The organism is Aliidiomarina shirensis (assembly GCF_003987345.1).
GTDB classification, from domain to species: domain Bacteria; phylum Pseudomonadota; class Gammaproteobacteria; order Enterobacterales; family Alteromonadaceae; genus Aliidiomarina; species Aliidiomarina shirensis.
Genome location: NZ_PIPP01000001.1, coordinates 1 through 57671, shown reverse-complemented (window position 1 = coordinate 57671; position 57671 = coordinate 1). Strand labels below are relative to the sequence as shown.

Here is a 57671-nt window from a genome sequence, read left to right as displayed (position 1 = left end):
AGTGATTAAAGGGGCTTTCGGGCCCCTTTTTGCTACACTAAGGTCAAGTTTTCGATCTAAGGAACAGAAACTATGAAAAAGACATACCTTGCTTTACTCGTTGCCGGTTGTTGCGCAATTATGCTCAGCGCATGCAGTGACAACATGGAAGAACTTGAGCACGCCGGAGAACCTGCTGAGCTTGCACCTGAATATAGCGATACGATTGAAGCTGAGCAGTTGAGTGCCCTTGCTGGTGAGATTTTTCGTTTAGTTGGTACACCCGAAGCGGATAATCCAAGCCAGTGCAAAGCTTTACCATTTGGCGCTAAACCCTGTGGTGGCCCGGCAAACTGGTTGGTTTATTCAACGAAAGTAACTGATTCAGAAGTATTAGAAGAGAAAGTAGAATTGTACAATACCCTCTCGAACCGCTTTAATCAGCAAGAAGGTTTAGTAGGTGATTGTGCGGTAGTAGATGAAGTGAAGCCAAACGTTGTTCAAGGTATTTGTGTGGCATCACCATTGGCTGATATGTAAGCCTTTGCTGGTTATTTAGTATAACGCTGGCGGTAATTTCCAATATCGTTGTGGGAACCTTAGCGCCAGCGTGTTTGTATCAACGCCAGAATTAAACCACCTAAAGCACCAAAGAAGTGCGCAGAAACCGCGAGGTTATCAACGGTTGCCGCGCCTATCGCAACGGGCCCCGCGAAATATTCCCAACTCACTTTCAACATGATGCCGATAAAGAGCAGCCAGCCTAGCTTTATACCTTTACAAATATCAACCACGGCTCCCCACGCAAAGATGCCATATAAAACGCCGGAGAATCCAACGTAGGCCTCAACTTCAGGGTTAAACAGATACATGCCAAGGTTGCTCGCAAACGCTAATAAACCAATCAGTAGCGGGTAGCGCCAACTTGCCGTGTGTTCAGCAAAGAGTAAATACATCACCCAGATACCCGCAATATTTAGCCACAGATGCCCCCAAGAAAAATGTACAAACTGACCACTAAAAAGGCGCCAAAACTCGCCATCAGCAATCGGCGCTCGTTCAAAGGTTAACTGCAGTAAAACACTTTCCGGCAATAAAAATATCGCCAAAAGCAACACTGACACCAATATAGGTGCCAGTGTATATCGCCGGTTTAAAGGCAGCTGAATCATCTATTCTTATTCAGCTTCAGGGTATAAATGATCCCACCATTCTGGCTCGTCTTTTAACTGCTTATCAAACCAAGCCATGTAGGTTGCCCACCAATTTAGGCGCGCTTCACGGCCCATGATATGGTGATCTTGGCCTTTGTATTCCACCAACTCTACTTCTTTATCAAGGAGTTTCAGGGCGGTATACATATTGTGGCTCTCGCCCGGAGGCACATTCGTATCCGCATCACCGTGAATTAGTAACATCGGTGCCGTTACTTTATCAGCATGGAATACCGGGCTTTGCTCGGTGTATAACTCAGGGTTGTTCCACGGGAAGCTACCTTTGCTCGCTTCGCCTGAATACAAGAAGCCCCACCAACCTTGGCCCCAATATGAGGTAATGTTTGAGATACCAGCATGCGACATCGAAGCAGAATACAAATCTGTCATGGTTGCCAATAGCATTGTCATGAAGCCACCATACGATGCCCCCATGTGGCCCACGCGTTCCGCATCTACGAATGGGTGAGCGGCAAGAAATTCTTCGGTGCCTTGAATAATATCTTCCGCGGTATATTCACCCCACGCATTTACATGGCGAGCTGAAAATTCTTGGCCAAAACCGGTAGCGCCGGTAGGTTGCAATACATACACCACGTAACCTTGATTTGCCCACAGGTTAAACGGATAACGGCCAGTGAATCCGCGTTGTACCGGCGAGGTACCACCGTAGTAATACACTAACGCTGGATAGCTTTGGTTCTCATCAAAGTTATGCGGATAATAAACTCGGCCGGCAATTTCATCGCCGTGTTTGTTCGTAAAGTTCCACTCTTCTACCGCATTCAGATCGTTATGCGCATACGCTTCATCGGCACTATCCCAAAGTTCACGTAAACGCCCTTCTTGCAGATCTAAGCTCACCAGCTTCTGTGGCTCGGTTGCACTGGTGCCGCCAATGATGATCCGCGGGAATTGGCTCTGGCTTGCGGCAACTTGATCAACAACCTCTACACCAGCGCTTACCTTAATGTAGCGATTGTTGCGCGTATCGTAGCGATACAACTGGGTAGCATCACGATCGGTAACACGCAGCAATAAATCACCATTACCCAGTGCGGTTACACCACCAATGGCTGGGTTAAACTCGCGGCTTAATGCAACCACAGAATTATCCGCTTGCAGTTGATAAAGTTGGCCATCGTAGTTATTCGATAGCATGTCATCGCTAAGGCCCGGCGCGCGGCCTGCGCCTTCCATAAACTCAGGCCCAGCCGTGATATAAATAGTATCGCCTTGGTAAAGTGCTTGGCTAAACGTACGGTGCGTGCCCAAATCGCGGCGCTCATTCGTAGCTAAGTTCAATTCAAACGCTTCCACAGCGTAATGCGGCGGCGCAGCGTAATCGACTTTGCGAGCACTAACTAAAATGCGTTCGCCGCTATTGTGCACATCCAGCAAACTATGGCCGCTACCCCCTTCTGTAATTTGCGTGAGTACGCCGGTATCAACGGTTAACGTGAATATTTGGGAAACATTGCGGAAGTAACTCCAACGATCTTCGAGTGCTTGATAACGTTTAGTAACACTACTTTCGCTTTCAGCCGATTTGCTCCACCCGAAAATCAGTGAATTATCGGTTAACCAACGTAAACCGCTAGCGCCCGATAACGTGCCGGAAACTTCTTTCACGGATAAATCATTCACATCAAGAATGTGTACTTTTTGGCCACTGATGTAAGCCAGCTTATGGTCTTGCGGATGCCAGGCAAAGTTGCCAACGCTGGTGTTGTTCCAGCGGAACACCACGCGGTTTTCTTCCAAATCACGCAACAACAGCTCGCTTTGCGCTTCGCCATTTTGCTGCCAGCTTTTTCGCACTACCAAATAACGGCCATCTGCCGATACATCAACGCCATTTACCGTGGGGGCATCATATAGCTGAGTAGCGCTCAAACGCCAATCGCTTGGCCAATCACTATTCACTTGGTCGTGTTCAGCTGTGCCCTGCCAATCAAGGTTTACCGCCGACCAATCCTCAACGCCTTCCACTAAGGCAACAAGGTGATGATCACCTGTTTCCAGATGCAATGTAAATTCCGAGCCTGAACCTGAAACTTTCTCGCCGTTCAGGTAGAGCGTTACCTTCTCCACCCCTTCGATATTCATCTTGCCTTGGGTAAAGCGATCAACACGCATAGGCACGCGTAACACGCTCTGGCTACTTTCAGCTTGCAGTGCCGTAAGCGGGCTACCACTCTCGCTGTATTCGAATAACCAAGGACGAACCAAGCTATCACGAATACTATCGGCTTGTGCCGAATCAGAAACCGCAACGGCAGCACTTGGCAACACATGTGCACGCACATCTTCGCGATCAACCGCGAGCGCGGCATGACTTTGCAGCGCCATTACGCCGGCTACTGCGGCTAGTAATTTTTTATACGCGAACGCGTTAAACCCGCGTTTGCGTGGAATACTTGCTGGTTTAATTGCTGTTCTGCTCTGCTCAATTCTCGCAATCGGCATATTTATCGTTCCTATGTTGTCATTTTTGTATGTGTCCATAGTACACAATTTCCTAACTAATCGTGAATACCTGCGACCGACCGCAGATAGCGCACGACAATTATTCATTTCGGGCAGTAAATAAGGCAACACAACACTACCGAAATCGATATGATCCATGTATGCTAATTTGGTTTTTTACCATCTTGTCGCGCAAAACCACAGCTTTTACGTGGCACAACGAAAATTTACTGGCCTATACCAGTATCAATTTCGGTTTTCGAATCGAAGCTAAACAACAATGATAACAGTGGTTAACCACGGGGAACTTCGCTATGAGCGCAGATAATAATGCTACGGGTGCACAAACCGGGCTGCTCAACCGTTTACTCAACAAAGTTGAAGTAATTGGTAACAAACTTCCAGATCCAGCGGTCATGTTTGCTGGTTTATTGGTCATTATTTGGGTTTTAAGTTTAATCTTTTCACAGTTTACCTACACCGAAATCGACCCACGAACAGGCGTTGAAATCACGGTAAACAACCTCCTTGCACCAACGGCAATGGCTAACTTCTTGGCGACTATGGTGAATACATTTATGTATTTTGCACCATTAGGCGTAGTGCTTGTAGCCATGCTAGGTATCGGGGTGGCAGAGCGTAGTGGCTTTATTAACGTAGGTATTAAATTACTTTTGAATACCACGCCTAAAGCGCTGCTTACGCCGATGCTGATACTGGTAGCAATTGTGAGCCATACAGCGGTTGATGCCGGTTACGTGCTAGTGATTCCGCTAGGTGGCGTTATTTTCTACGCCGCTGGTAGGCACCCACTTGCCGGTATTGCCGCAGCATTCGCGGGTGTATCCGGTGGTTTTAGTGCCAACTTCGTACCCAGCGCTATCGACCCGTTACTGCAAGGCATCACAGAAACTGCCGCACAAATGCATAACCCAGAAATAATGCTAAACCCATTAAACAACTGGGCGTTTACTTCTGCTTCGTGTTTATTAGTTGTGCTTGTAGGTTGGTATCTTACCGATAAGGTAATCGAGCCGCGCTTAAAAGGCACTGAAGTTGATGGCGATTCTGATGCCATGCCGCAAATCGAAGAAGTATCACCACGCGATCGCAAAGCGTTCTACAGTGCGGTATTAACCATGCTGTTGGGTGTGATTATTCTGATTGTGGTAACTGTACCTGAAGGTTCAGCGCTACGTGATCCTGAAACCGCAGAAATTGCCTCGTTTAACGCGCCACTAATGCAATCGATTGTACCCCTTATATTCCTATTATTCTGGGTGCCGGGTATCGTGCATGGCTACGTGAGCCGTAATTTCAAAGAATCGCGCGATGTAATTGGTGCGATGACCAAATCAATGGAAGGCATGGCCTACTACATGGTAATGGCGTTCTTCTGTGCGCTCTTTATCAAAGCGTTTGGTGATTCTAACCTCGGTATTTTGCTATCCATTAAAGGCGCAAACTTATTACAAGCGATGGCCTTACCTGGCGGCGTAACCTTGGTAGGTATTATCTTCTTGGTAGCCTTCATTAACCTGTTTGTTGGTTCAGCTTCTGCGAAATGGATGCTTATCGCACCTATTTTCGTTCCGATGTTGATGCAACTTGGTTTATCACCTGATTTAACGCAGGCGGCTTACCGTGTCGGTGATTCTGCCAGTAATATCATCACCCCGCTGCTCCCTTACTTCCCATTGGTTGTGGTGTATTGTCAGCGCTACGTGAAAGGCACCGGTATCGGCACGTTGGTATCGTTAATGCTGCCGTACTCCATTGCACTACTCGTGCTGTGGTCAGCATTCTTGCTGATTTACTGGGGCATTGGTATTCCACTAGGCTTGCAATCTACATACAGCTACCCTGGTTAATCTATAACCACAGCGCTTATGTTATACAAAAAGGAGCTGAACCCAGCATTGGGTTTGGCTCCTTTCTTTTTGGGAAGCGTGCTAAGATAATTGCATCGAATTTCACCAACTGATTTACTTGCTTCCAAGTGAAAGGAGCTTCAATGTCTGCCGTTACTTTGCCATCCTTTATTGATATGTATCGCCAGCTAATCGCTGCGCCTTCGGTTTCGTGTTTAGAACCAACTTGGGATATTAGCAACCGCCAAGTGATCGAATTACTGGGTCTGTGGTTATCGAGCCTCGGGTTTCACGTTGAAATTCAGGAGCTGGAAAAACAGGCCGGCAAATACAATTTATTAGCCAGTATTGGCCCGGAGCCGAAAAATGGCGAAGCCAGTGGGCTATTGTTAGCAGGCCACACCGATACCGTGCCGTGGGATGAAGGCCGCTGGACACGCGACCCATTTACCCTTACCGAAGCTGATAATCGCTTATATGGCCTCGGTAGTGCCGATATGAAAGGCTTCTTTGCATTCGTTATAGAAGCCATTCGTGGCTTAGATTTAACCCAATTGAAAAAGCCGTTGCGAATTCTAGCCACGGCCGATGAAGAAACTAGCATGGCCGGTGCGCGTGAATTGCATCGGTTTGCCAATTTAAAACCTGAATACGCGGTTATCGGTGAACCTACGAACATGGTGCCGGTGCGCATGCACAAAGGCCACACCACTGATTGCGTGCGTATTACGGGTCGCTCTGGACACAGCTCTAAGCCTGCTGCAGGTTTGAATGCCATTAGCATCATGCATGAAGCTCTGGGCTCTTTGAAAAAGTTAGAGCAAGAGTTTAAAGATAAATTTCATCACCCAGCCTTTGAGGTGCCCTACCCAACCTTAAACTTTGGCCATATCCACGGCGGTGATGCCGCTAACCGAATTTGTGCGTGCTGTGAACTGCACATGGATATGCGGCCATTGCCCGGCATGCGTATTGAAACCCTGAATGAAATGTTACATGCCCATTTAGCGCCATTGCAGGAACTATATCCTGGTGCGCTAGAGATCATTGCCATGCACGAACCGATTCCGGGCTACGAGTGCCCTGCTGATTCAGCGTTAGTGAAACTTGCCGAGGCTATTAGTGGCAACACTGCGGAGCCGGCGAACTATTGCACGGAAGCACCTTTTGTTGATGCGCTAGGCTGCGAAACTATTGTTATGGGCCCAGGTTCAATTCAACAGGCGCATCAGCCCGATGAATTCATTACTTTGGCGGAAATAATACCTGCGCAGGAACAAATACGCGCCATTGTGCAGAAGGTTTGCGGCTAATATGAGCGAGCCTGTTTTCTATATTTGTGGCGCCGACGAAGCTGGCCGCGGGCCAATCGCTGGGCCTGTGGTTGCAGCAGCGGTTATTCTTGATCCCGAAAATCCGATTTTGGGCATTACCGATTCGAAAAAGCTTAGCGAAAAGAAACGGAATGCCCTGAGCTTAGAAATTAAGGAAAAAGCCTTGGCTTGGGCTATTGCGCAATGTGATGCCGATGAGATTGATGAAATTAATATCTTACAAGCCTCAATGCTGGCCATGAAACGTGCCATTGAATCGCTGCCAATTGCGGCGCATAAGGCGCTGATTGATGGTAATCGCGTACCCAAGTTAGCGATTGCCGCCGAAGCCATTATTAAAGGCGATTTAAAAGAAGCCTGCATTGGTGCTGCTTCAATTTTGGCGAAAGTTGAGCGTGATCGGCAAATGTTAGAATGGCATGAGCGTTACCCAGAATATAATTTCGCACAACACAAAGCTTACGGCACTGCAGCGCACCTAGAAGCCTTGCAAAAGCACGGTGCTAGCCCGATTCACCGCAAGAGCTTCAGGCCCGTGCGCGAAGTGATTGAAACTGCTGAAGCGCAAGCTTAACAACACGTAAGAGAGAAGAAAGCATGAGCAAGATTAACGGCAAAACAATATGGCTCACCGGTGCTTCTTCCGGCATTGGCCTTGCGCTTGCAGAAGCGTTAGCGAACAAGGGTGCCAAACTAATTTTAACCGCACGTAGCGTGGCTACGCTTGAAGAACTGGCACAGCGGCTACCTGGCGAACATAGCGTATTCCCGCTCGATTTGAGTAACCCTGAAGCCGCGTTCGAACAAAGCCAAGCACTGGTTGCGAATGAAGCTATCGACATTCTCATTAATAACGCCGGTGTTTCCCAACGCAGCGCGGTACTCGAAACCGATTTAAGCGTTTATCGCCAGCTCATGGAAATCGATTACTTTAGTGTTATTGCTTTAACCAAAGCCGTGTTACCGCAAATGACAGCTCGGAAACAAGGGCATGTGGTTACCATTGCCAGCGTAGCCGGCAAGGTGGGAAGTAAACTGCGTAGCGGTTATTCCGGCGCTAAGTTCGGTGTGATCGGCTTTATGGATTGTGCCCGCGCGGAAATGGCGGAGCATAATGTGCAATTCACCACCATTTGCCCCGGTTTCGTGCGCACCCAAGTTTCTCACAACGCACTTACCGGCGATGGCAGCAAGCTAAACCAAGAAGATCCGGATATCACCGGTGGTATTAGCCCAGAAGAATGTGCTGCAGCGATTATTAAAGCCATTGAAGATAACCGCAGTGAAGTCATTGTCGGCAAAGGTTTAAGTAAACTCGCACCGACGTTACAGCGTTTCTTTCCAAACCTCGTGCGGAAAATATCAGCAAAACGCTAAAGGCCTTAAGTAATTTAAGAACAAACAAAAAGGGCTCCGTTATGGAGCCCTTCTTTTTTAAATGCCGCTAGTAGCGCCTTATCTCAACGCATAACCGTAAGCATCTGCATTGGATCTTCCAAGAACTGCTGCCAGCGCTTGTTGAAGTTCGCAATGGTTGCGCCATCAATAATACGGTGATCGCCCGACCAGCTCGCCACCATCATATCGCGCCCCACTACACTGCCATCAGCAGCGAAACGCGGTAGGGTTTGCACTTTACCAAGCGCAACAATAGCCGCTTCGGGTTTGTTGATGATTGGCGTAGTAACAGTTCCGCCCACAACACCGATATTCGAGATGGTAATCGTACCGCCCTTCATATCAGCCTGAGCAACTTTGCCTTCACGCGCAGAAGCCGTTAAACGGTTCACTTCTTCAGCAACTTCGAGCAACGATTTATTCTGAACTTGTTTGATATTCGGCACCATTAAGCCAACTTTGGTGGCAACCGCCATACCAATGTTGTGGTCGTCGAAATATGTGATTTCAGTAGCATCATCGTTCAGCTGCGCGTTCATAATTGGGAATTCACTTAACGCTAAGCTCATTGCTTTGATAAAGAATGGCATTAACGTAAGACGTACGCCCTGCTCCGCATATTGTGCTTTCAATTTCGCATGCATGATACGCAAATCAGTTAAATCAAACTCTTCTGCGTAAGTGAAATGTGGAATGGTGCGTACCGATTCCGCCATTTGCCGGGCCATTGCTGCACGTACGCCACGAACTGGCTCTGTACGCTTGCCACCACTTGCTGGAGCCGTTGCCGTGGCACTTGAGCTAGCACTTGAATTCGCAGCGCTCTCGGCCTTATCTGAGCGCTCAGCGGCTTGCCCTGGCGCCTTCTCTAAATCTTCTTTTAAGATACGGCCTTTCTTACCTGAGCCTTGTACTTTCACTAAATCAATGCCGGCTTCGCGCGCACGGCGGCGAACCGCTGGGCTGGCCAGCGCTTTGCCATCAGCGGCAGGCTGTGGTGCTTCAAATTCACCACCGGCGGCACGCGCTGTTGATTCAACAGGTGCATCCGCTGGTGCAGAATCATCGCTAGTTTCTGCTGCCGCACTTGCCGAATCCGAACCGCCCGCTGTTTCTAACGCAAACAATGGTTCACCCACTCTTGCGATATCGCCTTTGGCATAAAATAACTTGCTTACGGTACCATCAGATTTCGCTGGAATCTCAACCACAGCTTTATCGGTCATTACTTCAACCACAACTTGGTCTTCTTCCACGGTATCGCCTTCGCTCACGCGCCACTCAACGATTTCGCATTCAACAATACCTTCACCGATATCCGGTAAAATAAAGTTGGCGCTGTTGGATGAGCCTTGCGAACTGCTCTGGCCTTTCGCTTCTGGCTTCACTTCTTCTTTCGGATCTGCTTTCACTTCTTCTGCTGAAGAATCTGCAGGCGCCGCGGGCTGTGGCTTGCTCTCAGTTTGTGCTGGAGCACCACCGGCCTCTGAATCAATGGCAAACAAAGGCTCGCCTACTTTGGCAATATCGCCTTTGGCGTAATACAGCTTGGTTACAGTACCATCGAATTTAGCCGGGATTTCTACCACGGCTTTATCGGTCATTACCTCAACCACTACTTGATCTTCTTGAACTGAATCGCCTTCCTGGACCTGCCATTCAACGATTTCACACTCAACGATACCTTCGCCGATATCCGGTAAAATGAAATCAGTACTCATGCGAGCTCCTATTAGTAATTCAGTGAACGCTTAATGGCTTCGTACGTTTTCAAATGATCTGAAAAGTACTCTTTCTCATGCGCTAATGGGTAAGGCGTATCTAAACCTGAAGCACGCATTACTGGCGATTCAAGGTATAGGAAGCAACGCTCTTGAATCGTTGCTGCCACTTCACTACCAAATGCCATGGTATGCGGCGCTTCTTGGCTTACCACAGCGCGGCCAGTTTTCATTACTGATTTCGCTACCGTATCCACATCCCACGGCAAAATGCTGCGCAAATCGATAATTTCAACGCTTACGCCATCTTTCTTCGCAAGCTCAGCCGCACGTTCGATTACTTCAACTTGTGCGCCCCAACCAATTACCGTTACATCAGAACCTTCCTGCACTACCTCAGCTTTACCGAGTGGCAAGGTATATTCTTCTTCTGGCACTTCACCAACCGCCGCGCGATACAAACGCTTCGGTTCCATGAAAATCACCGGGTTCGGATCAAAAATAGCGCTCAACAATAACCCTTTGGCTTGGTATGGGTTACGTGGCATCACAATTTTCAAACCTGGTGTGTGGGCAAAATAGGCTTCAGGTGATTGCGAATGATAGTGGCCACCGTGAATACCGCCGCCGTATGGCGTACGAATGGTTAAACCACCTACGTTAAATTCATTCCCTGAACGGTAACGGAATTTCGCGGTTTCGTTCACGATTTGATCGAACGCAGGGAAAATATAATCACCAAACTGAATTTCAGCTACTGGCAAACTGCCCTGAGCCGCTAAACCGTTAGCAAAACCAATAATGCCTTGCTCTACCAATGGGGTATTGAAGCAGCGCGCGCGGCCATATTTTTCTTGTAAGCCGCTGGTAGCACGGAAAACGCCGCCAAAGTGGCCAACATCTTCACCAAATACAGATACTTTATCGTTTTTCGCCATCGCCACATCGAGGGCGCTGTTGATGGCTTGGAGCAAATTCATTTTAGCCATTATTTCACGCCTCCTGAGGTATTCGGATAAGCATCCGGATATTTACGAATATGCGCTTTTAATTCTTCCAGCTGAACTTTTAATGCTTCAGTAGGTTCGGCGTACACATCGGTAATGATTTCATCAACGTGCGGAACGTCTACTTTTTCAGCTTCTTTCAATGCCGCAAGCACGGTGTCTTTATGCGCTTTTTGTTGCGCATCGGCTTCTTCTTCGGTAATCCAGCCTTGTTTCACTAACCAGTTGCGGAAACGAATCATTGGCTCACGAACCCGGCGTGCTTCTTCCTCTTCCCGCGAGCGATAGCCCGTTGGATCATCTGAAGTAGAATGGCCAGCCATGCGATACGACATCGCTTCAATCAATACCGGCTCATTTTCTTCAACGGCTAAACGGCGCGCTTCTTGGGTAGCTTTATAAACCGCAAAAATATCATTGCCATCAACACGAATGGCTTTCATACCGTAGCCAACAGCACGCGGTGCAATCCCATCACCGGCGAATTGCTCTGCCGCTGGAGTAGAAATCGCGTAACCGTTGTTCCGGCAAAAGAATATTGCTGGCACTTTCAATACCGCCGCCATGTTCATACCGGCGTGGAAATCACCTTCAGAGGCTGCGCCTTCACCGAAATAACATAAGGTGCAGGTTTTATCGCCGCTTTGCTTCTGGCCAAACGCATAGCCCGCCGCTTGTGGAATTTGTGTGCCTAACGGTGAAGAGATGGTCATGAAGTTAAGTTCAGCGGAGCCGTAATGCACAGGCATCTGGCGGCCTTTACCAAGATCTTTGGCATTCGAGAACAACTGGTTCATGAACTGCTCAATGGTAAAGCCACGGAAAGCCAATGAGCCTTGCTCACGATATTGGCCCATAATCATATCTTCAAACTTCAATGCTGCCGCTGAACCAATCGCTGCCGCTTCTTCGCCCAACGATGAAAGATAAAAGCTGATGCGGCCTTGCCGCTGTGCAGCAATCATACGTTCATCTAACACGCGAATAAATTGCATGGTATCGAACATTTTCAACGCTAGTTCTTTATCGATATCAGGTAACTCTGCACCTTTGTGCACGCTGCCATCTTCTTTCAGCAACTGATACATTGGGATATTCAATGCGTTACCCTCAATAACCTGCAGTTCAGTAACCACTGCGGTTTTCTGAGGATCCTTTGCCATTTGCTTAGCCATAGCACTCTCTCTAAGATGTTAAAACTTTGTCGCGAACTTTACCTTTACGTTAACTGTGTTGCAAACTTTGTTGCATCAGTTTCCGCAAATAACTGTTCATTCTGGCGTACAGCACTCACTTGGGCCACGAATACGCGTATTGTCGCACAGCACAAGCCGGGATCAGACCCCTCGCTGCTCTGACCAGATTAAACTAGCGGTAATTGCTCTGCCGGAATTGGCATAACCGTTAATAACGCCCGTTGCCCAATGGCAACATTAGCATTCGGAAAGATAACCGCTTCACCATCAATGTTGGCATGCACGGGTTCTTCACCATCAGTAGCCAACACATCGCCTTTATTAAACGGGGTGAAATTTGCCACGTTATCCGGAAAATGCAGGCGGAAATTTTCATGATTACGATTAATGCTGCGCTGCACTTTATAAATCTGTAGCGCGTCTGCTTGCAACTCACCATCTACCATCGGGCCAACGGTAAGCAAGCGTGTGAGTTGTTGTTTCGTTTTCGCAAAACGTTGCATATCGTTCTCGCCAAACGGCTTCACCTTCCCAAGTTCTAGCGTGAACGCATCAGCGCCAAACTCATTTACGGAAAAGTATGAAAAAGTGGTTGTAGGGCCATCGTGTAAAAGCACTACAGGTACATCGAGCAGTTGCAATAATTGCAACTGCTGTTTCTTATAGGGCGCGCCATTGGTATATGGGTAAACCGCAAACTTCTCATGTTTAGAATCGCGAATGGCCGTGTGCATATCGTAGTGTAGGCGTTGCCGCTCACCCGCCGGTGCAGTTGAGAAAAACTGACGCACGTAGCCTTCAATCGCTTTCGCTCGCACACGCTCACGATTAACCAAGCCCTCGCCTTTGCTATGCGCACCGCTAAACAAACGGTTCATATTTTCTTCAACAAAGCGTTTGCCAATATTGATGGCCGCTGGATTCGCAATTAAAAACAGAACACGGCTGTTAAGCGTAAGCTCGCCGCTTCGAATCGATTCAATAAGTTCGTCACAAATCTCTATGGGTGCTGTTTCATCGCCGTGTACTGCGCACGAAAGCACAAGATCGAAAGCATGAGTTTCTGTGGCAGGTGTAAAAACAACAACACCACTATCCCAAATTTGCATGGTTACGCCGTTAGCGAGTTGCTGCTCCACTTGAATGTCGGCGCCCCACTCATTCTCACGGGTAAATTCTAGAAAATTCTGTTCAGAAAACTCAGTAATCACAACTACTCCAATATATAAATTCGTTTCAATGTTAGGTGTTCGCTGCCATACAAATGGCAGGTTTAAATATCACCTTTTTTCTTCGGCCCAGGTTCATAGCCTTTGCTGGCTAACAAGGCGCGCAGGACATGCGATTTATATTCGCGGCGATACAATATTGCGATAACAATGATGCTCATCACAATAAACAGCCATGGGCTCGCAAACCACGATAAATATGCCAAGGCAAAGTAATACGCGCGTAATCCATAATTGTATTCGTGGCCCGCTTGATCCAACACTTTGGCGGTATTTAAGGAAAATGCTTCTCGATCTTTCAACTCCACGGTTGGCCGAGAAATCGAGGGGGCCATACCCAGCAAAATAGATACAAAGCCAAATTGGCGCACGGCCCATGTGAATTTAAAAAATGCATACACCATAATAGCGGCAATGCCTGAAAGCTTCAGCAACACTAAGCCGTGGCTTTGTTCGGCGGTAAATGGCATTTCCTCAAGAACGCGAACAAAGGCATCGTTCGAGGCAATAACGGTAAGCACACCGGCTAATACGAATATGGTAGAGGATGCAAAAAACGTAACCGTACGCTCAACGTTTCCAACTAATGCGGCATCGGCAATATGATTCTCTTTATGCACAACCGCGTTCATCCACTCCACCCGCAAGGTACACAAAATACTCGAGAGGCAGTGGTAGGTTTTTGCCCGTTTACGAGCAAAGGTTGCGTACCCGATCCAAACGAAAAGAAACCAAAGAAAGGCGAAAATATCGATCAGCGGAATTGATGGCATGGCGTACCCTCAGGTGAAACATTAATGGCACAAGTGTAGCGGATTTCAGAAAAGAAAGAAGGGAATGTTTGCACATTCCCTTCGATTTATTTCTGCATTAATTTTAGCGAGTTGTGGCATCTTCCTCGGCTGCCGCCCGTTCCAATTCCTTTTCGTGCCCGCCACCGAAAATACGCTTAATATCATCGAGCACCAAGTACAAGCATGGAATCAGCAACAAGGTTATTACCGTGGCGAATAAAATACCGAAGGCTAAGGATATTGCCATTGGAATCACGAATTTAGCCTGCATGCTGCGCTCTAATACTATAGGCGCTAAACCCAAGAATGTGGTGAGTGACGTAAGCACGATTGCCCGGAAACGAGAACAGCCCGCATTCACTACCGATTCTTTTAAGTTCCGTAATTTATCGCGCGATTGGTTTACGTAATCAACGAGAATCAAACTATCGTTAACCACTACCCCAGCGAGCGCGATAAGCCCGAACAAGCTCAACATACTGAGCGGCATTTGCAACACCCAGTGGCCAAAGATAGCCCCGATAATACCAAAAGGTATCACCGACATAATAATCAGCGGTTGGCTGTATGATTTCAACGGAATAGCCATCAGCGCATAGATACCAAACATCGCAAACACTGCACCTAACAAGAGTGAACTGAGCGCTTCCATTTCATCTAAGCTGGCACCCTCAAGGCCAAAACGCACCTGTGGGTAGTGCTGAAGTATTTCAGGTAAATAATTTTCCTGAATATCACGAACAACCGAGCTTGGTTCAACGTTATCTTTATCAACACGGGCCCGCACATTCACGCTGCGAACACCATTTACGCGGTTAATGGTACTGAAGCCATCACCAACATTACCTACGGCGAGCTCACGGAACGGAATTTCGCGGCCATCAGCAGCACGGATCATCATCGATTCTAAATTACCAATCGATTGCCGTTCTTCTAATGGATACCGCACCATTACCCGAACTTCTTCATCGTTGCGGGGTAACCGTTGCGCTTCTGCACCATAGAAGGCATAACGCACTTGGCTTGCCAGATCTTGCAGCGTAATGCCGGCAGCATCGGCTGCTGGCAACATCGTAAGCTGAATTTCTTCTCTTGGCGTACCAAAGGTATCGGAAATATCGAACACGCCACTGTAGCCTGCAAGTACCTCGCGTAATTCCTCAGCGGCCGCGGCAAGTGAATCAAGATCGGTTCCGCTAAGCTGGAATTCGATATCGTAGCCGCCACCCCCACCGATACTTCCGGTGAAGTTGAGATCTTTCACGCCAGCAAGTTCAGGCACCCGCTCACGCCACTGGTTCACAACACCAAAACCATCGATCTCGATTTGTTCACCTTTCGATAGTTCTACGAGAACCGTACCGTTGATCGCGCCATTCATGAATACGTTTACATGCGAAAGTAAATCCTCATCGTATTCTTCACGATATTCATCGTTGATGGCGTACAGCGCTTCACGCACTTGCCGCAAAGTATCAGCCGTTTGTAATTCATTCGTACCAGGCTGCATTTCTAAGTTAGCGGTTACGAAATCACTTGGAATATTTGGGAAAATTACCCAGCGCACAAAACCGCCAGAAAGCAAGCCAGCCATGATAATGAACAAGGCAATAAAGGCCGCAATAGTGGTATAGCGATATTCCACACATTTAGTGGCAAACGGGCGATATCGATTTTCAACAAAGGATTTCAAGCCATTGGCGAATCCATTACGCACGCGTTGAAAACGGTTCTGTTTCGTTTCTGACGTTTTTGAGAATTTCATGCCATTGATATGCGCTGGTAAAATCCACTTCGATTCAATCAACGAGAAAATTAAGCAGAAAATAACTACGTAAGCGATGGATTCCCAAATACCGGCCATTGGGCCGCCCACCATAAGCATGGGTAAGAAAGCCACGATAGTGGTAAGCACCCCGAAGGTTGCCGGCAGCGCTACTTTTTTCGCCCCACGAATTACGTTCTCTTCGGATTTTCCGTGCTCTTCAATTTCGGAGTAAGCACTTTCCCCGATGACTATGGCATCATCGACCACGATCCCCAGCACCAGAATAAAACCAAACAACGAAATCATGTTGATGGAAACATAAAACATCGGCAGGTTCATGAGTGTTAATGCACCCAAGAACGCGACTGGTAAGCCAACCATTACCCAGAAGGCAAGGCGCAGCTGCAAGAACAAAGTAAGTGCGATAAACACTAGGGCTATACCCACATACATATTCTTCAGCATGAGGTCGAGCCGACCTTGCAAGTAATATGAACTATCACCCCAATGATCCAGCATTACGCCCTCAGGCAGGGTTTTCGCTTTGCTATCAACGTACTCTTTTACCGATCTAGCAATTTGTAAATCGTTTTGCTCGCCTACAGAATCAACGCGAACGAAAGTAGCCCGGCTACCATCAAACTCCGCAAATGAACGGGTTTCCACAAAATCATCACGCACTAAAGCGATATCGCCAACCGTTAACGATGTACCGTCAGGGAAGCGCGAAAGCACGATATCTTCAAACTCACGACCGGTATAACTTTGCCCTTTAGCCCGGAGCAGAATGTCACCGGTTTCTGTGCGAATAGTACCGCCCGGAACATCAACCGACGAGCCTCTTACCGCTTGCACAACGTCTTGGAACGTTAAACCATATTTGCGCAAATCGCTTTCAGCTATCTCGATCGCAATTTCATCACTGCGCGCACCAACTACAGTAGCTCTGGATATACCGGAAATTGAACGTATCTCATCGCGTACTTCTTTCGCTAAGTTCTTACGCGAACGTTCATCAAGATCGCCATATACCGATACCCAAATAATCTGGCGCTGCGGCCGAATACGGTAAATAACTGGCGGTTCAATTTGCGCTGGGAAACTTGAAATACCATCCACGCTCATGCGTACTTCATCCATTACTTCTTGGATGTCATACCCACTTTCCACTTCAATCGTTACCGTACCCATGCTCTCGCTTGAGGTACTGGAGATGCGCTTTAAGCCTTCAACTTCATCAATTGCATCTTCAATGCGAATGATGACGCCTTGCTCTACTTCCTGCGGTGCGGCACCTGGATAAGCAACCCGCACACTAATCAAATTCGGCTCAATGGTAGGAAACATTTGCTTACGAATTTGAAAAACGGAAATAATACCGGCAACAATAATCAACAGCATCAATAAGTTAGCGGCAACTTTATTGCGGGCAAACCAAGCAATAATGCCTGTTTCTTTTGGTAGAGGTTCATTTACCATGGTTTAACCCTCGTCCGCTGCGGAATCAGCATCCGTGTTTTCTAAATCATCCGGCGTACGAACTTTCATACCATTCAGCGGGTTTTCCAACTGCGTGAGCATTACTTTATCGCCCCGATTTAAACCAGCACTGATATAAGCACTGTTTTGATTGCGGCGATATACTTCTACTGTGCGCTGCTCAAGTATATTTTCATCAGTAATCACCCATACTTGCTGATTACTATTCACGGCATAACGCGGTAACTCGATAAGATCCGCAACCTTAATTCCCTTCACTTCAGCGCGAACAAAGCGGCCAAATGTAAGTGGCTCCGGATGTTGTTGTTCAATACGGTTGTAAGGGTCTTGCACTTGCACAACCGCGAAGGTTACGCGGCGATCCGGATCAACCACCCCTTCAGTACGAACCAATGTTCCCACCCATTCTTGCGAACGGCCGCCAATATTGGCCTGCAAACGCACATCTGGCCCAACAAAATCAGAATCTCTACCGGTAGGCACATTCACTAAGGCTAAATCAAAATCAGAAAGCGGAATGCGAACCTCGGCCACATCAGTTCCGAACAAAGTACCCACATTGGTATTTACCGAAATATACTGGCCAAGATTTACGTTACGAGCCTGCAACACACCAGCAAATGGCGCTTTAATTTCAGTACGTTCAAGGTCGCGTTCGGCTTTTGCTAAACGTGCTTGTGCTGATTGTAAGTTAGCTAATTCACTTGCAATTTGTGGCCGGCGCAAACCTAAATCCGGAATTTCTCCCGCTTCGATAGAACGCCATTCAGCTTCAGCAACTTGCCCACGAGCGCGTTCTTCAGCGAGCGATGCTTGCGCGCGCGCCAAATTGGCTTTTGCCTCTTCATGCGCAGTTTCATAATCAAAGGCATCAATGCGCAGCAAAGGCTCGCCTTCGGCAAAAAAGCCACCAGCAACAAACTTTGGTGAAACCCATGCGATACGGCCTGTTACTTCGGCCGTAATTTGCGTAGCATGCCGCGCGATAACATTCCCTTGGCCCGGAACCGTAAACTGCACTTCAGCGGGCTCAGCCAAATGATATTCTACTAACACAGGTACGCGTTCAGTTGTTTCCTGCGGCGGTGGCATACGCGCCATGCTCATAACTATAAATATAAAAATTGCAGCAACGATGAGGATTATAGGTAGAAAAATGAAACGTTTTTTCATAGCCATTGTGGGAAGGCACCTTGTTTAATTTTTAGCATACTTTCGATCTGTGCTCTTTTATTGAGCACAAACGTTATTAACACGTTATCTATAAACGCATTATCCGCCTATTTATTCCCTTTGTCAGGGCTAAAACCGCTATTGTTTAAACTAATTCCTAATAAAAATGTAACGAACTATTTCATACATTGATTCGCCGCAATTTACATTAGGTTCACCGCTGGTGGGAAAGCACTAGCCACTTTTGCCGACGATGCACCTCAACATCCCCCCACGATACGCGCACTTGCTTGCCACCTTCGCTGCGTTGAATCTGCGTCGTTAATTCGCTCAGAACAGCAAAGCTTGGCATGGGCGCATGATGAAATTGCAGCCACGCGCGCAGTATTGCGCGTTGTCGAATATCGGAAATCTGCCACCACCCTTTCAGGTGCAAGCGACCATCATCTTCTAAACGTGCAGCTAAGTGTTCATGCAATAATTCATCTAACATGGCCGTTTGTTCCGCACACAGCTTAGCAGAGCGCGCTACGGTATCGAGGAATTGCGGCCAGCGTTCGGTTAAACGTGGAATAATTTCGCAGCGTAGAAAGTTACGTTCTATCGTGGTATCGGTGTTGGTATCATCTTCAATCCATTCCACACCATGCGCTTGGGCATATTCATAGATCTGTGCTTTTGTAACCGATAAAAGCGGCCGAAATAAACGCCGGTTGCCGGTAAACGGCGCTTCACTCGCCATCGCCGCTAATCCTTTCGGCCCTGCACCGCGCTTTAGCTGTAACAAAAAGGTTTCCGCTTGGTCGTTGCGGTGCTGGCCCAGCAAAATAACGGCATTATCTTCGGTAAGCTCAGCAATACGCTGATAACGGGCATTTCGCCCCTGTTCTTCTTTACTTAATCGAGTCCCCGAAGGAACAGCGAGAGGTTCAACGATCGCATCAATATCCTTCTGAAGGCACCACGTTCGCAGAAAATCAGCCCATTTAGGCGAATCTGGATGAAAATAATGATCGAGATGGATCGCTAAGTAGGAAAACTCAGGATGCTGTTGCCGATAACGTAAGATAAGATCGAGAATGGTTTGCGAATCAGCGCCGCCCCCTAGGGCGGCCACAATTTGTTGGCCCGGCAATAATTGCAAGCTGTTCATTTGCTTTGCAAAATCAGGATAGAGATCGGTAATGACCGACAATCTGGGCGCCCCGCTAAGCCTTACTACAATGAATTAATTGTAGCCAAACGACATTAATTTTTGATAACGGCGTTCAAGCAACTCTTCTTTTGATAACCCAGATAAGGCATCTAAATCGGCCAAAATGCGTTGCTTAATGCGCGCAGCAGTTTCCGCATAATCGCGATGAGCGCCACCCACAGGCTCTTCAATGATTTCATCAATCAAGCCGAGTTCTAATGAGCTTTGTGCGGTTACACCCATGGCTTCCGCCGCTAAATTCGCTTTCGTAGCACTTTTCCAAAGAATCGAAGCACAACCTTCGGGCGAAATCACCGAATAAGTGCTGTATTGCAACATATTCACTTTATCACCGACACCAATGGCCAAAGCACCACCTGAACCACCTTCACCAATAACGGTACAGAGAATAGGTACGTTCAAACGCGCCATAACTTTCAGGTTGCGGGCAATGGCTTCACTTTGCCCGCGTTCCTCAGCACCAATGCCTGGATAAGCACCTGGCGTATCGATAAAAGTAATAATGGGCATGTTAAAACGTTCAGCCATCTCCATAAGGCGTAACGCTTTGCGATACCCTTCAGGCTTTGGCATACCGAAATTGCGGCGAACTTTTTCTTTGGTTTCCCGGCCTTTTTGCTGGCCAATCACCATGATGGGTTTGCCATCTAAGCGGGCAATACCACCAACAATTGCTTTATCATCAGCAAACGCACGATCACCGGCAAGCTCATCAAATTCCGTGAAGATTAACTTTATGTAATCGAGCGTGTATGGGCGTAACGGATGCCGCGCTAATTGCGCTACCTGCCAGGCTCCGAGGTTGCCATAAATTTTTTCAGTTAATTCAGTGCGCTTTTTTTGCAGCTGCTTTACTTCTTTTTCTAAATCAATATCAAGATCACCTTTCGCGCCTACTGCACGCAACTCATCAATTTGCGCCTGCAGCTCTGCAATCGGTTTTTCAAAGTCTAAAAAATTAAGATTCATCAGTTGCTTCCAAATTTATTCAAAGCTCAGCCGGACATTCTCTTCGCCCAACTGCAATTTTAATTCATATAGCAAATCGTCGCCTGGCTCTATAAACCAATCGGATCCTGCCTCTAGCGACGCCGCGGCGCCTTCAATCTGACAAACAAAGCGAACGGGGCAAGTTCCCCGCGGTGCTTCGCGGATAATTTGAATCACTTGCTGCGGTATTTCGCTGTTTGTAAGTGTAAGCGATAATTCTAAGGCGCGAACGTATTGTGCCCGAGCTTGCTCTAAAGTCATAACTTCACTGGCCGTCATTGTATTGCCCCCAGCGAAAGAATCAAATCGGATCTCTCCTTTCACCCAAAGAATCTGGTCTTTCTCCAGCAACGCTTCATATTGCTCATATTCGCGATTAAACAAACGAATTTCTAAACGAGCGCTTTTATCGTCAAGAGTGAATAACCCCCAACGCTGATTCTTTTTGTTGATCATGGAACGGGTATCAAGCACTAAGCCCGCCACCGATAGCTGTTCGCCTTTGCGCGTGGTACGGATATCAGCCAAGCGACAACTCGTGTAATTCGACAACTCTTTGCGATAACGGTTCACTGGGTGGCCGGTGAGATACAAACCGAGGGTTTCTCGCTCGCCCTCAAGCCACACACCTTCTGGCCAACGTGCTACATGTTCGAATTCATGCTCAATTTTATCCGGTTCAGCGGCTAATACACCAAATAGATCATGTTGCCCCACGGCTTCCGCTTGTGCGTGCTGCTCGGCCTGCCGCATGGCTTTATCTAAACTCGCCATTAAGGTAGCACGGTGTGGCCCTAATGAATCCATAGCGCCCGCTTTTATTAAGCGTTCCATTACCCGACGGTTCAAGCGCTTCAAATCCACACGGCAACAGAAATCAAATAGATCAGTGAAGTGGCCACCTTCTGAACGGGCTTCAATAATCGATTCTATCGGCCCTTCACCAACGCCCTTGATAGCGCCGATGCCGTATACCACTCGCCCTTCAGCATCGACCGTAAACTTATATTGGCCAGCATTAACATCAGGTGGCAGGATCGTGAGCCCCATGCGCTCACACTCATCCACCAAGGTAACGATTTTATCGGTGTTATCCATATCTGCCGACATAACCGCTGCCATAAACTCAGCCGGATAATGCACCTTCATCCATAAGGTTTGATAAGAAACTAATGCATAAGCCGCCGAATGCGATTTGTTAAAGCCGTAGCCCGCGAATTTTTCCACCAAATCAAAGATTTTCATCGCCAATTCAGGGTCAATATTGTTCTCAGCAGCACCTTGGCGGAATACTTCCCGCTGCTTTACCATTTCTTCCGGCTTTTTCTTACCCATGGCTCGGCGTAGTAAATCGGCGCCACCAAGCGAGTAGCCCGCCAATACCTGAGCAATTTGCATCACTTGCTCTTGGTAGAGAATAACCCCGTATGTAGGCTCAAGAATAGGTTTCAGCGTATCGTGCTGATAAGTGGAATCTGGGTATGAAACCGCTTCTTTACCATGCTTCCGATCGATAAAGTTATCCACCATGCCCGATTGCAACGGGCCGGGCCGGAATAGTGCTACTAAGGCGATAATATCTTCAAAGCTATCAGGCCGCAGGCGCTTAATCAGCTCTTTCATACCGCGTGATTCAAGCTGGAAAACCGCCGTAGTATCACCCTTTTTAAGGACCTCAAAACAACGGTTATCGTTAAGCGGAATACCCTCAATCAGAATCGGCTCTTTCCCTTCTTGCTGCCGGCGCGGGTTCACCATATCCAATGCCCATTGAATAATAGTAAGGGTACGCAGCCCCAAGAAATCGAATTTTACTAAGCCCGCTGTTTCTACATCATTCTTATCAAACTGGGTAACTGGGAAACGGCCTTCGGAATCACAATATAACGGCGTAAAATCGGTAATTTTAGTGGGCGCAATAACCACACCACCAGCGTGCTTACCCGCATTACGGGTAACGCCCTCAAGCCGCCGCGCCATATCGATTACTTCGCGAACATCATCATCGCTTTCATACAGTTCCGGTAACCGTGGTTCTTCTACGAATGCTTGTTCCAGTGTCATGCCCGGAGTTGGTGGAATCAACTTAGAAATACGATCAACAAAACCGTAGGGATGACCAAGCACACGGCCAACATCACGCACCACAGCTTTCGCCGCCATGGTGCCGAAGGTAATGATCTGTGATACCGCTTCGCGGCCATACAGCTCAGCCACGTGATCAATAACTTCATCACGGCGATCCATACAAAAATCGACATCAAAATCGGGCATGGATACGCGTTCAGGGTTAAGGAAACGTTCGAAAAGCAAATCAAACTCGAGCGGGTCCAGATCAGTGATTTTCAGTGCATAGGCAACAAGCGAACCCGCACCGGAACCTCGTCCGGGGCCAACTGGAATATTATTGTCTTTACTCCACTGGATAAATTCCATAACGATCAAGAAGTAGCCAGGGAAACCCATGTTATTGATAACTTCAAGTTCGATGGCTAAGCGCTCATCATATTCACCACGGGCGGCTGCGCGTTTTTCTGGATCGGGAAATAGAAACTCAAGGCGCTCTTCTAAGCCTTCTTGCGATTTTTTAACTAAAAATTCTTTTTCAGTGAGCCCGCCAGTAGGAAAGTTCGGCAAAAAGTATTCATTCAAGCGCACACTTACGTTGCAACGGCGAGCAATTTCTACTGTGTTGGCAATAGCTTCGGGGATATCAGCGAACAAAGCCTGCATTTCTTCGCTCGAGCGCAAATATTGCTGCTGGCTATATTTTTTTGGCCGCCGCGGATCAGCAAGGGTGTAGCTATCGTGAATCGCCGCCCGAATTTCATGCGCTTCGAAATCATCTTCTTTAAGGAATACAACTTCGTTTGTTGCTACTACCGGCAATTGCTGCTCAGCGGCGAGTGCAACCGCAGCATGTAAACAGTTTTCTTCTTCAGCGCGGCCGGTACGCACCAGCTCTAAATAAAAACGATCAGGGAAATGAGTTTGGTAAAACGCGACACTACTGTTCAGTGATTTTTGTTGGTTGCGCAGTTGAGCACGGCCAATATCACCATCTTTGCCGCCGGAAAGCAGCAAAATGCCTTCACTCCACTTCGCAAGCCATGCTTGATCGATACAAGGTTTGCCACAGCGATGGCCACGTAAATAGCCTTCAGAGATTAAAATAGTGAGGTTTTTGTAGCCGGTGTCGTTCATGGCCAGTGCTGTGAGGCGGAACGGCTCTTCTGGCCATTCGTCGCTGAGCACATTTAAATCGGCACCAATGATAGGCTTGAGGCCAAGCCCGCGCGATGTTTGGTAGTACCGCACTAAACCACATAAGTTCATTTCGTCGGTTAACGCCATTGCCGGCATACCCAGCTCTGCAACGCGATTGCAGATTGGTTTTACTTTTTGCAGGCCATCTACCATAGAAAAATCACTATGAATTCGCAGATGAACAAATGGCTGTACGCTCATAAACTCCCGCTTTTAGCAGTTTTGGCTTCCCGATTGAACGGACTATTGTGCCCTAATCGTGCGGAGGTGTCACCTAATCAACACGCACAAAAACAGGTAAACGTTTAGGTGGCGAATAATTCGACAATCTACGTTTTTGAAGCATGTTTCAGGGGATAATTTAAAGGTTTGGATCTGCGGGATGAAACAGAGAAGTGGCGGAGCGGACGGGACTCGAACCCGCGACCCCCGGCGTGACAGGCCGGTATTCTAACCAACTGAACTACCGCTCCACACTCTGTTGTACTGACTGTTGCACTAACTTTTGTACTAGCTAGCTATTTATCAAGGTTGGCGGAGCGGACGGGACTCGAACCCGCGACCCCCGGCGTGACAGGCCGGTATTCTAACCAACTGAACTACCGCTCCAAACCTGGATAATAGTGATGAAATTGGCGGAGCGGACGGGACTCGAACCCGCGACCCCCGGCGTGACAGGCCGGTATTCTAACCAACTGAACTACCGCTCCGTTGCCTAAGCATTAATTTTCATCAATGCATATTTCATCTGCATAAAGTTTGCTAATGCACCCTCAACGCGGCGAGGATAATACGAGGCAGACCGCGCGGAGTCAACCCCTTTTTTAACACTTTATTGCTCGATTGCTCAGCTTTAAACCAATTGCTGAAATTTACATCTTAATTTGCTGCAGTTTCGTCCAGTTCCCACAATCGCTTACCACTTTCATTCTGAATTTCTTGCAGATAGTTTTCATGAGCGGCTTGCTCATCAGCACTTGCAGAAATAACTTTTAGAGCTGCCCTATCACTTGCTAAGCGGCGAATTTCTTGCTCTCTACCCTCGGCGGTTTGTTGTGATTGCGCAGGTTGAAACAATTTGCGTTGGCCACCGGTCATCAATAGATAAACGTCGGCAAGAATCTCGGCATCCAACAAAGCCCCATGCAATGTGCGATGGCCGTTTTCTACATCAAAGCGTTTACACAACGCATCAAGGCTATTTCGTTGCCCCGGAAACTGTTGGCGCGCAAAAGAAAGGGTATCAAATACGCTAGCAATATCGGTTACTGTGCCGTGTTGGCTACCTAATAGGCGCAGCTCATTATTCAAGAACCCCACATCAAAGGGCGCGTTGTGAATCACTAATTCAGAGCCCTTAATGAAGGCTAGGAAATCATCTACCACCTGTGCAAATACAGGTTTATCAACCAGAAATTCGTTGGTAATGCCATGCACGCGAATAGCATCTTCTTCCACGAAACGTTCAGGGTTTAAATACACATGGAAGTGATTCCCAGTTAATTTACGGCCAATCATTTCCACACAACCGATTTCAATCACGCGGTGGCCTTGCGCCGGATCGATACCTGTTGTTTCAGTATCCAGCACGATTTGCCGCTTTGTGGTATCGAGCTGCTCCTGATCTTTACGTAAATCAGTGTGTTCCATTATTTGTACCCCTTTGCGCTGGCACGTATACTTGCCGACAGAATTCCTTTTATCTTATAGCATCCATGACCGATAACAAACCAAAGAACGCTACTGTAATCATTTATACCGATGGCTCCTGTTTGGGGAATCCTGGCCCTGGTGGTTACGGTATCGTATTGCAAGCAGGCAAGCATAAAAAAGAGCTAGCGCGCGGCTATCGCCTAACGACAAATAATCGCATGGAGCTTTTAGCGGCTGCGGTTGCACTGGAGAGCTTAACGCGGCCATGTGCCGTTGAACTTTGGACCGATAGTGAATATGTGCGGCAAGGTATTACATCTTGGCTTGCCGGTTGGAAGCGGAATAATTGGCGCACGAGTCAAAAGAAGCCCGTTAAAAACGTCGATTTATGGAAACGTTTAGATGCCGCCCAAGCGCCTCACCAAGTTGCTTGGCACTGGGTAAAAGGCCACGCTGGTAACGCCGGCAATGAGCGTTGCGATGTGCTTGCGCGAGAAGCCGCTACCCACGATGCGAAACATGACGATATCGGGTATCAGCCGGAAGGCTAATGTTGCTTTCGCAGTGATATTATCGTTCGTTTGAATATCGGCGGGCGGCTACGGATTCAGGCCGCATATTACGCTGCCGGCGACGCTCAGTTAGCCGCACAGGCGTAAGCGGCCATTCGCGTTTTCGCGCTACGAGGTAATAGCCAGCTTGCAACCCATTGCAGTTTTGCAACAACCAGCTCCAGCCTTGCTCGGGATCTCTGTGTTTCGACCACGGCACGCCCGCGCCAAAATAACCGAACGCTACTTCTTCAAAATGCATCAATGAAAGCCAATCGCGTACACGCTGAGGGCTGAACATGCGGCTATTCCAAGGCGCGTAATCGCCCGTTCCCGGCACAGCACGAATTAATTGCCCGGGCGAAAATGGGTTGCTGAGTGCTAAAACGAGATGCCCGTCGGCACGCATTACTCGATTTACCTCGCGCAATACCGCGTGTGGATCCGGATGATATTCCAGCACATGCACTAATAAAGCAGCATCAACTGTGTTCTCCGCGAACGGCAACGCATTCAGTTCTGCTCGAACAGCGGCGGTTTTTTCCGGCCCTACGGCATATTGTTCACGAATTCTGCAATTATTTGCTAAACCTGAACTTAAGCCGCCAAGCTGCAACAAATAATGTCCGAAAATCGTTTCCCAATGCGGCTCCAACGCTTTTTCTAAGGCACTACTCCACCACTCGCCATGGCGCATTTGCTGCCAATTTTCGAGTAAAGGTTGCGAATATTCACTGGTTGCCGGTTTTAACCACATAGGTATTCCTTTTATACTGTTACTAAAGCATAACAGGTTGAGGGCAACGATGCGTATAGCACCTATTTCTGCATTTAACGATAATTATATATGGAGCATAAGCACCGAGAAGGCAACCGGTACTGAGCCGATGCCGTGCGTGATTGTTGATCCGGGTGATGCAGTTCCGGTTTTCGAATGGCTGGCCGCCCATAACTATACAATCGCCGCTATTTTAATTACCCATCACCATTACGATCACACCGGTGGTGTAAACGATTTAGTTGAACACTTTCAATGCCCTGTTTATGGCCCCTATTCGAATAAAACCGATGTTATCACGCACCCATTACATGAAGGTGAACAGGTGTCATTGTTAGCGGATAAACTTGTGCTTGAAGTTATTCAATGCCCTGGCCATACCCTTGATCACATTGCCTTTTATGCCGCACCCTACTTGTTTTGTGGTGACACCGTTTTTGCCGCCGGCTGCGGCCGTATGTTCGAGGGAGAGCCCAAGCAATATCTCGAATCACTAGATAAATTAGCCGCATTACCAGCCGATACACAAATATTTTGTGCCCATGAATATACCATCGCCAATTTGCAGTTCGCAGCGGCTGTAGAGCCGAATAATCAAGCAATTGTGCAGCGTTTGCAGGAAGCGAAGGCGTTGCGAGCGAATCATCAACCTACAATCCCTACGGAATTAGCGCGCGAGCATGCTACGAATCCATTTTTACGAACCCATTTGCCATCGGTACAACACGCCGCTGAAGCGCACATAGATAAGCCGCTTACTACGCGAGATGAAGTTTTTGCCTGCATTAGAGAATGGAAAAATAACTTTTAATCGATTATTTTTTGCGCAAAAGCGTTTATTAAGTACAATGGCTCGAGTTTTTACGCTCGCTACTTGAAGAGAACACATACGTTATGAAGAAATTTTTGTTCGCGGCAACAACGATCAGCTTGCTGAGTGGTTGCCAGTTGTTGAGCTCTGAATCCTCTCCCGTTCCACCCGAAGAGCTACCACAATATACCCAAGAAGCTGGCCTTGAACGTTATGCGCTTATTCATCCCGGCGCGCAACCTGCTCCTGTAGTTGATCGCCAATTACCGCCGCAATTACAAGCGGATTTATGGGATCGTGTTCGCTTACAAATGGCATTAGATATTCCGCAACATGAACTTATCGATAGCCACCGCGATTGGTATCTGCGTCACCCTGCATACATTGATCGTGTTGCGCAGCGCGCCGCACCATTTTTACATTTAATCGTAGAAGAAATTGAAAAACGAAATTTACCACTTGAGCTCGTGTTAGTGCCTGTTGTTGAAAGTGCTTACGATACGTTTGCATATTCTCATGGCCGCGCGAGCGGTATCTGGCAATTTATTCCGAGTACTGCCCGGCATTACGGCTTGGGTATCGACTGGTGGTACGATGGCCGCCGTGATGTAATGGCGGCAACCACTACCGCACTGGATTATTTTGATCGTTTGGCAACACTATTTGATGGCGATTGGTTGTTGGCCATGGCAGCCTACAATGGTGGCCAAGGCCGAGTAATGAATGCCGTGCGCCGCAACGAACGTGAAGGTAAGCCTACCGATTTTTGGAGTTTAAGCCTACCTCGGGAAACGCGGAACTACGTACCGAAAATTTTAGCGCTCTCTGAACTCTTACGTGATAGTGAAGATTGGAAAGTAGTGTGGCCTCACCTACCGAATCAGCGCGTTACCGATATTGTGGATGTTGGCCAGCAAATTGATTTAGCGTTAGCCGCGGATATGGCCGGCATGACACTCGAAGAGCTACATCGTTACAACTCGGGTTATAACCGCTGGGCAACCGCACCCGATGGCCCGCATACCCTATTGTTGCCAGTTGAACGGGCAAATCAATTTCGTGCCGCACTCGTTGATTCTGATCCAAGCGATTGGTTAGCTTGGCAACGCCATCAAGTGCGCTCAGGTGAAAGCTTGAGCACGATAGCGCAACGTTACAATACAACCACAGAAACAATTCAGCAGTTCAATGATATTAATGGCTCTTTGATTCGCCAAGGCGAGTATCTGCTCATACCCGTGGCCAGCCAAGCGCTTGAGCGGTATACCTTATCGGCAGAGCAACGTTTAGCTGCGGCGCAAGATAAACCCCAAGGGCAAAGTAAGATTGAACATCGGGTAAAGCGTGGCGATACCTTTTGGGATCTTTCTCGTAAATATAAAGTGTCGGTAGCGAATATCGCGCGTTGGAATAATATGGCGCCGGGCGATATGTTGCGCCCGGGGCAAACGCTAGCCATTTGGCAAACGACCAGCAATACACAAACCGCAAGCACCAGCAATAGCGGTACGCCGGTGATGCGCACTGTGCATTATCAGGTGCGGAATGGCGATTCGTTGGCGCTAATTGCCAGCCGTTTTCGGGTAACCATTGCTGATATCGAACGCTGGAATTCTATTAGCCGTGATCGTTATTTACAGCCCGGACAACGGCTTACCTTGCATGTTGATGTAACCAAGGTCACTTTATAAAAAAGTAACGTTATAAAAAAGCTTCTCCTGCAATCGCTAAGATTGCAGGAGTTCTATCAGCTCAGCTTCCGTTAATACCGGCACGCCTAAGCTTTCAGCTTTAGCCAGTTTTGAACCCGCAGCCTCGCCGGCAAAAACCGCTGTCGTTTTCTTCGATACACTTCCGCTTACTTTCGCCCCAAGAGCCTGCAACTGCGCTTTCGCTTCATCACGAGTAAGCTCGGTAAGGGTTCCGGTTAACACATAGGTGTTGCCTGCCAGTGGTTGTTCCTGCGGCGATTTAACTTCAATTGGCTCCCAACTCACCGCATGTTCGCCGCTAGTAAGGCGCTCGATCACTTCAATATTGTGTGGCTCACGGAAAAAGTTAAATACATGTGCTGCCACAATCACACCAACATCCGGCACTTCCTGCAGCGCTTCTTCGCTTGCATCCATTACTGCTGGTAAATCACCGAAATGTTGGGCTAAGTTTTGTGCAGTTGCTTCACCTACCTCGCGAATACCTAAACTATATAAAAATTTAGGTAACGTTGTTGCCCGGCTTTTATCGAGCGCGGCTACTAAATTCTCTGCCGATTTAACGCCCATGCGCGGCAACGACGCTAGTTCGCGCGCGTTGAGGTGAAATAAATCCGCGGGGTGTTTTACCCACTCGCGTTCTACCAGTTGTTCAACAATTTTATCTCCGAGGCCATCAATATCGAAGGCCTTGCGCGAAGCAAAATGCTTAATCGCTTCTTTGCGTTGAGCGCCACAGAACAAACCGCCGGTACAACGCGCCACAGCCTCGCCCTCAACACGTTCAACCGCCGAATGACACACTGGGCACGCTTCAGGAAAAACAATCGCCTCACCCGCACTGGCTTTCTCAAAAACGCCCACTACTTGCGGTATTACATCGCCCGCGCGCCGAATGGTTACTTTGTCGCCAATACTCACGCCTAAACGCGCAATTTCGTCAGCATTGTGCAGCGTGGCATTCGATACCACCACACCCGCCACTTCAACTGGTTCTAATCGTGCTACCGGGGTAATAGCGCCAGTTCGGCCCACTTGAAAATCAACGCCGAGCAATGTGGTTACTTTTTCTTGCGCCGGGAATTTATAGGCAATTGCCCAACGCGGGGCGCGTGAAACAAACCCGAGCTGCTCTTGTAAATCAATATTATCAAGCTTAAAAACGACACCATCAATTTCATAGGCGAGTTCATCACGTTTACTGAGAATATCGCTGTAATATTCAAAGCACTCTGTATTATTTTTAAGCTCCCTAACTTCAGGGCACACCGGCAAACCCCATTCACGCAACTGCTGTAAACGTTGGTAATGGCTATCATCATCAAGTTGCCGTTCAGGCTGCACCGTACCCATAGCATAGGCGTAAAACGAAAGTGGCCGTTGTGCCGTAATGCGTGAATCAAGCTGCCGTAAACTACCCGCCGCCGCGTTGCGAGGATTCGCAAACACTTTATCGCCATTCGCAAGCGCGGTTTCGTTTAGTTTGGCAAAGCCCGCTAGGGGCATAAACACTTCACCTCGAACTTCCAAACGTTCCGGAAAATCCCCCCGCAAATGCAGTGGAATGGCGCAAATAGTTCGCACATTTGCCGTGATATCTTCGCCAGAATAACCATCACCGCGCGTTGCGCCACGCACCAACAAACCATTTTCATATAACAAGCTTACGGCGAGGCCATCGAGTTTAGGCTCCGCACACCAGCCGAGTGCTTCACTTACATCAGCGCGCTCAGAAACCCGCCGCAAAAATTGCTGCATTTCTTCTTCATCAAAGGCGTTATCAAGCGAGAGCATGGGTACTTCATGAGCCACTTCCTTAAACGCCCCAGAAGGTGGCGCACCTACGCGTTGGGTAGGCGAAGCGTTGGAATGAAGTTCTGGATACTGCTGCTCAATGGCTTGAGCTTCTCGAAATAGACGATCATATTCCGTATCGGGCACTGAGGGGGCGTCAAGTACGTAATATTCATGGTTAAACTGATCTAAACGGTTGCGTAAATCTTGCAACCGCGCAATAACTTCCTGCGATGCACGCTCTGTCATGGAATCTAAAAACCTTTATTAATAATCTTGCCGTAAGCCGGCCAAACGCATACGCCGTTCAAACTCGCGAATTTTCTGATATGTGTGCTGTACCGATTGCTTTGTCATCGGATTGCGATTGCCATCTAGCACGGCGGCGCGCGGCATAGCATCAGCAATTTTATTCGCCGCGTTATACATCATAGTAAACGCTTTGTGGCCATCATATTTCAGTGGCAGGGTCATAAACAACACCACCCCACGGGTATTAAAGTTACCTAAATCATCGAGGTTAAAGGTGCCGGGGTTATACATATTGGCCATTCTAAATAGCAACGGTCCGCGTCCAGTGGGTTGTTCGTAACGGTGGAAAATATCCAGTTCACCAAACTTCATACCCAGCTCAGTAACGGTTTCTAAAAGAGTTGTCCCCTTAATGTCACCGGAAACAAATAAGGTAATCACTTCTTCTTTAGGTGGTTCAACAACTTCTTCGTTTGCTTCCGCTGAAGCCAAATCGATTGGCAATTGTTCAACTTCACTATCGTCACGATTCGCGCGAACTGAGGGTAATTCAGGTTCCGGTTGTGGTTCGTTTTTGGCGTTTTGCATGGGGTTTTCAGCCGCGGTTTCCACGCTTTCTGAATCACGCGCTTGATTGGCATCTACGATATCCGCATCGTCATCGCCCCAGGCTTTTTTCGGTGTTGGCGCTGCAGCTTTTGCCGTTACTTGCTCTGGTTGGTTGCTATCGCTAGTTTTCGCGGTGCGTGCCGGAGGCGCAGGCGGCTCGGTAACTTTGCGCGCTTTTACCTTCCCCACACCTAATTCATCAAACCCTTCATTTGCAAAGGTTTCATCAGAATGAGAATCACTGAGCAAATCACTTTGGCTGCTCTCATATTGCTGGCGTTTTCGCTGCACCGATTCGCGTTTTTTCTCACCCGCTTGGTTGTTCTTCCGCAGTGTCCAAACACCGTGAAGCACCAAGCCAATAATTAAAACAACACCTACCAAAATTAACACTACTCGAAAACTATCCATTGCTGCTTCTACCTATTTTCCGTTGGCGCATGCCTTCGGTTAATTTATCCCAATACCAACACCATATTGGTCGTTAAATTACGATCACTGGCTTAAGCTTCTGCTAGCGCCAATGCTTCCTCTACGTCAACTGCCACTAAACGGGATACGCCGGGCTCTTGCATAGTAACACCTGCTAAGTGCGTTGCCATTTCCATGGCTATTTTATTATGGCTAATATAAATAAACTGCACCGATTCTGACATTTCTTGCACTAAACGGCAAAAGCGGCCAACGTTCACATCATCAAGCGGCGCATCAACCTCATCGAGTAAACAAAACGGGGCCGGATTAAGCCGAAATATGGCAAATACAAGGGCTAACGCCGTAAGTGCTTTTTCGCCCCCCGAGAGCAAATGAATAGTGCTGTTTTTCTTGCCCGGGGGCCGCGCCATGATGGTTACCCCTGTTTCGAGTAAATCATCATCGGTGAGATCTAAATAAGCTTGGCCACCACCAAATACCTTTGGAAATAGCCGTTGTAAATCTTCGTTCACTTGATCATACGTTACCTTAAAGCGCTGCCGTGTTTCACGATCAATTTTTTTGATGGCATCTTCAAGGGTTGTTAGCGATGCTGATAAATCATCATGTTGTGCATCTAAATAGGCCTTTCGTTCACCTTGCACTTCTACCTCTTCAAGCGCTGCTAAATTAATGGCGCCAAGCTGCTGCACTTTTCTTGTAGTATCTTCAAGCCGTTGTTGCCAAAGCTTTTCCTCGGCATCTTCCGGCATATTCTCTAACACAGCCTTCAATGAAATATTCATTTCCTGCAAAGCATCAAGCAACGAATGACCGCGTTCACGTGCTGTTGCAAGCTCTAGCTTACTCCCCTGCACGCGCTCTTGTTGCCGCGTTATTTGCTCCACCACGGCACTTTGACCTTGATTCAATACCGCAAGTTTTTCACTAACGGCGGATAATTGCTCACGCAAATCCTGTAAAACCGCTTCTGTTTCCCCGTGCACCATCAATTGCTGCGCCAAGGATTCTTCTAAATCTTGAGTATCAACCGTAGTATCGCTTTCAACCTGCAAATCAGCAATGCGCTGTACGAGTTGCTCATATTGCTTGTTATTCCGCTCTAACGATTGCTGTAAATGCTGCGTTTGGCTTTGCAATTGGGAATGTGCGAGCTGTGCCTTATGCAGCGCTTGTTGCTTTTGCTGCTGCGCTAATTGCGCTTGCTGCCGCGTTGCTTGCAAGGTTTCGCCATGTTGCAGCCAGCGTTCTTGCTCCGGTTCTTGTGCGGTCAAAAAAGTTTCGAATTCCTCAATGGTGGCTTCAGCCTGCAGCAAACGCTCTGCTTCTTGCTCCACTTGAATAGCTAATTCATCGGCTTCTTCAGTTAATTTCTGCCGCCGCGCTTGTTGCTGCGCTGCATCTCGTAATACCGCTTCCCGGCGTTCGGTTAATCGCACCAGCACCTCACTGGCATCACTCCGCTCGGTACGCAGTAACGCAACGGCCTCGCTATATTCAGCGATTTGCTGTTCCGCTTGTTGCATACTCGCAAATTTATCAGCAAGTGCTTTTTCGCTTACCTGCAACGCCGCTTCACATTCACGGAGTTGCTGTTGCCATGCTAATTCGGAATCGGCTTGTTCTACTGGTTGCAGCTGCCAACCACGGCCAATAACGAGGCCATTTGCCTGCAACACCGCAAAATACTCCGAATTATTCTGTAACAACTGTTGTGCCGCTGCGGCTGACTCGGCCACAGCCATTTGCTGAAGTAAGGCGATGCCTGCTGCGGCTTTCGCTTTTTCATCGCGGCGGGTTGCCAACAACAAAGCGGCTAAGCTTTCGGGCTTTGCTTTCCCGTCGGCGCCATGCTCGCCATCCGCATGATAACAGCTGCTAATAGCCGCGCTTTGCAGATGCTCCGGCAGTTCGGCGTTTACAACCGGTAAGCTCAACCACGGTAAAAGTGCCGTTTCCGCAGCGAGTAACCATTGCTCAGGTAGCGCAAGTAGTTCTCGCAGTAAACCGAGTGATGGCTGTTGGTTTAGCCATGAATCGGCCGCAACCGCCGATTGATTGCGGCTAGAAAGTAGTTGCTGTAACGACGCAATACGTCCTTGTTGCTGTTGCTTTTGCTGTTGCAGCTCATTAACTTCGGCACTAAGCGCTTTTATTTTCTGCTGCGCTTGATCGCGTTGCGCTTCTTGTGCAAACAGAGCTGTTTCCGCCTTTCGCAGCGCTTGCTCTGCGGTTTCAATTTCCGAATTTAATTTATTCTCAGCTTCACTATCCAGCTTCGGTAACTCATCTAACTCTGAGCGAACAACGAGCAAACGCGCCTTTACTCGCTCCGATAATTGTTCAGCCGAACGTGCTTCTGCGCGCGCCAAAGATAATTGTTGTTGTTTTTGATTTAATTCATCACGCCATGTTTGCCACTTCTCTTGCCAACTTTGCTGCGCCAGCTCCGCATCTTCACGCGCTATTTCCGCCATCTGCAATGCTTCTGCGGCTTCCTCTAGCTGCAACTGCAGTTCTGATTCCTGCTCCTGAAGGTTGGTTAAATCATCTCGATCTGCATCAGTTTGCTCGTTTATTTGCTGCTGTTGCGCTTGTAGCGATTCTAACTGGCGTTGTTTTTGCGAATGCATTTGCCGCGTATGCTGAATTTGCTGTTCGAGCTTGGCAATATCAGTGTTCACTTGAAAAAATTGCTGCTGTGCCGCATCAACCTGCTGCTTTAAATCCGATTCTTGTTCTCGCAACTCTACTTGTCCGCGTTCACTGCCACGCTGCTCAGCAACCCAGCGTTGCAACTCGGCTTCTTCTTGCTGAACTTGATGCTCAAGGCGATCACACTGCTGTTGATATTGATTCCACCGCATAGCCTGCAATTGCGCTTTTAAATCACGTTCTTCAGCCTTCAGTGTTTGATAGCGCTTTGCTGCCGCAGCTTGCCGTTGCAATTTCGCCAACTGCTGGCCAAGTTCCTCACGCACATCCGCCAACCGCTCTAAGTTATCGCGCGTGCGCAACATGCGGCTTTCCGTTTCTTTCCGGCGCTCTTTATATCGCGATATTCCCGCCGCCTCTTCGATAAACACGCGAAGCTCTTGCGGCCTCGATTCGATTAAACGAGAAATCATACCTTGTTCAATAATCGCGTAACTACGCGGGCCCAAGCCAGTACCCAAAAACAAATCGGTGATATCACGGCGCCGGCATTTACTGCCATTTAACATGTACAGCGATTGGCTTTCGCGCGTAACAATGCGCTTTACGGAGATTTCATTGAAACTCGCAAACTCACCTTGCACACGGCCAGACGTGTTATCAAAAACCAGTTCCACACTGGCTTGTGATACTGGCTTCCGCGCCTGCGAACCATTAAAGATTACATCGGTCATGGCATCACCGCGTAGGTTCTTCGCCGAGCTTTCGCCCAGCACCCAACGCACCGCATCAATCACGTTTGATTTTCCACAACCGTTTGGCCCAACAATACAGGTCATTTGTTCCGGAAAGGCAACCTTGGTTGGATCGACAAAGGATTTAAAGCCCGCAAGCTTAATGTGTTTTAATCGCATGCTCTCTTTTTCAGGCTCGCGCTGAGCCTTCACCGTTTTGCTACTGTTCGTTAGCATTATTATTGTTTTTTCAATAACTCAGTGTAATTCCTAGTTGCCTCGCCGACAACATCTGAACACGATCCTTACAAGAATATGCTTGCTGATTTGGTTACGAACAGTATGATCAAAGGAGATGTCGGTAATAAAGGTGGTATATGCGCATCATAAAATACGGAATTTATGCAGTATTTATAGGATATTTGGGGTTTCCGGCGGCACAAGCGTCTGAGGTAGACGATTTTCGCTTCCAACTACAAACCTCGATATGGACAACACACTTCAACCCAAAACCTGAGCACAATAACGATCAAAATTTATTGGGCTTTGAGTTTTACGGCAAGCGCCTTCCCGCGAGCCGCTATCAACGCTACAACGATACCTTTGATTATGCGCGGCCATTGGCGGGTGCAGCTTGGTTCCGCAATTCTTTTGGCCAAAAAACGGTATATGCCTACGGTGGTGTGCGGCAAAATCTAATTCGCTACGGCCAAGTACAAACGTATGGCAAGCTTACCGCAGGGTTGATTCACGGCTATCGCGGTGAGTACAAAGATAAAATTCCATTTAACCAACTCGGTATCGCACCCGCGATCCTGCCCATGCTCGGCGCCCAGTACCAACGCAGTTTTGCGGAAGTTACTTTATTTGGTGTATCGGGTGTAATGCTAACGGTAGGGTTAACGTTTTGAGCACGGCAACCTTGCAGTAACGGCGGACCATGGTGGTTTATATATCGATAGAATAAATGTCCGTTAACGCTGAACTGCGCTTTCGGCTCTCCCATCGGTACACTTTTTTTCGCATAATCAACGTGAACTTGAGGCTAATTATTTTACACGGAGGTGAATTATGGCCTGCACTTTTGATTACCAAATACCCGAATACGCAAAGCAAACGGCTAGCGAACGCTATATCCATGAACCCTCACCCGCCCATGGCGATGCCCAATATAATGGCATCGACCACAAGTTTCCCACTGAGCTACAGGGGTTTGTTCTGATTTTTCCTGAGCGCGATCGCGTTTACTGGAGTGCCCAAGCGGCAGCTCTTCACGGCGAACTAGCGAATCAACCGATAGAGTTTAGTTTACGGCAGTTCATGCAATGGTATCTCCCCAGCCAACGGGATCTCTTCGCGCAATCTATTTTTGACGAAGCCAACAATGATGGCTTTCAACTCGACCTTTGTATTGCCCACAGTAATCAACACGTTCGGTATTTGTGTATTCCATTACAGCATCACAACTCGGTAATTTGGGCTGGCTTTGTACGTTCAACTCTAGCGCAGAAAAATAAGATACTCATTGATTTGGCGTTACGGAAGGCTAGGCAAGTTCTCGCAGAGTTGTGTTAAACAAACCGCTTATTCAGAGGATGATGTATCGTCAGGGTCGTCGAGTAATTGGCGATCAATTTTCTTGCTCGGTTGCACGCCAAGCTCGCGGAATTTCTCCACCCGGCTAACCAAGTTACCTTTGCCGGTGGAAAGCTTGCTCATGGCTCCATCAAAGTGTTTTCGGCTAGTATCGAGTGAATTGCCTACTTTTTGCAAATCCTCAACAAAGCCAACAAACTTATCGTAGAGCTTGCCCGCATCTTGGGCAATTTTCTGTGCGTTTTGGTTTTGCTGCTCATACTGCCAAATATTATTCACGGTGCGCAACGCCACCAGCAAGTTGGTTGGGCTAACCAGCATAATATGCTGTTCAAGTGCCTGCCGAATCAGGTTCGGTTCGCGATCAACCGCTAATAAAAAAGCCGGTTCGATGGGAACAAATAACAGCACGTAATCGAGCGTACGCACCCCTTCGAGTTGCTGATAGCTTTTCTTACCTAGATCACGAATGTGATTTCGTAGTGATACAACATGATCATCGAGCGCTTGTGCACGAACATTATCATCATCGGCATTAAAATAGCGCTCATAAGCCGCCAACGATACTTTCGAATCAATAATTACATCTTTATCTTGTGGTAAATGCACGATCACATCTGGGCGATAGCGCTTCCCATCATCGTTCCGATGCTGTGTTTGCGTGGTATATTCGTGCCCTTCACGTAAACCTGATTGCTGCAAAATACGCTCTAAAACCACCTCGCCCCAAGCGCCTTGCTGCCGGCTATCACCTTTTAAAGCACGCGTTAGCGCCTCGGCCTCGGCTGACATTTGCTGATTGAGCTGACGTAAGCTTAGAATTTCTTGCTGTAAGCTGCTGCGCTGCTTAGTTTCATCGCTAAATTGCTGCGCAATTTGCTGACGAAAACCTTCGAGCTGCTTTTGTAATGGGCTTAAAGTGCCCGCTAATGATTTTTCTTGGCGGGCTTCAAGCGCAGCAGTTTTTTGTTCGAAAATTCGATTGGCAAGATTCTCAAATTCCTTTTGCAGGCGTTCTTCACTTTTCTGCAGCAATGCCAGTTTTTCTTGTAAATGCGCCTGTTGTTGCTCCGCACCTACTTTTGCTTTCTCAAGTTCGGTAAACCAATGCTGCGCTTCTTTTTGTTCTTGCTCGAAGCGTTCTTGCAACTGTTGATACGCAAGGCGCTGCCGCTCTAACTCGGATTGCTCGCGAGCCACTGCCCGGCGTAACACCAAAAGGGTGAAAAGCCAGCCAATAAATAAGCCGCCCGCAACTGCAGCGGCTATCCAGAGCAACAACTCAGTTTGCAGCAATGTTTATTTCTCCATTTCCGCAATCTTCACCTGCCAAATAGCGGGGCCTGATGTGTGGGCATTATCACCGTTGCTATCCACGGCAACGGTAACAGGCATATCTTCTACCTCAAATTCATAGATAGCTTCCATACCTAAATCAGCAAAAGCCACGACATCCGCTTTTTTGATAGCTTTGGCAACTAAGTAGGCGGCACCGCCCACAGCCATGAGGTACACAGCTTTATGTTTGGCAATACTATCAACGGTTTTTTGGCCGCGTTCCGCTTTACCAATCATGCCGATAATGCCGGTTTGCTCGAGCATAATATCGGTGAATTTATCCATCCGCGTTGCGGTTGTTGGGCCTGCTGGGCCAACCACTTCGTTGCCCACAGGATCAACCGGCCCTACGTAATAAATAAATTTGTTTTTAAAATCTACTGGCAGTTCTTCGCCGTTATCCAGCATATCTTTGATACGTTTGTGCGCGGCATCACGGCCGGTGAGTAACTTGCCTGAAAGCAGCACAGTTTCGCCCATTTTCCACTCGCGCACATCGGCTGCGGTAAGGGTGTCAAGGTTTACCCGGCGCGCGTTATCACCCACTTCAAAGGTAATATCTGGCCAATCTTCTAGTTTCGGTGGCTGCAGATCTGCAGGGCCTGAGCCATCGAGATGAAAATGCACATGGCGGGTAGCCGCACAATTCGGAATCATGGTTACCGGTTTTGACGCTGCATGGGTAGGTAAGCTATTAATTTTCACATCTACCACAGTGGTTAAACCGCCAAGGCCTTGCGCACCGATGCCAAGATCGTTCACACGGTTGTAGATTTCTAAACGTAATTCTTCTTCTGCGGTTTCTGGCCCGCGAGCGATAAGCTCTTGAATATCAACCGGTTCCATTAGCGCTTCTTTCGCTAACACCGCTGATTTTTCAGCCGTGCCACCAATACCAATCCCTAACATGCCAGGTGGGCACCAGCCCGCCCCCATTTTCGGCAAAGTTTCTACCACCCAATCGGCCACTGAATCGCTCGGATTTAGCATCGCCATTTTGGTTTTATTCTCTGAACCGCCGCCTTTCGCTGCAATCATTACTTCAACTTCACCACCAGCCACCATATCAATATGCACAACTGCTGGCGTGTTATCTTTCGTGTTCTTCCGCGCGCCCGCAGGATCAGAAACGATTGATGCCCGTAATGGGTTTTCAGGATTCAAATAGGCCCGGCGCGTGCCTTCATCAACCATTTGTTGCACGGTTAAATCGGTTTTATCCCATTGTACATCCATGCCTACTTTCACAAAGCAGGTAACGATACCGGTATCTTGGCAAAGCGGACGATGCCCTTGCGCCGACATCCGTGAATTAACCAACATTTGTGCAATCGCATTCTTTGCCGCTTCGCTTTGCTCTTTTTCATAAGCATCTGCGAGGGCATTTACGAAATCTAGGGGGTGGTAATAGGAAATAAACTGGAGTGCATCTTCAATGCTATCAATAAAATCTTGCTGTCGAATTGTCGCCATGCCAAACCTCGTTCGGGCTATTGAATACGGTGCTGAAAATCGTCACTTATGATACTCTGTTATGCTCAGCGCTGCCAGTTTCTAGCGTACGTAGATGACGCTTGGGTTGGGTGTTTTTTCAGCATTCGTAAGGTTTTAGGAGATATCGAGTTGGCCGTTTTGCTTCCGCATCTATCAGCTACCGCTTTAGATTATAAAAAGTGGCATGATACCTGTGCAATTTTTGCGCCCTTCGCCCACGAGCCATGGGCTATGTTACTCGATTCAGCCGCAGCTAAGCACCCCGATAGCCGCTACGACATTCTCTTGCGCCAGCCTGTGAAAACCTTTGTTGGCGAAGAGCAAACGCACGGTCAACCCTTTGCAGAGCTGGAAAAGTGGTTAGCACAAAACCCTGCACCCACCTTGCCCAAAGAATTTAGCGATTTGCCATTTCAAGGTGGTATTGCCGGGTTATTTGGCTACGATCTCGGCCGCACACTAGAAGCTATTCCGGAAATTGCCAAGGCCGATATCGCTATTCCCGATATCGCGGTTGGCCTATATGTTAACGCGCTGATAATCGACCACAAACGCCAACAGGTTGTTGCCATACACCCGACGAATACAAAAATAACGCCGGCAGAATATTGGGCAGCCCCCGCGGCCGCAAACGATCAACAATCGAACGAGAACTTCACGCTTACCACACCATGGCAAAGTAATATGAGTGCGGCCGAATACACGCAGCGCATTACCCGTATTCACGAGTATTTACGTGCCGGTGATTGCTACCAAATTAATCTTGCTCAGCGTTTTGCAGCCGAATTTATCGGTGATCCTTGGCAAGCCTATATTGCTTTACGCGAAGCGAATCAAGCTCCGTTTTCTGCTTGGTTAAATGTTCCCGGTGGTATAGTGCTCAGCCTTTCCCCCGAGCGTTTCTTGCAAACCGCTAGCAATGGCATGGTAGAAACGCGCCCAATCAAAGGCACGCGCCCACGCTCTCAAGATATTCAGAAAGATAAATCGGCCGCTGATGCTTTGCTGATGTCGGCGAAAGATCAGGCTGAGAACCTAATGATAGTGGATTTGCTACGAAATGATTTAAGCCGTGTTTGCGCCGCTGGTAGCGTTTCGGTACCAGAATTGTTCAAAATTGAAAGTTTTAATGCTGTGCATCATTTAGTGAGTACCGTACGTGGAAAGCTGGCACCCACACAAACACCACTATCACTTTTAGCCGCGGCTTTTCCCGGCGGGTCAATTACCGGCGCTCCAAAAATTCGGGCAATGCAAATTATTGAAGAATTAGAGCCGCATCGGCGTTCAGTGTACTGCGGTTCTATTGGATATTTCAGTTTCCATGGGCATAGCGATACCAGCATTACCATTCGCACGCTCTGTTGCACAACGAGCAATGCCACCAAGCACATGTACTGCTGGGCTGGCGGCGGCATTGTAATGGATTCCAATGCTGATGCTGAATATCAAGAAACTTTCGATAAGGTGGCGCAGATTTTGCCGGTATTAAGCGCTCTCGGGGGTGAAAACAGATTATCCGCGCAAACAGCTCGAATAGATGCGAGTGAGCCCAACGCAAAAACGCGGCAGGAACACTGAGCGCTATGAATCGACAACAATTTCTCCAACAGTTTCTTTTGCACCCGCAACCAAGCATCGAGTGGCCAAGCATTGATTTGCATCAATCAGCGGTATTTGTTGCTTTGCAAGAACGCCCGTACGGCTTAGATCTTATTCTTACGCGCCGTTCAGAAAACCTGCGTAATCATGCGCATCAAATTTGTTTTCCCGGTGGCCGCCAAGATCTTAGCGATACTTCCCTATTGCACACAGCATTGCGGGAAGTTGAAGAAGAACTAGGGGTTTCGCCGCAGCAAATCGAAATATTGGGTAAACTTCCGTGCCAACCAGTGTTAACACGATTTATGATTCATCCGTATATCGGCTTCATTGATGCCAACGCAACATTCCGCCCCGATCCGCGCGAGGTATCTGAAGTTGTAAGGATGCCGTTACAGCGTATGATTGACCATCGCGTGCATTACACCAAGCGATTTAAGAGTAAGCAAATTAAACAATTACCCTATCATGAGTTAGTATTTATACCTGTTGATGGGCAGCTCGTTTGGGGGGCTACAGCGGCAATTATTCGCCGCCTTGCGGATCAATTACACCCGGAAAATAAGCACCTTTACTTGCCTTTCCATGGATAATCACCGATACCATTAGCTGATACCCATAACAATAGTATGGTAGCCGATTGCCCGACCAGTCGGCTGGGGCTTGCGAAATAACGAATTTATCCCCACACTACGCACATTCTGATGAATTGGAGTACTTAAAACTATGATTAGCGTGTTCGACATCTATAAAGTTGGCATTGGCCCTTCTAGCTCACACACTGTGGGCCCTATGCGGGCTGCGCGCGAATTCTTGCTGCAAGTACAAGAAAAATACGGTTTCGATAACGTAACGGGTATTGAAGTAGAACTATTCGGCTCGCTCGGTCAAACTGGCAAAGGCCATGGCACCGGGAAAGCGGTAATACTTGGGTTAGTAGGTGAATCACCGGAGAAAGTTGATACCTCGAAAGTGGATGATTTTCTCGCGGAAGTTGATAAAAGCCAGAAGATAAAGCTACTCGGTGAGCACGAAGTACCGTTCCCGCGCCAAGGCGCAATTGTGTTTCATCGCCGGAAAACCATGCCAAAACACGCCAACGCTATGGAACTGCGAGTGCTAAATGGCTCTGAAGTATTATTTAAAGATCTTTATTATTCGATCGGTGGCGGTTTTATTGTGCGCGATGCAGATTTTGATGAAAGCCTGGAAGAGGCCATTGAGCAGAGCAGCAAGCCTATCCCTTACCCATTTAATAGTGCGGCAGAACTATTGCAGCAGTGTAAAGATCACGGGTTGCGCATTAGCTCATTAATGATGCAAAACGAAATGGTTTTCCGCAGCAAAAAAGAAATTTGTGATGGTTTGGTGCATATTTGGCAAGTAATGGATGAATGCATTAATAACGGTAAATCTACCGAAGGTATTCTCCCAGGTGGCTTAAAAGTTCGCCGCCGCGCGCCAATTTTATATCAAACGTTGAAAACCGAAAAATCCGCCGACCCAATGCAAGCCATGGATTGGGTGAGCTTGTTCGCCCTCGCGGTGAATGAGGAAAATGCAGCCGGCGGCCGCGTAGTAACGGCGCCTACGAATGGCGCTGCCGGTATTATTCCTGCGGTAATGAAGTATGCCGATAAGTTCATTCAACCACTTGATGAAGATGCAATTACGCGATTTTTACTCACTTCAGCCGCTATTGGTATTTTGTATAAAAAGAATGCCTCTATTTCGGGCGCTGAAGTTGGTTGCCAAGGTGAAGTTGGCGTGGCATGTTCAATGGCTGCCGGAGCTCTAGCAGAACTAATGGGCGGTGATATCATTAAGGTAGAAAACGCCGCTGAAATAGGCATGGAACATAACCTAGGGCTCACTTGCGACCCTGTAGGTGGCCTTGTACAGGTGCCATGTATTGAACGGAATGCTATGGGTGCTGTGAAAGCGATTAACGCCGCTCGCCTAGCGATGCGTGGCAGTGGCGATCACAAGGTATCTCTGGATAAAGTAATTAAAACCATGTGGGATACCGGGAACGATATGAAGAGCAAATACAAAGAAACAGCGCGCGGTGGCTTAGCGGTTAATATTATTGAATGCTAGTAGCTGCTGAGTAGTTTCGAAGTTAATTACGTTCTCGGCGTAACATTTTCAACGTAAAAAAACCCAGTAAAAAACTGGGTTTTTTTATGCCTTAGATCCCTATCAATATGTGGGTAAATCAATATTTTTAAACATATTTTCGATAGCTGCATGATCGCGCAATTGAATGGCTTCATCGATCACTGAACGCGTGAGGTGAGGTGCAAAGCGCTCAATAAAATCATACATATAGCCCCGAATAAACACACCCTTGCGAAATCCTATTTTGGTTGTGCTCGGCGCAAAGAGATGGTCAGCTGGGATTGCAACTAAATCACTATCTTTTTCGGTTTCGTAAGCCATGGTTGCAATAACACCAATACCCAAACCCATACGCACGTACGTTTTAATGACATCGGCATCGGTGGCGGTAAACACAATTTTTGGTGTTAGCCCAGCCTCACTAAACGCTTGATCTAAACGCGAGCGGCCAGTAAAGCCATGCACGTATGTTACAAGCGGGAATTCAGCAATATCTTGAATGCTCACATTCGATTTACTCGCTAACGGGTGATTCTGCGGCACCAGCACCGAGCGATTCCAGCGATAACACGGCAGCATGATCAAATCTTGGTACAAATGCAGCGCCTCGGTGGCTATCGCGAAATCAGCTTTGCCTTTCGCCGCAAACTCGCTAATTTGCTCTGGCGAACCTTGATGCATGTGTAACGAAACCGCTGGATATTTATCGATAAAACCTTGGATGATTTTCGGAAGCGCATAACGCGCTTGCGTGTGGGTAGTGGCAATATTTAGCGTTCCCTGATCGGGACGGTTATATTGCGCTGCTGCAGATTTGATACCTTCAACCCGTGAAAGTACTTCACGAGCGATTTGAATTACCTCTTCACCCACGGCTGTTACGTGCGTAAGATGCTTACCGCTGCGGCCAAAAATCTGCACACCTAATTCATCTTCCAGCATTCGCACTTGCTTACTAATGCCGGGTTGCGATGTGTACAGGGCCTCTGCTGTAGCAGATACGTTCAAGTTATTATTGAGTACTTCAACGATATAACGGAGTTGCTGTAGTTTCATAGTTGTGTCTTTGAGTTTGGCTAGGCTTATATTCTATAATGGACTAAGATTGTCAGTATCTATGCCATGTGTCAAACATCAGCTGACCTTGTCTTAGGTTTTATTGTTGCACATCAAAAATTCGCTTGCGTGGAGTTTATATGCGAGATCAACTTTCACGGCTTGTTTACAGCACAGATCAAGGCCGTATTGAAGAACCGAAACCAGAAGAAACGGTACCAGAAACCGATGGTATCGTGCGTATTCGCCGAGAAACGAAAGGCCGAAAAGGCAAAGGTGTTACCATTATCGAGGGCTTAGGGCTGCCGGAAAAAGCACTGAAGCCTATCGCGAAAGCGTTGAAAACGCGCTGCAGTGTAGGCGGAAGCGTAAAAGATTTTACAATAGAAATTCAAGGCGACCAACGTGAGGCATGTATGCAATACCTACAGCAACAAGGTTACAAAGTTAAACTCAGCGGAGGGTAGCTTAGCTTCGGTACGCTTACCGTATGGGAAACGTAAATTCTACGCAGCGGCCGCCATCACTCCATACTAAATCGCGGGTAAGCTCCTTCATTAGCATTAGGCCACGGCCAAAGGAGTATTCCCCTGCTTCGGTATTTTCCGCGGTAAAGCCTTTTCCTGAATCACATATTTTTACGTAAATACATGCATCTTTGGGAATGTAATTTAGAATTAATTCAACAAAGCCATGTTGCAGCCGAACCAAGCGCCGGCTGCGCTCAATATAATAATTCTCGAAGCCATCCAACGAGCTTTTAGCCGAAGAGGCTAAACGCAAGAGGCCGTGATCAACAGCATTATTGTAAGCTTCAGCCAGCACAGTATACAGTGGCGCTTTAAATTCTTTGAAACCTTCAATCTGCGATAATCCACGCAGAATGGTACTTACCGGGTCAACGCCTCGAATTTCTTCTGGCCCAAGCCGAACTGATAAACAAAACGGCATCTTAGAGCGTTCATCATCTTGTTCTTTGCTACTCAACCCTGTCGGTAAACAGTGCAACAACACCATGGATAAGTCATCATCAATGCCGTCTTTTTCGATGCGATCCTGTATTGCGTCTGCCAACTCGCTCAACTGCCAACGGCACTGCCTGCCAATACGTTTAAAGCGCTCATAGCCGAGCGGACGGCCACTTTGCACACCCACTTCTATTGCGCCATCAGAATACAGCAGCAGGCGATCTCGCGGCGCTGCACGGGTAATCGTAATACCACTCTCAAATTCAAGATCAGATAGTATGCCTAGCGGCATGTGTTGAGGCTGCAAGTATTCTTTTATTTCATGATTTTCAGCAATAAGCATCGCTGGCGGCATACCACCACTCCACCAACTAATACGCTCTCCCGATGCAGATAGTTCCAAAATAGTTGCACAGCAAAACATACTTTCCGGTAAAAGTTGGTTCAACTGGCGATTGATTTCAGCTGCAATTTGCCCTACTGGTGAACCTAGTTCAGCCATTGCAAAAAAAGTCTGTGAGGCTGGAAGTGTCCCTATCGCCGCTGGCAAACCGTGGCCGGTAAAATCACCGAGCAACAGATACAAGTTACCCAAAGGCCCGCGCGCCAATAAATACAAATCACCGTTAAAAATAGTATGCGGGAGCAGATAGGTTTCAATCTGGTTGTAGTTTTGCAAACTTCGGTTCAGCGCATTCGAGAACATATTTTGCACAATTCGATGCTCTTGCTGCATGTGTTCGCTATGCCAAGCGAGGCTTCGGTTTTGCTCAGCAACCGATCGGCTAAGTTCTCGCGTGCGGATGTGGGCCCGCATTTTTGCTTGGAAAACAATAGAATCAAAAGGCTTGGTTAAGAAATCATCACCACCTACCTGCAAGTATTCTGTGAGTAATTTGCTTTCGCTAGCACTTGCTAGAAACACCACTGGTAAATAAATTGCTCCGGCAAGCGCTTTCATTTTTGCTACCAGGACATCCATGGCGATATCCTCGATAGCTATATCCAACAACACCACATCGGGCGAAAAGTTGGCATACGCGCTTAGTGCACCTTTACCACAAGAAGCACTTTGCGATGTATAACCAAAGCTTTGAACTATCGTTGTTAGTTCCTGTTGGTTACGCGCACTACTATCGACAATCAGAACACGCACGTTAGGCTAATCAATAATAAAAAGTTTATCGAAGCGAGAAATATCAAGAATTTGCCGAATCTCCGGGCGGCAGTTAATTAAGTGAATATTCCGGCTTCCTGCTCCCAGTGATTTGCGCATATTTAACAACATACCGAGCGCTGAGCTATCAATATAATCGGTTTCTCTTAGCTCGATGACTACCGTAGTTACGCGGTCGCTTAAACCATCGTAAGATTGACGGAATTCCTGTACTAATCCGAAATCAAACTTGCCTTTAATATGGATAATGAAATGTTTGCCATCGTTGGCGTATTCGGTTTGCAAACCCATGGTCGTGCTCCTGTTGTTCATGCTCACTTCGCTAGGTTAGCACAGCCGCTGTAAAAACAAATAGAAACAAAAAAAGTGCCAACTTTCATTGGCACTTTTTTTCATCTTTCTTTTCATCTTAATGCTTCAGCGCGAGCATCGCCTCAAGCTAGCATTACTCGGTTTCGATACGCTGCTGATATTTCTCGTACAGCTGCTTTTGCTTGTTGGTAAGATTGATTTCGCGGCCATCGATAAACATGAAGTTTATATCCTGCCCCAATTGATCCAACGCATCGCCAGCCGACACAACTAACGTAGCTTGTTTGCCTACTTCAATAGTACCTAAGCGATCTTCAACACCCATTATTTTTGCTGGTGCATAAGTAATCGAAGCTACTGCTTGATCATAATCTAAACCAAAAGCAACGGCATGGCCGGCAGCAAACGCTAAGTTCCGCACATCCCAAAAGCCCGGATAGGCGATTGCGAACTCTACCCCTGCTTCCGCCAACCGGGCTGGCGTAGTAAACGCGGTGTCATAAGCGTCGTCAACACGCGCCGGTAAGCCATAAACAGAGCCAAACACTACCGGAATATCGGCAGCAGCAAGCTGATCAGCGACCATCCAAGAATCGCGGCCACCCATAATAACCAAATCAAAACCATGGCGTTCATTGAATGCTAACACCTGTTCAATCTGGCGGCGGTCATCTGCATGCACAAAAAGCTTCTTCTCGTTGTTGAACAAACCACGCATGGCTTCCCAACGACGATCGATACGGTTTTGCACACCACTCTCGCGAGCCGCGTTATAAACCTTCGCAGTTTCCATGATTTCGGTAATCTCATCACGGGCTTCTGCCTGCGCTTTTTGTTGCTCTGCCGCTGAGCGACGCTCCCACCATGCGTTATTTAAGCCCGCTCGTGGCCAGGTAAGATGAATCCCTAAATCACCAGCTTCCAAGCCATCTTGCCAATTCCAACTATCTAATTTCAATAAACTAGATTGGCCACGCACTAGCGAACCTTGCGGTACGATTTGCGCGTGCGTTATTCCAGTGTAAAGAACCGTTGGTGTTACATTGGAATCAGCATTGTAAGCATGATGCGCCTGAACTTCCGGGGTAAAGTTCCCTACCTCGTTGGTATCTACTGTAGCGCGAACCGCACCCATCTCTACCAATCCAAGTGTGGTATCCAATGCAATGAAACCTGGATACACGTGTTGGCCGGTAATATCCAACACCCGCGCACCCTCTGGTGCGCTCAAATTGGTACCAATTTCGATAATCTTGCCATCGGCAAAAATAATATCGGCCCGTTCAATCACACCACTGCTTACTGTATGAACCGTGCCGCCTTGCAACAACACCGGTTGCGTTTGTTTACTTGCAGGCACTACGTTATTTGCAAGCGCGCTGCCTGTCATGGCTAAACCCAATGCTAGCGATAGAATTAATTTTTTCATTATTGTGCGCCTCCAAGCTCGTGGCTGTGGCTATGACCATGATGATGATCACCGAACCAATCTAACCATACATCATGATTATCTTCGCAATGCCACGTAGGCTGTTGCTGGCGATATCCGTTCCGTGCTCCGCGGTATGCTTCTGGACCGGCTCCTAAAACTTTTTGAATCAACGCTTGGCGCTCTGAATCAACCGCTTCACGGGCCGCTAAATCAGCTTCACGATCAAAGTACTTACGCCCTTCGATCCACGTTTCTTGAACTTGCGCATAAGCCGATAGCGGATGCGCGTTCCAAATAACCAAATCAGCATGTTTACCGACGGTAATGCTACCTACGTATTCATCAATTTCTAACTGCATTGCTGGATACAAGGTAATCATTTTCAGTGCATCACTCTCGCTCATACCGCAATAGCGAACTGATTTCGCTGCTTCTGTATTTAAACGGCGTTGCAGATCGTTACTATCCGAGTTGATACTGGTAAGTACACCCTGCTCCATCATTAAACACATGTTGTGTGGAATCGCATCGAACGCTTCGATTTTAAATGCCCACCAATCGGCAAAGCTTGAAGCACGAGCACCATGTTCAGCAATCTCTTTCGCAACTTTGTACCCTTCTAAAATATGGGTAAAGGTGTGAATTTTAAAACCTTGTTGCTCAACAACATCCATCAGTGCCAACACTTCAGATGCAACATACGAATGCACGTGGGTGTGGCGCTCGCTATTGATAACTTGCAACACCGATTCTAAACGATAATCAACACGAGGTGGTGCCGTACGGCGCTTTTCGGCACGGCTCAGGTTTTCGTAATCAGCTTTCGCTTGCTCATATTCACGGGCTTGCTGGAACACATCTTGCATAATCTGCGCAACACCCATCCGCGTTTGTGGATAGCGAATTGTGTTCGCTCCACCCCAGTTGCTTTGCTTCACGTTTTCACCAAGCGCGAACTTAATCGTTGGCGGTGTTTCGCGGAATTTTAAGCCTTCTGAGTTTTCACCCCAACGCAGCTTAATGGTTTGCCCTTGGCCGCCAATTGGGTTGGCAGAGCCGTGTAGCAAGTGAGCCACAGTAGCGCCACCCGCAAGTGAGCGGTAGATATGAATATCATCAGGATTCACAACATCACCAATGCGTACTTCAGCCGTGATAGCTTCAGTACCTTCATTCACACCTTGAGAAATCGCAATGTGTGAATGTTCATCAATGATACCAGGAGTAATGTGCATACCTGATGCATCAATTACGGTGTAGCCACGTGGCGTTGATAACTCACGGCCAACGCGGTGAATTAAACCGTTGCGAACAATAATATCCGCGTTTTCCAGTACACCTTGATCATCCGCAGTCCAAACCGTGGCATTGCGAATGTGCAAGTTCTGTTGTTCGGGTTGGCTTGCCCGACCAAATGCCACATTCGGATAGGTAAGCTGACCAATCAACTCTTCCGCTGGCGTATCCGTACGAGCTGTTTCGCTTTCAGCTTCCGTTTCCTCAACTGCAGCCTGAGCCATCAGAGGATGAGTTTGGCCACTGGCATCTTGCACCGTACCTTGCAGGCTATTCAGCGAAGATTGTGATAACGCGAAACGGTATACACCAGGCATTCCTAAATCATTCAAGTTGGCGCTGAAGCGTAATTGTTCATCTGCTTGATTTAGGTTAGCCACGCGAACGCTAGCATCACCGGCACTCAAATCTGCCTGCATGCGGCCATTACCCGATACTTTCAGGGTGAATTCTGTGCCTAAGGCCTGTAGCTGCCATTCACCTGCAAAATCAACAGGATGCATTGATTTCAGCTTCGTTTCTTTACCTTGCAACCAAACAGAAACAATTTCACCATCGGCAAACAAATCACCACGGCTCACAACGATATCACCGCGGTATCCCGCAGCTAATTTACCGCTTTGGTTTGCAACGCCTGCGATGCTGGCAGGGATAGTTGTTAACGCCGCTAATGCTTGTTCATCGCTAAGCCCGCGCGCTACTGCTTTTCGAATATTCGGCCAAAAATCAGCTTTTTTATCCATGCCATGCAATGTAAACGCAAACTCAATACCCGCTTCTGCTAACGCCGCAGGGTTGCTTGGCGCACGTTCCCAATGGCGTAAATCAGCGAGTGATACATCAAGCTCGGCATATTGCTCACCCAACTCTGGTGCCGCTGGGAAATTAAGCGGTAAAATTAAGCGTGCACTAGTAGCCTTAATATCATTTAGGCGGGCATATTCAAAACCAGAACCCACATAGGTAACCGGAACTTCAAAACCATTTAACACTCGGTGTGCGCGCAACAAGCTTTGCTCATCGTCAGCCTGAAACACCAAACCTTGCTCATTGAGCCCTTTGAGTGCTTCAAGCGCTGCATTAAATTCTACTTGACCATTGCTGGCTTGAAGGCCGGCTGCCTCAGCATACCAGCGGCTATCCGATAGTGTTTGCCGAACCAACGCAATACTTCCCATTAATGATGCCGGGTATTGCTGCGTTGAACTGCCTTTATTAAAGGAGCCAAAATGTTGAGCATTGGCCTGATAAATTGCATTGTTCGCTATGGTATCAGCCAGCGAAACCGTGGTGGCTCGGCCGCGAAAAATGCCATCTAACCGCGCACTCTGTACGGTAGTGAAACCTTGTGCAACATAGCTTTTTGCTTGATCCGCATTCGGTTGAAAAGTATCTACCCAAGTACGTTCCGCGTGAATTGCCGAGTTTGAGGCATTGCCGCCTTGGCGTTCATTACTATAAATCGGCGTTCCACTGCGCCCACGAGGTGCAGAACCTGCCGGCTGTTCAACGCCGTAATTGGAATAGGGATCCACAAAACCCGGATACAATGTGTACCCAGAAGCATCAATTACACGCGCACCGTTGGGAGCACGATTATTCCGCTCAATTGAACGAATAATTCCGTTTTCCATAACCAGAGTAGCATTCTCTAAACGCTTCCCAGGCTCAGTAACGAGTGTGGCATTGGTAAATGCGATGAGATTCGGGTTGTGCTGATATAACCCCTGAACCGGCGTAGTTTGATCCGCTACGCTTGTCCAGGTTAATCCAGCAGCAAGCAAACCCGACCCAACTAAAACGGCCGTTCGCTTGATTGGAAGTTGCTTCATGGGTATCCCCTGTTGTTTTTTATGTTGCCCACGCCAAAACAATTTGGCGCAATTTTGCTTGTTATTACTACTATTAAAACCTTTATCCTACAAAGGCACAATGCACCGCTAGATGAACCGCTATGTTAAGGAGATGAAAACAACATTTTATTGCCATAATAGATACTTAAACTAGATATCCTGGCTAGAAATGTTATTTTAATTAGTAGGTTTTTTAGTGCTTCATTGTCATACTGCATAATAAATAATATACGTTTGCAGCACATTTGATGCTTAACGTGAATACCTTAGGAGTAGTTACTATGCGCTTTACCTCAATATTAACCGTTGCCGCCACTGCGGCTATCACCATTACCGCACTACAATTCAGTGCGCCCGCGAAAGCCGATGCATTCGCCGAAGCAGAAGAAGCAGTTGAATATCGGCAAAAAGCATTTTCTCTAATACGTGAAAACTTTGGCCATATGGCTGGAATGGTGCGTGGTGAAATTGAATTTGATGCCGAGTCGTTTCAAAATCGTGCAGAAGCGTTAAAACACCTGAGCTACATTCCGTTTGATGGTTTCGCCGGTGCAGGCCATGGTGTTACCGAGAATAGCGAAGCATTACCTGGTATTTGGGAAAACTGGGATGATTTTAATGAGAAAGCAGATGCATTCAACAAAGCCGCTCACGAGCTTGCAAAAGCTTCTCAAGGCGCCGATCTACGCAGCCTGCGCCCAAGCTTCATGGCCACTGCCCGCACTTGCCAACAGTGCCACGATGAGTATCGCGCTGATTAATCAAGGAAACTAGCGGAAATGGTTATCAAACTCTGGGATGGGTTTATACGTGGCTTTCATTGGCTGCTAGTGGTTGTTCTCGCCGGGTTATGGTACACCGGCGGGAATCTTGATTATCTTGATCTCAACGGTACCGTTATCGAGTTTGTCGATCTTCATCATAAACTGGGCTTGGTGATGTTGGCTTTAATTATCACCCGTATTATATGGGGCGTTTTCGGCAGCCAACCAGCCCGATTTAGCCAATTTTTACGTGGTCCAAAAGCGGTTATTGCCTACTTAAAAAGCCCCTTCAGTAAAGAGCACCTCACCCACAATCCGGGCGGTGGCATTATTGTTGTGATCATGCTTGCACTGCTTCTTGCTCAAGCCGTTACGGGCTTATTTACCGACGACGCTATATTTTTTCGAGGACCGTTAGCGAACACCGTAAGCAACGAAATGGTGAGCACGCTTACTTCTTATCACAAACAAGCTTTCGATTTTATTTTGATCGTCATTGCCCTGCATATTGTGGCTATTTTTGTTTACTTGTTGATGCGGAAAAACTTAATCACGCCGATGATCACCGGTAAGAAAACCTTATCAACAACAACCGAAAAACCTCCACAACAACGACACGGCGGCTATGGATTTATTTTATTAGCGGTTAATTTATTCTGGATCTTCTGGTGGCTCGGCTAGCATTGACACTAGCCGCTCCATCGTGGCAACCTGAAAGCTGAGTTTCCAAATACATTCGTTATCAAAAAAAGAAATCTTATGAATACCATATTAATTGCTGATGATGATTTCATTAGTTTAGAAGTATTAAAAGCAATGTTAGCGAGTTATTCATTAGAAATAGTTTGCGCCAGCAACGGCAGCGATGCGTTAGCTTTAGCCAAAGAAAAGCAGCCGCAGTTAATCATTCTTGACTACGAAATGGATGATCTCACGGGTGCTGAGGTATGTATTGAACTACGCAAAGATTCAGCCTTCAGCAACACCCCCATTATCGCCCTTACCGGCCACCAAAGCTCAACGCACCTTGATCATTGCCGTGATGCCGGTATGGATGAAACACTACATAAACCCGTAGCGCCCGATGCATTAGCGCAACTGCTTAAAACGTATCAACTGGTTTAGTTTCACATTCTGTACTTGGCGCTTGTTTGCGTGCCTATTATCTCAACCCATAGCTCTTGGGAATAATAACGCTTGGAAATATTAACGCTTAGTATCGTCAGCATGCTGCAGCAAACTTACCGATTCTTTCAGGAATTGCCCAGCATGCGGGCCAAACCAGCGGGCAACACCGCGGAACTCACGAATAAAACCTTCGCGCCCTTCTGTTTCAATAACATCTAAGAGCTTTGTAAAACGCTGCAAGTAACGGCGAATCATTCGATGCTGATCTTGGTCATTCAAAATAATGTCAGCATAAAGCTCAGGATTTTGCGCGAACAAACGGCCTACCATTAATAGCTCTAAACGGTATATCGGCGAGCTTAAATTCAATAATTCATCTAAATCAATATCTTCATGTGCCAAATGATAGCCATACACAAAGGTAGATAAATGCCGCATTACCTGAATCACCGACATTGCCTTATCGTGCTGCTCGGCTGAAAGTTCATGAATGGTAGTACCCCAGATTTCAAACTGGCGCAGCAACCACTGTGCCGCCGTAGCATCGCGCCCAGGCGCCACCAAAATCGTTTGTTTCGCTAGTGTCGGAACCGAAGGGCCAAACATTGGATGCAAGCCGAGCACTGGCCCGGAATGCTTCACTAACATTGCCGCTAACGGCTCGCGCTTAACCGACGTTAAATCAGCAAGCACGCAATCACTAGGGAGCTCTGGCAAGGCTTCGATCACCTCGGTGGTGCGCGATACCGGCACCGAAATCAGCACCAGTGCTGCATACTCAACCGCACCTGCGAGTTCATCTAAATTATCTTTATCAATCACCACTACGGGATAATCGGAAAGCGCAAACCAACGCGCAAACAAGGAACCGAGCTGCCCTTTACCACCCACCACAACAATATTGCGCTGGCCATCGCCGGTGCGCCGAAAGCCCTGATGTTTCTGACGTTGATAGGATTCGCGCATTACCCGGCGCAATACATCCTCAATCACATCACCGCTCATACCTTGCGCTTCGGCCTCTTCGCGCCGCGCTGCAATCAGTGCAGCCTCACGCTCCGGCACATATAAAGGCTGCCCAAGATCATGTTTAACTTCACCGATCTGACGCGAAATCTCCATCCGCCGCGCCAACAACGCAACCAACTCCGAATCCGCCGCATCTATCTCTTCACGTAACCGCAGTAACCTACTATCCACACCACTTCTCCTCAGTATCCCCCGATACTACCGCGCGCCTATGCGGCAAGCAATATTCAAATGCTTCGGTGGAGAGCGCATACCCTTGCAGGGACGCCGCAAGTACATCCATGTAGGCTTGAGCTGCCGCATCCATGCGGCAGACACCCTGCCACGATATGCGCTCTCCACCTTCGCTTTGAATATTGTCCACGTGCGACGTTCACGGGATTCGTTGGCGCGGACATTTCGAGATGGCAAACCCTTACCACACTCACACCCTCCACCTTCGCTTTTGAATATTGGTTTTTATACTGCGGCCACAAAAAAAGCCCCGAAAGGCTTTTCTATTCATGAGTTTCGTATTAATAAAATCAATGATACGAATTCCACTGCTGCACGTCTGTGGCGGTAAAAGTAAATCGATAAATAACCCGATGGCCATCGTATTCAATAGGTAATTCTAAAACCATGCTGCGGCCCACGCCATCATCAATAAACCCCTGCCCTTGCTCCACGCGTTTAGTACCAAATACGTAAGGTGAATCAAAAAAAGGACTATAATCTAGAGAAACGCTAACTCGGCCGCTTGAGGCCTGTAACATGGTAGGAACTGGCTGAACTGGAATATCGCTATTGACAGATCTCTGTCTATCAACGCTTAAATGATACACCGTTATTGATTGTAATTTTTTCGCTGTAACACCTAAACGGGCCTCATCCCAGCGAAATACGACATTTTCGGCATCTGTACTTACAATATTAAAATCTAATCCTCGTAAATATATTCCCACCCACATATTAATATACATATCTTGGTAACCCGGATAATCAAATGGCCACGCTGATGAAGTTGGCTGCCAGAAGTAACTTCCCGGCGTCTCTGCAATATCGCTTTCCACTTCCATGACTACTTTGTGCTGTGTCATCACTGTACGCATAGATTCACAGCCAGTAAGAACCAACAGCAAACAAGCCGTGAGCAACAGACGATAATAAAGCGGCTTACACATTATCAAACCCCAAAATCATAAAATAAAAAGCAGTTTATATTCTGCAAACAAAATCCCTAGGCCACATCAATTAATGATATGAATTCCACTGCTGCACGTCTGTGGCGGTAAAAGTAAATCGATAGATGACCCGATGGCCATCATATTCAATAGGTAATTCTAAAACCATGCTGCGGCCCACGCCATCATCAATAAACCCCTGCCCTTGTTGTAACGGCTGGGTGCCGAAAGCATAGGGGCTATCAAAGATAAGTTGGTAATCTGGATATATCCCTACCTGTTCCTCAACGGCAGTTAATACACTCGCAACTGGTTTCACAGAGATATCTTTTTCTTCCCCATGCTTTCTATATCTTCGTATTATTTTAAACGGCTGCAGAGCATTCTCACTTTCACCATAACGGGCTTCATCCCAACGCAGTAATGTGTCAGTGGAGTCTTTGCTTTCAAGTCGGAAGTTTAAAGCCCATAAGGTGGTACTAATCACTATGCGAATATCACTATCCTCATAACCGGGATGTTCGAAAGGAAACGCTGGCGACGAAGGTACAAAAAAATATCTTCCTTCAGAGGATGGGATGCTTTCACTACCATCTCCACTTTATGCTGTGTCATCACCGTACGCATCGATTCGCAGCCAGTAAGAACCAACAACAAACAAGCTATGGGCAGCAACCGCTTAGCTATTCGGCCAATTGAAAATAGATTCTGCATCTGTCATTTCCCTATGCCATAAAACAATAACTTCGTATGAATTTTAACCATACCTGAATTTTAGGAGAGACGTTAATACTAATAACTACTTAACAAGCGCTTTGCTGAGCTCTAGGGGAGCGCATATGAAGCTTCAGAATGGCGTGAATCATAGCGCCACGTGGATGTACTTGAGCGATTCGGTGGTGTAAGCCCTCACAGCACGGAAGGCATCTCGTGTGGAGCTTCAGGGACTGAACGTGAGGGGCGCGAGTGGTGTGAGGGCTTGCCACTTCGAAATGTCCGCGCCAAGGATGGCGCGGATCATAGCGTCACATGGATGTGCTCGAGCGATTCGAGGTGGCAAGCCCTCACACTACGGAAGTCCCTCACGTTCAGTCCCGATAATAGAATCGAGTAGGAGGAGGCCTCACGGCCTCCGTCCTCTCACACCACCGGGCATACGGTTCCGTACCACGGCGGTTCATAGGTTACATTTGAGCCGATGGTAACTGTCCATCAGCGATATCAATCCCAGT

Annotated in this window: 44 protein-coding genes and 3 tRNA genes; 17 read left to right on the top strand and 30 right to left on the bottom strand. The window is 47.6% G+C overall.

The features are described from left to right. Window positions 1-72 precede the first annotated feature (72 nt). Complete coding sequence (locus tag CWE13_RS00235) at window positions 73-519, top strand: hypothetical protein (RefSeq protein WP_126805345.1); 447 nt, start codon at window positions 73-75, stop codon at window positions 517-519. Window positions 520-578: 59 nt separating this feature from the next. Here CWE13_RS00235 and rrtA read toward each other — a convergent pair whose 3' ends face one another. Beyond that, window positions 579-1151, bottom strand: coding sequence for a rhombosortase (gene rrtA, locus CWE13_RS00230; RefSeq protein ID WP_126805344.1), 573 nt, complete (start codon window positions 1149-1151; stop codon window positions 579-581). A gap of 6 nt (window positions 1152-1157) precedes the next feature. Beyond that, the gene (locus CWE13_RS00225; protein ID WP_126805343.1) at window positions 1158-3662 is read right to left on the bottom strand and encodes an alpha/beta hydrolase family protein; all 2505 of its coding nucleotides are present in this window, start codon (window positions 3660-3662) and stop codon (window positions 1158-1160) included. 314 nt (window positions 3663-3976) lie between these two features. Here CWE13_RS00225 and CWE13_RS00220 point away from each other — a divergent pair, with 314 nt between their 5' ends. From CWE13_RS00220 to CWE13_RS00205, 4 genes are all read left to right on the top strand, one after another. Continuing rightward, complete coding sequence (locus tag CWE13_RS00220; RefSeq protein WP_126805342.1) at window positions 3977-5533, top strand: AbgT family transporter; 1557 nt, start codon at window positions 3977-3979, stop codon at window positions 5531-5533. Between the two features lie 143 nt (window positions 5534-5676). After that, window positions 5677-6846, top strand: coding sequence for an acetylornithine deacetylase (argE, locus tag CWE13_RS00215; protein WP_126805341.1), 1170 nt, complete (start codon window positions 5677-5679; stop codon window positions 6844-6846). Between the two features lies 1 nt (window position 6847). After that, window positions 6848-7441: a ribonuclease HII gene (rnhB, locus tag CWE13_RS00210; protein ID WP_126805340.1), complete on the top strand. Its 594-nt coding sequence runs from the start codon at window positions 6848-6850 to the stop codon at window positions 7439-7441. A gap of 23 nt (window positions 7442-7464) precedes the next feature. Then, the gene (locus tag CWE13_RS00205) at window positions 7465-8244 is read left to right on the top strand and encodes an SDR family oxidoreductase (protein ID WP_126805339.1); all 780 of its coding nucleotides are present in this window, start codon (window positions 7465-7467) and stop codon (window positions 8242-8244) included. Window positions 8245-8327: 83 nt separating this feature from the next. On the opposite strand, the gene CWE13_RS00200 is transcribed toward CWE13_RS00205, so the two are convergent. From CWE13_RS00200 to dnaQ, 14 genes are all read right to left on the bottom strand, one after another. Then, window positions 8328-9986 carry a dihydrolipoyllysine-residue acetyltransferase gene (locus CWE13_RS00200; protein WP_126805338.1) on the bottom strand — a complete coding sequence of 553 codons (1659 nt, stop codon included), beginning with the start codon at window positions 9984-9986 and terminating at the stop codon, window positions 8328-8330. 11 nt (window positions 9987-9997) lie between these two features. Continuing rightward, on the bottom strand, window positions 9998-10975 hold the full coding sequence (locus tag CWE13_RS00195) for an alpha-ketoacid dehydrogenase subunit beta (RefSeq protein WP_126805337.1): 978 nt from the start codon (window positions 10973-10975) through the stop codon (window positions 9998-10000). Beyond that, on the bottom strand, window positions 10975-12168 hold the full coding sequence (locus CWE13_RS00190) for a thiamine pyrophosphate-dependent dehydrogenase E1 component subunit alpha (protein ID WP_420837027.1): 1194 nt from the start codon (window positions 12166-12168) through the stop codon (window positions 10975-10977). Before CWE13_RS00190 ends, CWE13_RS00195 begins: the two co-directional genes overlap by 1 nt. A 188-nt stretch (window positions 12169-12356) precedes the next feature. After that, on the bottom strand, window positions 12357-13400 hold the full coding sequence (astE, locus tag CWE13_RS00185) for a succinylglutamate desuccinylase (protein WP_126805336.1): 1044 nt from the start codon (window positions 13398-13400) through the stop codon (window positions 12357-12359). A 62-nt stretch (window positions 13401-13462) separates the two neighbouring features. Next, window positions 13463-14191 carry a DUF599 domain-containing protein gene (locus tag CWE13_RS00180; RefSeq protein WP_126805335.1) on the bottom strand — a complete coding sequence of 243 codons (729 nt, stop codon included), beginning with the start codon at window positions 14189-14191 and terminating at the stop codon, window positions 13463-13465. Window positions 14192-14294: 103 nt separating this feature from the next. Continuing rightward, window positions 14295-17459: an efflux RND transporter permease subunit gene (locus CWE13_RS00175; RefSeq protein WP_126805334.1), complete on the bottom strand. Its 3165-nt coding sequence runs from the start codon at window positions 17457-17459 to the stop codon at window positions 14295-14297. A gap of 3 nt (window positions 17460-17462) precedes the next feature. Beyond that, window positions 17463-18572: an efflux RND transporter periplasmic adaptor subunit gene (locus CWE13_RS00170; RefSeq protein ID WP_157980912.1), complete on the bottom strand. Its 1110-nt coding sequence runs from the start codon at window positions 18570-18572 to the stop codon at window positions 17463-17465. Between the two features lie 295 nt (window positions 18573-18867). After that, window positions 18868-19848, bottom strand: a complete 981-nt coding sequence (tilS, locus tag CWE13_RS00165; RefSeq protein WP_157980911.1) for a tRNA lysidine(34) synthetase TilS — start codon at window positions 19846-19848, stop codon at window positions 18868-18870. Between the two features lie 33 nt (window positions 19849-19881). After that, the gene (gene accA / locus CWE13_RS00160; protein WP_126805332.1) at window positions 19882-20838 is read right to left on the bottom strand and encodes an acetyl-CoA carboxylase carboxyl transferase subunit alpha; all 957 of its coding nucleotides are present in this window, start codon (window positions 20836-20838) and stop codon (window positions 19882-19884) included. Window positions 20839-20853: 15 nt separating this feature from the next. Further along, window positions 20854-24327, bottom strand: coding sequence for a DNA polymerase III subunit alpha (dnaE, locus tag CWE13_RS00155; RefSeq protein ID WP_126805331.1), 3474 nt, complete (start codon window positions 24325-24327; stop codon window positions 20854-20856). A 195-nt stretch (window positions 24328-24522) separates the two neighbouring features. Next, window positions 24523-24599: transfer RNA gene (locus tag CWE13_RS00150), tRNA-Asp, on the bottom strand. A 59-nt stretch (window positions 24600-24658) separates the two neighbouring features. Then, window positions 24659-24735, bottom strand: a tRNA-Asp gene (locus CWE13_RS00145). A gap of 24 nt (window positions 24736-24759) precedes the next feature. Beyond that, window positions 24760-24836: transfer RNA gene (locus CWE13_RS00140), tRNA-Asp, on the bottom strand. Window positions 24837-25005: 169 nt separating this feature from the next. Then, entirely contained in the window at window positions 25006-25776 is a 771-nt protein-coding gene (gene dnaQ, locus CWE13_RS00135; RefSeq protein ID WP_126805330.1) for a DNA polymerase III subunit epsilon, read from the bottom strand. A gap of 65 nt (window positions 25777-25841) precedes the next feature. Here dnaQ and rnhA point away from each other — a divergent pair, with 65 nt between their 5' ends. Further along, window positions 25842-26330 (top strand): ribonuclease HI, encoded by a 489-nt coding sequence (gene rnhA, locus CWE13_RS00130; protein WP_126805329.1) that lies wholly within the window; start codon window positions 25842-25844, stop codon window positions 26328-26330. A 19-nt stretch (window positions 26331-26349) separates the two neighbouring features. Here the strand turns inward: rnhA and CWE13_RS00125 are convergent, their stop codons facing one another. Beyond that, entirely contained in the window at window positions 26350-27087 is a 738-nt protein-coding gene (locus tag CWE13_RS00125; protein ID WP_126805328.1) for a class I SAM-dependent methyltransferase, read from the bottom strand. A 49-nt stretch (window positions 27088-27136) separates the two neighbouring features. Between CWE13_RS00125 and gloB the strand changes: the two genes are divergently transcribed. Together gloB and CWE13_RS00115 are read left to right on the top strand one after the other, a co-directional pair. Beyond that, window positions 27137-27919: a hydroxyacylglutathione hydrolase gene (gene gloB, locus CWE13_RS00120; protein WP_126805327.1), complete on the top strand. Its 783-nt coding sequence runs from the start codon at window positions 27137-27139 to the stop codon at window positions 27917-27919. Window positions 27920-28002: 83 nt separating this feature from the next. Next, window positions 28003-29610 carry a lytic transglycosylase gene (locus tag CWE13_RS00115; RefSeq protein ID WP_126805326.1) on the top strand — a complete coding sequence of 536 codons (1608 nt, stop codon included), beginning with the start codon at window positions 28003-28005 and terminating at the stop codon, window positions 29608-29610. A gap of 36 nt (window positions 29611-29646) precedes the next feature. On the opposite strand, the gene ligA is transcribed toward CWE13_RS00115, so the two are convergent. The 3 genes from ligA to smc all read right to left on the bottom strand — a co-directional run bounded on the left by ligA (window position 29647) and on the right by smc (window position 36290). Further along, entirely contained in the window at window positions 29647-31674 is a 2028-nt protein-coding gene (gene ligA / locus CWE13_RS00110; protein WP_126805325.1) for an NAD-dependent DNA ligase LigA, read from the bottom strand. A gap of 18 nt (window positions 31675-31692) precedes the next feature. Then, window positions 31693-32697, bottom strand: coding sequence for a cell division protein ZipA (zipA, locus tag CWE13_RS00105; RefSeq protein ID WP_126805324.1), 1005 nt, complete (start codon window positions 32695-32697; stop codon window positions 31693-31695). 92 nt (window positions 32698-32789) lie between these two features. Further along, window positions 32790-36290 (bottom strand): chromosome segregation protein SMC, encoded by a 3501-nt coding sequence (smc, locus tag CWE13_RS00100; protein WP_126805323.1) that lies wholly within the window; start codon window positions 36288-36290, stop codon window positions 32790-32792. Window positions 36291-36487: 197 nt separating this feature from the next. On the opposite strand from smc, the gene CWE13_RS00095 reads away from it, so the two are divergent. Next, a complete protein-coding gene (locus CWE13_RS00095) occupies window positions 36488-37021 on the top strand; it encodes a sn-glycerol-3-phosphate transporter (RefSeq protein WP_126805322.1) in 534 nt (177 codons plus the stop codon). A 160-nt stretch (window positions 37022-37181) separates the two neighbouring features. Beyond that, window positions 37182-37685 carry a hypothetical protein gene (locus CWE13_RS00090; RefSeq protein ID WP_126805321.1) on the top strand — a complete coding sequence of 168 codons (504 nt, stop codon included), beginning with the start codon at window positions 37182-37184 and terminating at the stop codon, window positions 37683-37685. A gap of 9 nt (window positions 37686-37694) precedes the next feature. Here CWE13_RS00090 and rmuC read toward each other — a convergent pair whose 3' ends face one another. Further along, complete coding sequence (gene rmuC, locus CWE13_RS00085; RefSeq protein ID WP_126805320.1) at window positions 37695-39002, bottom strand: DNA recombination protein RmuC; 1308 nt, start codon at window positions 39000-39002, stop codon at window positions 37695-37697. A 3-nt stretch (window positions 39003-39005) separates the two neighbouring features. Next, window positions 39006-40517, bottom strand: coding sequence for a fumarate hydratase (locus CWE13_RS00080; RefSeq protein WP_126805319.1), 1512 nt, complete (start codon window positions 40515-40517; stop codon window positions 39006-39008). Window positions 40518-40676: 159 nt separating this feature from the next. Here CWE13_RS00080 and pabB point away from each other — a divergent pair, with 159 nt between their 5' ends. From pabB to CWE13_RS00065, 3 genes are all read left to right on the top strand, one after another. Then, a complete protein-coding gene (gene pabB, locus CWE13_RS00075) occupies window positions 40677-42119 on the top strand; it encodes an aminodeoxychorismate synthase component I (protein ID WP_241973621.1) in 1443 nt (480 codons plus the stop codon). Between the two features lie 5 nt (window positions 42120-42124). Beyond that, window positions 42125-42733 carry a CoA pyrophosphatase gene (locus CWE13_RS00070; protein ID WP_126805317.1) on the top strand — a complete coding sequence of 203 codons (609 nt, stop codon included), beginning with the start codon at window positions 42125-42127 and terminating at the stop codon, window positions 42731-42733. A gap of 133 nt (window positions 42734-42866) precedes the next feature. Further along, the gene (locus CWE13_RS00065) at window positions 42867-44240 is read left to right on the top strand and encodes an L-serine ammonia-lyase (RefSeq protein ID WP_126805316.1); all 1374 of its coding nucleotides are present in this window, start codon (window positions 42867-42869) and stop codon (window positions 44238-44240) included. 102 nt (window positions 44241-44342) lie between these two features. Here the strand turns inward: CWE13_RS00065 and cysB are convergent, their stop codons facing one another. Continuing rightward, window positions 44343-45317: an HTH-type transcriptional regulator CysB gene (gene cysB / locus CWE13_RS00060; protein WP_126805315.1), complete on the bottom strand. Its 975-nt coding sequence runs from the start codon at window positions 45315-45317 to the stop codon at window positions 44343-44345. 140 nt (window positions 45318-45457) lie between these two features. On the opposite strand from cysB, the gene yciH reads away from it, so the two are divergent. Next, the gene (gene yciH, locus CWE13_RS00055; protein ID WP_126805314.1) at window positions 45458-45784 is read left to right on the top strand and encodes a stress response translation initiation inhibitor YciH; all 327 of its coding nucleotides are present in this window, start codon (window positions 45458-45460) and stop codon (window positions 45782-45784) included. Window positions 45785-45800: 16 nt separating this feature from the next. Here yciH and CWE13_RS00050 read toward each other — a convergent pair whose 3' ends face one another. The 4 genes from CWE13_RS00050 to CWE13_RS00035 form a co-directional block, all read right to left on the bottom strand. Beyond that, a complete protein-coding gene (locus CWE13_RS00050; RefSeq protein WP_126805313.1) occupies window positions 45801-47441 on the bottom strand; it encodes a fused response regulator/phosphatase in 1641 nt (546 codons plus the stop codon). A 6-nt stretch (window positions 47442-47447) separates the two neighbouring features. Further along, complete coding sequence (locus CWE13_RS00045) at window positions 47448-47753, bottom strand: STAS domain-containing protein (RefSeq protein WP_126805312.1); 306 nt, start codon at window positions 47751-47753, stop codon at window positions 47448-47450. A 154-nt stretch (window positions 47754-47907) separates the two neighbouring features. Then, the gene (locus CWE13_RS00040; RefSeq protein WP_126805311.1) at window positions 47908-49203 is read right to left on the bottom strand and encodes an amidohydrolase family protein; all 1296 of its coding nucleotides are present in this window, start codon (window positions 49201-49203) and stop codon (window positions 47908-47910) included. Continuing rightward, the gene (locus CWE13_RS00035) at window positions 49203-52334 is read right to left on the bottom strand and encodes an amidohydrolase family protein (protein WP_126805310.1); all 3132 of its coding nucleotides are present in this window, start codon (window positions 52332-52334) and stop codon (window positions 49203-49205) included. The genes CWE13_RS00040 and CWE13_RS00035 overlap by 1 nt, the downstream gene beginning before the upstream one ends. Window positions 52335-52636: 302 nt before the next feature. Between CWE13_RS00035 and CWE13_RS00030 the strand changes: the two genes are divergently transcribed. The 3 genes from CWE13_RS00030 (at window position 52637) to CWE13_RS00020 (ending at window position 54244) form a co-directional block, all read left to right on the top strand. Then, complete coding sequence (locus CWE13_RS00030; protein WP_157980910.1) at window positions 52637-53116, top strand: c-type cytochrome; 480 nt, start codon at window positions 52637-52639, stop codon at window positions 53114-53116. Between the two features lie 18 nt (window positions 53117-53134). Continuing rightward, a complete protein-coding gene (locus tag CWE13_RS00025; protein WP_126805308.1) occupies window positions 53135-53800 on the top strand; it encodes a cytochrome b/b6 domain-containing protein in 666 nt (221 codons plus the stop codon). 78 nt (window positions 53801-53878) lie between these two features. Continuing rightward, entirely contained in the window at window positions 53879-54244 is a 366-nt protein-coding gene (locus CWE13_RS00020) for a response regulator (protein WP_126805307.1), read from the top strand. 81 nt (window positions 54245-54325) lie between these two features. Here CWE13_RS00020 and tyrA read toward each other — a convergent pair whose 3' ends face one another. From tyrA to CWE13_RS12535, 3 genes are all read right to left on the bottom strand, one after another. Continuing rightward, window positions 54326-55447, bottom strand: a complete 1122-nt coding sequence (tyrA, locus tag CWE13_RS00015; protein WP_126805306.1) for a bifunctional chorismate mutase/prephenate dehydrogenase — start codon at window positions 55445-55447, stop codon at window positions 54326-54328. A 353-nt stretch (window positions 55448-55800) separates the two neighbouring features. Beyond that, on the bottom strand, window positions 55801-56439 hold the full coding sequence (locus tag CWE13_RS00010; RefSeq protein ID WP_126805305.1) for a hypothetical protein: 639 nt from the start codon (window positions 56437-56439) through the stop codon (window positions 55801-55803). Window positions 56440-56509: 70 nt separating this feature from the next. Next, the gene (locus tag CWE13_RS12535; protein ID WP_198677865.1) at window positions 56510-56926 is read right to left on the bottom strand and encodes a hypothetical protein; all 417 of its coding nucleotides are present in this window, start codon (window positions 56924-56926) and stop codon (window positions 56510-56512) included. Between the last annotated feature and the right edge of the window lie 745 nt (window positions 56927-57671).

Coding starts and splice junctions, on each gene's coding strand:
- CWE13_RS00235 (WP_126805345.1), top strand. CDS start 73: ATGAAAAAGACATACCTTGCTTTACTCGTTGCCGGTTGTTGCGCAATT.
- rrtA (WP_126805344.1), bottom strand. CDS start 1,151: ATGATTCAGCTGCCTTTAAACCGGCGATATACACTGGCACCTATATTG.
- CWE13_RS00225 (WP_126805343.1), bottom strand. CDS start 3,662: ATGCCGATTGCGAGAATTGAGCAGAGCAGAACAGCAATTAAACCAGCA.
- CWE13_RS00220 (WP_126805342.1), top strand. CDS start 3,977: ATGAGCGCAGATAATAATGCTACGGGTGCACAAACCGGGCTGCTCAAC.
- argE (WP_126805341.1), top strand. CDS start 5,677: ATGTCTGCCGTTACTTTGCCATCCTTTATTGATATGTATCGCCAGCTA.
- rnhB (WP_126805340.1), top strand. CDS start 6,848: ATGAGCGAGCCTGTTTTCTATATTTGTGGCGCCGACGAAGCTGGCCGC.
- CWE13_RS00205 (WP_126805339.1), top strand. CDS start 7,465: ATGAGCAAGATTAACGGCAAAACAATATGGCTCACCGGTGCTTCTTCC.
- CWE13_RS00200 (WP_126805338.1), bottom strand. CDS start 9,986: ATGAGTACTGATTTCATTTTACCGGATATCGGCGAAGGTATCGTTGAG.
- CWE13_RS00195 (WP_126805337.1), bottom strand. CDS start 10,975: ATGGCTAAAATGAATTTGCTCCAAGCCATCAACAGCGCCCTCGATGTG.
- CWE13_RS00190 (WP_420837027.1), bottom strand. CDS start 12,168: ATGGCTAAGCAAATGGCAAAGGATCCTCAGAAAACCGCAGTGGTTACT.
- CWE13_RS00180 (WP_126805335.1), bottom strand. CDS start 14,191: ATGCCATCAATTCCGCTGATCGATATTTTCGCCTTTCTTTGGTTTCTT.
- CWE13_RS00175 (WP_126805334.1), bottom strand. CDS start 17,459: ATGGTAAATGAACCTCTACCAAAAGAAACAGGCATTATTGCTTGGTTT.
- CWE13_RS00170 (WP_157980912.1), bottom strand. CDS start 18,572: ATGCCACCGCCGCAGGAAACAACTGAACGCGTACCTGTGTTAGTAGAA.
- accA (WP_126805332.1), bottom strand. CDS start 20,838: ATGAATCTTAATTTTTTAGACTTTGAAAAACCGATTGCAGAGCTGCAG.
- dnaE (WP_126805331.1), bottom strand. CDS start 24,327: ATGAGCGTACAGCCATTTGTTCATCTGCGAATTCATAGTGATTTTTCT.
- dnaQ (WP_126805330.1), bottom strand. CDS start 25,776: ATGGAACACACTGATTTACGTAAAGATCAGGAGCAGCTCGATACCACA.
- rnhA (WP_126805329.1), top strand. CDS start 25,842: ATGACCGATAACAAACCAAAGAACGCTACTGTAATCATTTATACCGAT.
- CWE13_RS00125 (WP_126805328.1), bottom strand. CDS start 27,087: ATGTGGTTAAAACCGGCAACCAGTGAATATTCGCAACCTTTACTCGAA.
- gloB (WP_126805327.1), top strand. CDS start 27,137: ATGCGTATAGCACCTATTTCTGCATTTAACGATAATTATATATGGAGC.
- CWE13_RS00115 (WP_126805326.1), top strand. CDS start 28,003: ATGAAGAAATTTTTGTTCGCGGCAACAACGATCAGCTTGCTGAGTGGT.
- ligA (WP_126805325.1), bottom strand. CDS start 31,674: ATGACAGAGCGTGCATCGCAGGAAGTTATTGCGCGGTTGCAAGATTTA.
- zipA (WP_126805324.1), bottom strand. CDS start 32,697: ATGGATAGTTTTCGAGTAGTGTTAATTTTGGTAGGTGTTGTTTTAATT.
- smc (WP_126805323.1), bottom strand. CDS start 36,290: ATGCGATTAAAACACATTAAGCTTGCGGGCTTTAAATCCTTTGTCGAT.
- CWE13_RS00095 (WP_126805322.1), top strand. CDS start 36,488: ATGCGCATCATAAAATACGGAATTTATGCAGTATTTATAGGATATTTG.
- CWE13_RS00090 (WP_126805321.1), top strand. CDS start 37,182: ATGGCCTGCACTTTTGATTACCAAATACCCGAATACGCAAAGCAAACG.
- CWE13_RS00080 (WP_126805319.1), bottom strand. CDS start 40,517: ATGGCGACAATTCGACAGCAAGATTTTATTGATAGCATTGAAGATGCA.
- CWE13_RS00070 (WP_126805317.1), top strand. CDS start 42,125: ATGAATCGACAACAATTTCTCCAACAGTTTCTTTTGCACCCGCAACCA.
- CWE13_RS00065 (WP_126805316.1), top strand. CDS start 42,867: ATGATTAGCGTGTTCGACATCTATAAAGTTGGCATTGGCCCTTCTAGC.
- cysB (WP_126805315.1), bottom strand. CDS start 45,317: ATGAAACTACAGCAACTCCGTTATATCGTTGAAGTACTCAATAATAAC.
- yciH (WP_126805314.1), top strand. CDS start 45,458: ATGCGAGATCAACTTTCACGGCTTGTTTACAGCACAGATCAAGGCCGT.
- CWE13_RS00045 (WP_126805312.1), bottom strand. CDS start 47,753: ATGGGTTTGCAAACCGAATACGCCAACGATGGCAAACATTTCATTATC.
- CWE13_RS00040 (WP_126805311.1), bottom strand. CDS start 49,203: ATGAAAAAATTAATTCTATCGCTAGCATTGGGTTTAGCCATGACAGGC.
- CWE13_RS00035 (WP_126805310.1), bottom strand. CDS start 52,334: ATGAAGCAACTTCCAATCAAGCGAACGGCCGTTTTAGTTGGGTCGGGT.
- CWE13_RS00030 (WP_157980910.1), top strand. CDS start 52,637: ATGCGCTTTACCTCAATATTAACCGTTGCCGCCACTGCGGCTATCACC.
- CWE13_RS00025 (WP_126805308.1), top strand. CDS start 53,135: ATGGTTATCAAACTCTGGGATGGGTTTATACGTGGCTTTCATTGGCTG.
- CWE13_RS00020 (WP_126805307.1), top strand. CDS start 53,879: ATGAATACCATATTAATTGCTGATGATGATTTCATTAGTTTAGAAGTA.
- CWE13_RS00010 (WP_126805305.1), bottom strand. CDS start 56,439: ATGTGTAAGCCGCTTTATTATCGTCTGTTGCTCACGGCTTGTTTGCTG.